Genomic DNA, 57671 nt, shown 5'->3' with positions numbered 1-57671 from the left:
CGCGGTGATCTACAACTTCCTGCGCTTCTTCCTCTCGGGCCAGGGCGAGGTTGCCCCGGTCACCCGCGAGGTGCTGCGCGAAGCGGACCAGGACCGGGTTCGCCGCCCCCTGGGTCCACACAGGCTGAGGTCGACGGTCGCGGCCGCGTAAGGGCGGCGTCAGAATCACCCCGGCCGGCGTCAGGAAGCTGTCAGCGGCAGTTCCCCGGCACCTCAGGGCCGCCTAGCGTCGGCTGTATGCAGCGGAACGGCCCCAAGGGCCCCGTCGGTGACCGGCACTGGCGCGGCAGCGCCCGTCTGGCGGCGGCCTGTGCCCTGCTGTTCTGCGTCCTCACCGTGTTGAGCGACGCGGACGCGGGGAGCCTTACCCCGCTGCGCGCGCTGCTGTGGATCAGCCTGTCAGCCGTACTCTTCCACATCCTGTTGCCGCCCCGGGTGACCGCCGGCCCCGGCTGGCTCGCGGTGCGCACACCGTGGTGCCGCCGCGTGATCCACACGGACGTACTGACGGCTGTCCGCCAGTTCGACGGCGTCTCCATCCACCTGGTCCTCCGGGACGAACACGGCCACCGCCTGGAACTCGACCCCCGCGTCCTCGTGGCGAATCCCCTGATCTGGCACGAACTCGACACGGGCGTACGCCACTCCGTGGCCCGCGGCACGCTCCGCCATGGGGCGGGCATCCTGGACCAGCTGGGCCACCGGATCGACGACGAGGTGGTGCGGGAGGTACTGCGGGCGTCGGGTCTTGACGACTGGACGGACGACGCGGCGACGCCGCCGGGTGCTGCGGGCCGACGTCCCCGAGGCGGCTCGCCATGACCCTCAGCAGCCCCCACGATCCGGAGCCCGGCATCGTCATCGATGACACCGCTGCGGCCGCTGCGTAGGCCGCGCCCATGCCGGGATCCAATGAGGCGACGTGGACGAGTACGTGCGGCCCTCGCGCGCTGGCACCGCCCAGCCGGCCCCGCGCGTCGGACGAGGCAGGCGGGGTAGAGCGGTACTCGGGGTAGATGCTGGAGGTGCCCGGTGGTCTGCACCGCTGAAGGACGCAGGCGTCGTGGCGCATTCGGTGGTGGCGACCGGAAGGATTAGTCGGTATGGCACGTACGCGTGCGGAGGCGAGCACCAGGCATCCCCGGCATGAACGCAGGGGCGAAGTACGGCTGCCGGCGGTCGTCGCGACGCTTGTGGCGATCGCCCTGTACCTGTTCCTGCCGGAACGGCTGCTGGTCGCTCCGCGCTATGTGCTGCCCGCCCTGGAGTGTCTGCTGCTCGTTCCGCTGATCGCGATCAATCCGAAGCGTCTGACCCGGCAGACGAAGACGTTCCGGGTGCTTTCCCTGACGCTCGTGGCGGTCATCGCCGTCAGCAATCTGGTGGCGCTGGTCATCCTGGTCCACGAGCTGGTGTACGCCGGGGTGAAGGACGGCCGGTCCTTGCTGGTGGCGGCGCTGCAGGTGTGGCTCACCAACATCATCGTCTTCGGCCTGGCCTACTGGGAGCTGGACCGCGGTGGCCCGGTCAGCCGCACGCAGGTGCCGCGCTCGGCGCTTCCCCTGGCGGATTTCCGTTTCTCGCAGGACGAGAACGACGACGCCATCCAGGAAGTGGCCGACGGCGCCAGCGGCACGTCGGACTGGGTCCCCACGCTCGCGGACTACCTCTATGTGTCCGTCACGAACTCCACGGCGTTCAGCCCGACCGACACGATGCCGCTGTCGACCCGCGCAAAGCTCCTGATGGGCATCCAGAGCGTCTCCGCCCTGTTCACCTCGCTCCTCGTGATCGCCCGGGCCGTCAGCATCCTGCACTGACCGGCCGCCTGGCTCAGGCCGCCTCCTCACGACGGCGGCGGGGCCGTACGGCCCCGCCCGCCGGTCTTCGCCACGTCCCTGGCGGACGGCGTCGAAGAAGGACGCGGGGCGTGACGTCACGAGGGGGAGAAGACCCTCTTCCACCGATGTGCTCCCGGAAGTGGCGCAGGCCGCCGAGCAGCACCGGCTGGGCGCCTACCGGCAGAGTTTCGTCAAGCTCCGACTCGGGATGTTCAAGCCCCGCAGCGCGGGAAACCGTATCTACGCCTACGAGAACGGACTGGTCCGTCACGATGAGGGAGAGCGACCGGGGGTCCTCCGGTGGGACGAGATCGCCACTGGGTGGCACCGCGGCACGCACGACTACGTCACGGGATCCAGGACGGCGACGACCTGATTTTCCTGGGCAGAGGCTCATGTGTCGGCCCGCGCCGGCTGCGTGATGGTCGGAACGGGAAATCGCCGCGCCAAGAGCTACGCACCACGAAAGCGTCCTTGCTGCTCGCCTTGGCAAGTCACTTCCGCTCAGGTCGGTGAATCCTGGCCAAGGGAGAGCGAGGAAGCGGCTTCGGCGCCGAATCACTGTCCGCCTCGAGCCGCCGCGGTCGACCTGACCGCTCTCATGCACGCCGCCGCGACGAACACCCCCGTGAAGTGGGCCGGGCGTCCTGGCCGCAGAGGTCCACAAGGCCTGGGTAAAGGAATCGCATGGTCTAGTCCAAAGTGAAATTTGGTCTAGTCCAACTCATTGACGTGACCCCAACACCTCCCGGAGCCTGGGGCGACTTCCCCATCTCACCCGCTCCGGGAGGCACTTCATGAGACCCCTTCGGGCCTGTCTGGGCGCGGCGGCGGCTGTCACGCTGGCCGCCGCCGGTGCGACCGCCTTCGTCGCCGGCAGCGCCTCGGGCGCGACCACCGCACTCGACAACCGCTGGTACGCCGCTGCCCCTTATCTGATGCCGCTGGACAACGACCCGCCGGACCCGGCCGCCATCATGGACGCGACCGGCCTCAAGGCCTTCCAGCTGGCCTTCGTCCTGGCCCCGAACGGCGGCGGCTGCTCGCCGACCTGGGGTGGCACGGCCCCCGTCTCCTCGGACACGGCCGTGCAGTCGGTGATCAACACCATCCGTGGCAAGGGCGGCGACGTCTCCGTCTCCATCGGCGGCTACGGCGGCACCAAGCTCGGCCAGGCCTGCTCGGACCCCGCGTCCACGGCGGCCGCCTACCAGCAGGTCATCACCAAGTACGCACTGCACGCCATCGACTTCGACCTGGAGGAGCCGGAGTACGAGAACACCGCGGCCATCCACAACGAGATCGGCGCCGCCAAGATCCTCCAGCAGAACAACCCCGGTCTGTACCTCTCCGTGACGACGGCCGGCACCGCGGACGGCACGGGCTGGTTCGGCAAGCAGATGCTGCTGGAGGCCAAGTCCCAGGGGTTCGTCCCGAACAACTTCTCGATCATGCCGTTCGACGGCGGTTTCAACGGTGCGGCGAGCCAGACCAGCGCGCTGACCAACTTCAACTCGATCCTCCAGTCGACCTTCGGCTGGGACCAGGCGACCGCCTACGCCCACGAGGGCTTCTCCGGCATGAACGGCCGCAGCGACACGGGCGAGATCTTCACGCAGTCCGACTTCCAGACGGTGCTGGACTACGCCACCAGCCACCACATGGACCGGTTCACCTTCTGGTCGCTGAACCGCGACCGGCAGTGCAGTCCGCCCGACAACGGCGGTCGTACGTCCGGCACCTGTTCGAGTGTCGCCCAGAACCCCTGGGGCTTCGCCGCGTACTCCGTGAAGTTCGCGGGCGCCACCCCGCCGACCACCCCTCCGACCACCCCGCCCACCCCGACTCCGACGCCGACCCCCACCTCCTGCAAGACGGCGTGGAGTTCGTCGGCGGTGTACACGGCGGGGAACGAGGTCTCCTACGGCAAGCACAACTGGAAGGCCAAGTGGTGGACCCAGAACGAGGTGCCCGGTGCCTCGCAGTGGGGTCCCTGGCAGGACGAGGGCGCCTGCTGAACAGTTCGTTGTTCAGACCTACAGCTTCTCGGGTCACCATGGACCAGGATGCGTTCAGCACACATCATGCTGAGCGCATCCTGGACGCCGGACGCCGGGTCCGATGGCGGGGGGCCGCCGACCCTCCTGACGTGGCAGAGCGATCAACGGCTCGGGGCCGGTACAACCGTTTCCAACGGACTCGGGGGAGGGAAGGCGAAGTTCCAGGTCCGCTTGTGTACCGCTCCCAGATCTCTCCCCAGTCCGTTGGGCACGAGACGGTAGGCGTTGGCGTCGTCTTCTGCCTCGAGCCGTCGCGCATACGCCTCGGGGTCATCGCGCAGGCAATCGACCTCTGCGGTGATGATGTGCGCGGGAGCCAGACCGGCCAGGCTCGCAGCCTTGAGGGGCACGGCGAGTGAGCTGGGAGCGACGCCGTCCTCGCCCACGTACTGACGCCGAACCACTGCGCATCGGCGGTCCCCAGCAAGGGAGCGTCCGCGAACTCGGTCCAGGACGGGCGCGCGAAGGAGTCGTCCACCGCGGGGTAGACGAGGACCTGCAGCGTGGGCTGGGGCAGGGCGCGGCTGCGCAGGTCCAGGCAGAGCGCCGTCGCCAGGCTGCCACCGGCCGAGTCGCCACCGGGGAGGGCCTGGGCAGTGATCCGGCCACGATGCCGTACCCGGCGCCCGCCACTGATCCGTGGGCCGAAAGCGACCTCGGCAAGGCTGTAGCGGAGTTCCGCCGGTGAGCACGGAATTGGGTGGATCGCATCACGCCCGGAGCCGTCCCGTGAAGGCGGGTCGGGCCCTCCCGCTCAGTGGGCGGTGAAGCCGCCGTCCACGGGCAGGGCGGCCCCGATGACGAAGCTGGCCGCTGGGCTGCACAGCCACAGGACTGCGGCCGCGATCTCGCCTGCAGTTCCCAGGCGGCCGATGGGCTGCTGCTTCATGATCTCGGCCATGGCCTCCGCCTGCCCTTCGAGCATGTCGGCGACCATCGGGGTGTCGATCGTGCCGGGGCACACCGCGTTGATCCGCACGCCCCTGGCCGCGTACTCGACAGCCGCGCTGCGGGTCAGGCCGATCACACCGTGCTTGGAAGCGTGGTAGGCGGCGCGTTCGGGCAGGCCGACCAGGCCGCCGAGGGAGGAACAGTTCACGATGGCGCCGGAGCCCTGGGCGCGCATCTGCCGCAATTCGTGTTTCTGGCAGGCCCAGATGCCACGCAGATTGACGGCGTTGACGCGGTCGAAGTCTGCCGCCGTCTCGTCAGCGGCGTCGGCGGGAGGGACCTGGATACCGGCGTTGTTGAAGGCCATGTCCAGGCGCCCGAAGGTCTCCACGGTGCGCGCGACCATGGCAGCGGCCTGCTCCTCGTCGGCCACGTCGCATGCGAGGCCGAGGGCCCGGTGGCCGGCGTCGGTCAGTTCCTGGGCGGCGCGTTCGGCGGCGGCACGGTCGAGGTCCGCGAGGGCGACGGCCGCGCCGGACTGTGCGAAAGCGCGGGCGGTGGCCAGGCCCATGCCGGAGGCGGCACCGGTGACCAGGGCGACCTGGCCGGTGAAGTCGTAGATGGGGTTCATCAGGTGGAAGTCCTGTTCAGAGGTTGGGGGCGGCACGGCCTGAGCGGGTTGTCCGGCGTCGGACACCGAAGGAAGGCGGGTGGCGCCGCACGGGACGTGGGGTAGAGCAGCTGCTCGACGTCGATCGCCGCGTCTTGGTCGCCGGGCGCGGATGCGTCCGGCTCGGTGCGTCGTGGCCGACCCGTGCCGGCCCGGGATGACGCTCGTGTGGTGTCACCTGCCGCTGTAGACCGGGAAGGCGCTGTGCTCGCCGTAGTCCACGTCGCGCAGGTCTCGCAGCACATCCATGTCATCGCCGGAGATCTCGAAGTCGACCTGGGCGTTGGACCGCATGTGCTCGGGGTTCGCCGTCTTGGGCAGCGAGACCGTGCCCAGCTGAAGGGTGTAGCGGATGCACAGCTGGGGGACGGACACGCCATACTTCTCGGCCATCGCCTTGACCTCGGCGTTCTCCAGGATCGCCCCGTGCGCGATCGGCGAGTACGCCTCGACGAGGATCTGCTTGTCCTCGCAATAGGCCAGGAGGTCGGAGGGCGTGTTGCCGGCGTGCACGAGCAGCTGGTTCACGTGTGGCACGACGGTCGCGTCCTGGAGGATGTTCTCCAGGTCGTGCTGCTGGAAGTTGGACACCCCGATGGAAAGGATCTTGCCGGCCTGGTGCGCCTCTTCGAGCGCGCGCCATGCTGCGCGGTTGCCCTCGGCGTAGTCGCCGCCGCGGAAGTCGTCCCACGGCTGTGGGCTGTGGATGAGCATCAGGTCGATGTGGTCCAGGCCCAGCTTCCGAAGAGAGCCGTCGACCGCGGCGAGCGCCTGGTCGTAGTCCTTGATATCGGCGGCGAGTTTGGTCGAGACGAACAGCTCGTCGCGGGGTACTGCGGCGGTGCGCACGCCCTCGCCGACGCCGCGCTCGTTGCCGTACGCCTGGGCGGTGTCGATGTTGCGATAGCCGATCTGAACGGCTGCCCGGACCGCGTGGGCCGCCTGGTCGTCGTCGATGAACCAGGTGCCGAGCCCCAGCTTGGGAATCTCGACGCCGCCTGCCAGCGTGTAGGTCTCGTCCAGGATGGTCATGCGTTCGCTCCGTTCTTCGGCAGCCTGCCGTACACCTCGTCAGTGACCGGCTCGAGCCATTCATTGCTGACGTCTTGGCCCGGCGTGATGAAGGCGACGTGGGAGAACCACGAGTCGGCCTTCGCACCGTGCCAGTGCTTCGTGCCCGCCGGGACGCGGACCACCGTTCCCGGCTCCATGCTGACGGGGTCGTCGCCCTCGGCCTGGTACCAGCCGCTGCCCGCCGTGCACAGCAGGATCTGGTCACCGCCGCCCCCCGTGCCGTGGTGGATGTGCCAGTTGTTGCGGCACCCCGGCTCGAAGGAGACATTGCTGACCGGAACGCTCCCCGAGGCGAGCGGAGCCAGATAGCTCTGGCCGATGAAGTACTGCGCGAAGGCATCGTTCTTCTCCCCGAGCGGGAAGATCTGATCAAATCCGTTGTCAGCCATCTCGTTCTCTCCGTTGGATTCGGCACGCACCGCTGACCGTGCGGGGCGTCGTCGTTGTGCTGGTCGTGCCGGTGAATCAGGCGGCCCGCTCGTCGGCGATCTTCTTGAGCTGGGTGATCGCGGTCATGGCGTTGGGCCACCCGGCGTAGAAGGCCAGGTGGGTGATCGCCTCGGACAGCTCCTCCACTGTGAGCCCGTTGGCGAGGGCCACACCGAGGTGGTAGGGCAGCTGCTCGCTGCGGTACAGAGCGGCCAATACGCTGACCGTGACCAGGCTGCGGTCCCGCGGCGACAGGCCGGGCCGCTCCCAGACGTCTGAGAACAGCACGTTGTCGGTGATCTCGGCGAGCTTCGGCGCGATACCGGCCAGCTCCTGCGGCGCAGACTGCTTCGCCATGAGGTGACTCCCTGCGTTATGTCGAACACATGGATGCGGCGTTGCTCACTGTCGGCCGCACCAGGCCGAACAGCACCGCAGGCGGGTTCCCACCGCCTGCGCACCGGGACCGCATCCGCTGTCACCATCGAGGAAACCGCAGCTCACAGGCCCGGGGAAGGCACTGCCGTTACAGGTACTGACAGAACCCCCCAGCTCTGCCCCACCCCGCTTAGGCCGTATAGGCCCGCGCAGTGGCCGCGTCGGCAGTCGCCGGTGGTTTCAGGAGCTTGATGCGGGCGCGCTGCCCGTCCTCGCCATGGGCAGTCAGCGGTCACTTCCGCCGCTTCGTCAAGGTCGCGTCAGTCGACGTCGTGATTGTCGGTGCAGGCTTCGCTGGCCTGAGCGCCGCAGAGCGGCTTATGAGCAGGGGTGTGTCCGTCCTGGTCCTGGAAGGTCGGGACCGTGTCGGCGGCCGTTCGTTCTCGGGCGAGGTGGCCGGGGTCAAGGTCGACCTCGGGGCCACGTGGGTCGCCGAGCGCCACACCGCGATCCGTGACCTCGCGATGCGGTTGGGGTGTTCTACGATCGCTCAGTTCCACGAAGGTCTCAATGTCCTGTGGATGGCCGGGCAGCGGCGCACGTGGACGGGCACCTTGCCGGTGGTCGACCCCGTGGACCTGGAGGACCTGGGCCGCGTTCAGGTGGCGATGGACGAGCTGCTGGAGACCATCGACGTCGACGCCGCCTGGAAGTCCCCCAACGCCGAGGGGCTCGACTCGATCTCGTTCGGCGAGTGGCTCGACCAGCAGCAGGCGGCGACGAGCACCCGTGCGCTGATGACCATCGCCAGCAAGGTGCAGTGGGGCTGCAACCCGGGAGACGTGTCGCTGCTGCACGTGCTGCGCTATGTCCAAGCTGTCGGGGGGCTCGACCACATGCTCGCCGTCGAAGGCGGGCAGCAGCAGGACCGGATCACCGAAACCACTCAGGAGATCGCCGAACGGCTCGCCGAACGGCTCGGCGACAGGGTCGTTCTGAACACTCGTGTTCGCCGGATCTCCCAGGACGATGACGGAGTCACGGTCCACACCGACTCGGCTGTCATCAGCGCCAAGTACGCCATCGTCACCGCCGCCCCCGAACACCGTGCCTACGTGGAGTTCCGACCGGCCCTGCCGGAAAAGACCCAGCGGCTCACGAGGACGTGGCCCATGGGCGCGCTGAGCAAGGCGTTCGTTGCCTATGAGAAGCCCTTCTGGCGGGCTGAGGGGCTCTCGGGTGAGGCACTGACCGATACCGGAACGGCGTTCATCACCTTCGACGTGTCGCCGGACGACGGACCGGGCATCCTGATGGTCTTCTGTGCACCCCGTGTGTATGACGGCTTCAGCCCGGAAATTCGAAGTAGCCGAGTCATCGAGCAGTTGGTCGACTTGTACGGCGCCCAGGCGAGTAGCCCCATCGACTACGTGGATCATTGCTGGGGCGCAGAACCGTTCGCCCCTGGTGGCCCGCACCCCGCTGTGGCTCCCTACGCATCCGTGAACTACGGCAGCGCCCTCACCGAGCCTCACGGGCGTATCCACTGGTCCGGCACCGAAACCGCAGGCGAGTGGGTCGGAACCCTGAACGGTGCCGTCCTGACGGGTCTGCGCACCGCCGAGCAGGTCGCTCAGCGACTCGGCGTCGAAGCCTCCTCGGACTGAGCCGCGCCGGCTCCTCGGCGGACCCGTCCTCACGTCGACGGCCGCCCTGTGACGCACACCGGATGCGCCGGCATCCTGCGTGCGTCACTCGGCCATGGCGCGCGCCAGTTGGCGGGCCGAGAAAGCGGCCGTGGCCGTGTGGCGATCAGGTGCTGCCGTCCCGGTACGGGGATGTTGCCTCACACCCATGGCGGGAGTGCTCGGCGGCATGGCCACTTCGCCCGACTGGGGGACAACTCAAGGCCCGGCGCCTGAAAAGGGCTGGCTCACGGACCGGCGTCCGGGTCGTCACGATCGTTGGGAAACCGGCCTTCCAGACCCGTGATCAACATGTCCATCAGGAGACGGAATATGTGGTCTTGGTCAGGACCTTCAGGCGCCATGTCCGCAGAGTCAGGGCCAGCATCCCCAGCGCCGTCTTCGCAACCGTCGAGACCGTGGGGCTCAAGGGCCGACCACCGGCGGAGCGAGCCGTTGAGTTCGGCGGAAAGGACACCGAAGACGACGGCGACCAACAGTGCTGCGATGTTCGAGACTTCTGACTTCGGAACTCCGGCAGCCTCCACGGACTCGGTGAGCGCGATCCAGAACGGGTCGTCGGAGTGGAGGAAGTCGGGCTGACGGCTGAACGAGTAGGCCATCAATCTGGGGTGACGGTGTGCCAGGGTCCGGAGGTCTGCCGCGAGCAGGCGGAGACGCTCCTGCCAAGGAGCGTCCTCAGGCGTGACGGTGCGGAACTGGGCGCCGACCATCTGCGTCACGCCGCGCATCACGGCTTCCTTGTTCGGCACGTGGTAGTACAGCGACATCGGGTTCGCGTCGAGCTCGGTAGCCAGTTTGCGCATGGTGAGCGCCTCGACGCCGTCGGCGTCGATCAGTCGCAGAGCGGCGGCGTAGATCCCGAGCTCGCTCAGAGGCACGTCCCTCTTCCTCGTTCCCCGTGGAGGACGCCTCGCCTTCTTCTCCATACGTCGTATGGTACCGATTCATATGGCGCAGGTGCCCTCACGGTGCCGCGGCCGACTGCTGGGCGTCATGGTTCCTTCGGGACCAGGAGCCCGAGGGCGATGAGCCCGTGGGCGGCAACCCACCGCTCCAGGCAGAGCCGGATCGGTAACGCTGACGCGTGCCGGGATGCCCGCGCCCTGTCTCACGTGCGGCACTCCAATGCGTGGCTGTGGTGACGATGCCGGACATCGGCCACCCGCTGATGTGACCAGCCCCCGGGGTACTCGTGCGGTCGTGCGCGGGAGTCCGCGGAGAAGATCATCCGTGGAGGACCACGAGCAGGAGGCGGCGTCGGGCTCAGTCAACTGATCGACTGCCAAGATCCGCGGACAGCGCCGCGTAGATGTACTCGCTGCCCCAGCGATCGCCGTCGAGGTCGTTCTCGACCAGGTGCGCCTCCCGACGCATCCCGAGGTGCTCACAGACCCGCACAGACCCGGTGTTTTCCACATCCAGCCGTGCGTAGAGCCGGTGCACGCCCAGGGTGTCGAAGGCAAACCGGGCCAGCGCCGCGGCCGCCTCGGTCGCGTAGCCGTGCCCCTGGTGACGCGGGTGGAGAGTCCAGCCGATCTCGGCCTGGGCGGCGCGGGCATCGGCCAGCGCGAGGCTCACCTCGCCAATGACGGCGCTCTCATCGCGTCGGCAGACAGCGAGCGCCAGCTTGTCGCCGTCGGCGCGCCAGGCCGTCTGCGCCGCGCGTTCGGCGGCAACTTGCTCGCTGCGCTCACGCGTGTGCGCCGGCCGGTACAAGTAGCGCGCCACGCTCGGCAGGCTCTGGTAGGCGTACAGGTCATCGGCGTCGCCGGGAGTGAACAGACGCAGCGACAACCGGGCCGTGGTCAACGGCAGCAGCGAGGCGACGTACATGCGGACCCCCGGGAAACGGATGTGGATCAAGTTGCGAACTGATTTTCGCATCACAACTTCCGGGCAGCTAAGCCTTTTCAAGAGCAAGATCACTGATGCCATGTGGGACGGGGTCGGGCCGCTCATGCCGGCAGATTCGGTCCGGGGACGGCGCTGGGCCGATCACCGCGGCACGCTCGAGGTCATGGCGAGGAAGGACCGCACTCGCCCTGACGGGACCCTTCCCGAGGAGCTCGGCTCGTTCAAGACGGCCCATAAGCGACTGATCAGGTGGGCCGTGGACGGCATGTGGGAGAAGATCTGCGCCGCCGTCCTCGCCGCAACGGATGCCGCTGACGACATCGGCTGGACCGTATCGGTCGACTCCACCGCCCTTCGGGGCCACCGGCACGCCGCGGGAGCACTCAAAAGGGGGCCGCAGGCCGTAACGAGCTCGCCTGGCGGCATCTTGAAGCGGTCGAGAGATCCGTTCAGCCGATGGTGAAGCGCTGGTTCTGGGCGCCTCGGTCGCAGCGGGCAGTGCGGTTGTAGCCGTTGTCCTGCTGATAGAGGCAGCGGCCCGTGCCGACGCTTTGGAGCATGATGGCGCTGCGGGCGGCGGGCTGGACGGTGCGCCGCTTCTGGTATGAGCCGCCGTTACAGCGCAGGGGGTAGACGTCGCCCCGGTCATTGCTGTCGAGGCAGCGGCCCCAGAAGTTGTTCTTGAGCCCCGCTCGATGTGGTCGAGCGGGGCTTCCGTGGGGTGGCGCGAGTAGACGAATCGCGTCAGCGCTCCCGGCGCTGACTCTCCCACACATCGGCGTCGATCGGGTGTTCCGTTCGTTCGGGCCGCGGTAGTCCGGAATTCCCGCGTCGGTGGAGATACCCGCTCCGCTGAGGATGGCGACGAGTGGCCTGTGGTCCCCCACCCAGCGGACGGAGCTCACCTTCCGCGTCCGCGACCTGGACGCGATGCGGCCCGCCCGACCGCTTCCGCACGGGCCGGTGAAAAAAGTGAAGCCCTCCTGAAAGCTTCCGGAGGGCTTCACTTGCGTCATCGTGCCTGATTGTGGGCGAGCCAGCGTTCGGCCCACTGCCGTTGCGCAGGTTCGACGTGCTCGTAGGATGCGATGCGCTTCGCGTGCTCCCGCAGCGTCGCGATGCGTTCAGGGTGCGAAGCGAGAGTGAACCCGATACCGACCTGCCAGTATCCGGCGACCATCACCACGTCACCGCTCAACGACGTCGCGGCGAAGGTCGGGTTGTTCTCGCCCGATCCGAAGACTCCGTTCGCACAGCCGACGCCGGCGATGTCCCAATCGTCGCGGAGCAGGACACGCACCCATCGATAGGCGGGAGGATTCTCCTCGTCTTCCGCATCCGGCGCATCGGCCGAAATGTCCAAGCCGAGCAGAAATTCCTGGCGACCGTCACTCGCTGTCGAGAAAAGGCCGCACTCCTGGGCCGCACGCTCCCATTCCGCGTTGAACCTGGCACCCAGGTTCGGATCGCCATGTTCGATGACGACGTCCGAGCGGCCGTCTTCCAACTGCAGGTACGTCACATACCGCGCGACGAGATAGGGAACGAGATCGTCCCGAGTGTCGACCACTTCCAGGAAGGCGAATCCGGCACGGGAGAGCTTTTCCGCAAGTTCCTGTGGAAAGTCGGCCGTCACTCTTTTTTCCTTCTTTCTTTGTCCGGCCGACCCGGAGGGCAACCGCATCGAACTCTGGCAGCCCGCCTGACCGCTTCCGAGCGTCACCCATGCCCGATGGCCCAGACCGGTTTCCGGCTTCTCGCGTGGAGCTCGCGAGGATGTGGATGGTTTTATCGGCCAACGCGAAACTGGCCCCGCCAGGGAAAAATCCGGCAGGGCCATTCGCCAATTGATGGAGTCGATGTCGAAAATTGATCGACTAGAAAAACGTTATGCGGGCGATCATCGCCTCATTCACCTCGGTGCCCGATGGACTCAAGCCATCTCCGGGAAGCCGACCGCTCCTGTTGAGGTGTCCCCCGCCACTCTGCTTTCCACTTCGCGAGTTCGCGAAGGCCGGTGAGGGTGCGGAAGTCATTCACCAGGACAGTGCCGATCGAAGAATCCCCCGTAGTGCCACAAACGATGACGTCTCCGGTCAGTGACAGCATTGCGAACTCTGGTGCACCGAAACCGATTCCGAGTGCGGCAGCGGACCCCGCACCCATGATATCCCAGGACTCGGCCAGCCTGACGCGCGCCCACCACCAGTCTCCGTCGTGAGTCTCGGTGGCTACGAGGAATTCCCGATCGGCAGCGAAAAGACCTCCTTCACGGGAAAGGTCGAACCAGCCTTTGTTCGCCATGGTGACGAAATCCGGATTTCCGCTGTCGACGACCGATCGGGGCCATTTTCCGGATGCCGGCGGATACCCCGAGGCCCGAGTGGCGAGTGTTGGTGGGATGAGCGGATGCTCCAGGTCCATCATTTCTAGGTAAATCAGTCCGCCGGGAGCAAGGCGCTCAAGGTGGTCCATCATGGCGGCCTTTCTGGGAAAACCTCAGACAAAATTAACAGATGATGAGATGAAGCGGTGCACGGAACCCCTCAAGGGATTCCGTGCACTGCTCACTTCAGGCTACCTCCACTTGTAAATCCTTGGCGACCCGTAGTTGTGCACGCCTTTACTTGTCAGCGGGAAGTAGGCGATCTCGCCAGTGTTTGGATTCACCATGATCCGTATCTGGTTGCCCGGTTTACCGTTCCAGTAGATCGGTGAATCCTTCCAGGATCCCCAGAATCTCTTCTGCTGCTTGGTGAGGTCTGCTCCCGTGAACTTGTCGACGCTTCCGTCCGGATTTGCCCGCGGCGGCATGTTGGGGTTGTTGAGATACTCGGTCACCAGATCGTGAGTTTCCGGGTTGACCGAGTAGTATTCCTCGTTTGCTTCGTGGCGTCCCTTGGTTTCCTTGTGCGAGTACTCCTCGTTAGGAGTCCAGTTGCCGCCGTCCTCGTCGTCGTCGCACCCCTTGTTGTGCACCAGGACTGGCGTCGCACCTGCCAGCACATAGTACGTGTGGAGTTGCTGGACGGTAAGGTTCCAACGGTTCGCCGCACCTGGGGTTATACGGGTGGCGACGACGTAGACGTGGCCATTGGTGGCCGTGTTGAGGGCATCACCTTGGTGAAGTTCACCAGCGGCAACCCATGTGTGGGTGGTGTCGTTCCAGAAGGGATGGTTGGCCGTGGTGTGGAGGGTGGCGGTAGGGCCGCCCTTCGTGCGGACGGTCAGGTCGAGCAGGTCACGGTCGTGGTTGATCAGTACGTGCTGGACTGTGCGGACGCCCTCGTGCTTACCCGTCTTGGCGCTCGCGGCCTCGACCTTGTCGCCGACCTTGATCTTGCCGATCGCCTTGGTCTTGCCGTCTCCCATCAGGACCTTGGTGTCTGGGGAGAAGCTGCACCTGCAGCCGCACGTCCGCGTCTCGGACGACCCCTTCCTGGGTGCCTTGAGGCCGCCGCCCTCGTCGCCCTTGGCGCCGCCTCCGACCTTGGAGGATCCTCCGGCCGACCTCGGCGAGGCGGAGCTGACCGACTTGGCCGCGGACGAACCCGCTGCCCCTTCCTCGCCCGCAGCCGCCTCGACCGCGAGTGCGCCTCCGCCCGCTGTGGCTGCGACGCCGGCGCCGATGAGGGCTGAACCGCCTTCCGCGATAGCGGCTGTGATGCCGCCGGCGAGTGCGCCTTCTGCGCCTCCCATCGCGACGCCCTCGAGCATGGCGCCGCCGATGGCTCCGATGCAGGCGCCGGCGGTGGCGACGACACAGACGGCCGCACCGACGACTGCCAGTGCGACGAGAGTTCCGACGATGGCGGTCTTGTGCTTCTTGATGAACGCGGACGCGGCCTTCTTGGCCTTCTTCAGCGCACCGCCGATCCGCTTGCCGGCTTGTTTGAGCTGTGCGACGGCGTGATGGTAGTGCCGTTTCGCGCTCTTGATCGCATGGTGCACGATCTGCCGGGCACGGTGGTAGTAGTGCTTGGCGTAGTGGTAGAGGGTGGGATGGTGGTCACGGACGTACTTGACCACCTTCCTCGCGTAGTGCTTGGCGACCTTCTTGATCGCGGCCTTCAGTCCGTGCTTCTTCACCTGCTTCACGAAGTTCTTGACGTGCTTGACGGCCGACTTCAGGTGACGGCGCAGGCTGGAGTGGTGCCAGGCGTGGGAGGCCTTCTTCTTGATGGACTTCACCGCGCCCCACAACGACCAGTGGCCGGTCGGGTCGGTGTTGGTCAGCGGGTTGTCGTCGCCGTAGGCGAAGCGGTCCGCGGCGACCGAGTCCGGGATGGGGTTGTTGGCGACGGTGTCCCGGGAGGAGAACTGGCCGATGTTGGGGTTGTACCAACGGGCGGCCATGTCGACCTGGGAGGTGTCCGGGTCGGTCCACTCCGACTGGTAGCCCAGGGCCCCGACCATGCTCTGTGTGGCGAGGACCTTGCCGAACGGGTCGTAGGTGGTCGATCCGGTCAGCGCCGTGCCGGCGTCGGTGAACTGGCCGACCACGTCGTCGTGCACGTCGGTCATGGCCAGCACCTTGGTGCCGCCGGCGTTGATGCCGATCAGTGCGCCACCGGGGTCGCGACTGTAGGTGGCGGTGCCGTCGGAGGCCAGATCGTTGGCGATACCGGTGTAGGCGAAGGTCTGGTTGGTGCCCCCGTTGTTAGCGGTGACCATCCGGTCCAGTCCGTCGTACGCGTACGTCTTCCCACCGGAGGTGATCACCCGGTTGAAGGCGTCCGCCGTGGTGCTCGTGGTCTGGCTCTGTGCGTCGGTGACGGAGCGCAGGGTGCCACGGGCGGTGTAGCTGTAGGTGCTGTGGCCGTCCGACGTCAGTTCGTTGCGGGCGTTGTACGTGTAGGTGTCCGCGCCGACTCTGGTGCGGTTGCCCGCGTTGTCGTAGCCGTAGGTGGTCGTGGTGGTGCCGTTGTTCCAGGAGGAGAGCCGGTCGGCCCAGTCGTAGGTGTAGGTGTTGGTCGCGGCCCCCGAGAATCCGGTGGTGGTCTTGGAGGTCTCGTTGTCGTTCAGGTCGTAGCCGTAGGTGACCGATGCCTCGGTCCCGCCCGCCGGCTTGGTGAGGGTGTCGCTGGTGAGCCGGTGCGCCCAGTCGTACTGCAGGGTGCGGTTCGCCTTGCCGGTCCCGTAGGAGATGGACGACGGCAGCGACATCGTGTTGTAGCTGACGGTGGCGGTGGACCCGGTGGCGGCGTCGGCGATGGTCTTCAGCCGACCCGCGGTGTCGTAACCGTAGGTGGAGGTGCCCGCCGCGTCGGTGCGCCTGGTCATCTCCCCGTCGCCGCCGTAGGCGAAGGATGAGGTTCCCGACGGTCCTGCGGTGGTGAGCAGGTTGCCACGGTCGTCGTAGGTGAAGGTGTCGTCCGTGTTCGGAGCGGCGGCGGAGGTGATGCGGCCGTCGGCGTCGTAGCCGAAGGTGTGGTCCGCGGTCGCCGCCTCGGCGCCGGTGCCGGTCTGCCTGGTCAGGTCTCCTGTGGTCGAGTCGTAGGAGTCGACGACGGACACGCCGCCGGGGGACATCTGCTGCGTCACCCGCGCGTCGGCGTCGTAGACGGTGGTGTAGGTCCGGTCCGCGACCGCCGGGTAGGCAGGCGTGGACGGCTCGATCTGCGACTCCGGCAGGCCCCACTTGTTGTACGTGGTCAGCCAGTCGTGTCCGGCGACGGGGTTGCCGGAGGAGTCGTAGCCGTTGCCGTCGGTGAACCGGGTGAGGTTGCCGGCCGGGTCGTAGCCGAAGGAGGTGGTGATGAACTGTCCGGCCGCTACCGGCTGGACCTCCTTGGTCATCATTCCCGTCGCGTCGTAGGCGAAGGTGGTGGTGTGGCCGTTGCCGTCCGTGGAGGACGTCAGGTTGCCCTCCGGGTCGTACTGCGCGGAGGTGGTGCGGCGCAGCATCGAGGTGGCGTCGTACTCCCCGGTGCCGACCGCGTTGCCGAAGGCGTCGTACGTGGTCGTCGAGAAGGTGCCGTCGGGGTTGGTGACCTTGGTCTGCCTGCCGTCCAGGTCGTAGCTGAACTGGGTGGTGTTGTTCGCCCCGTCCACGACCGTGGTCTGCTCACCGGCCGCGTTGTAGGTGAACGACGTGGTCACACCGTCCGGCGAGACCGACGACGACAGCAGGCCGCCGGGGGCGTCGTAGTGGTTGGTGGTCGTGTACGCGGCCTGCGACGGCCGGCGCTCGACCTGCGTGGCGGTGAGCTGGTGGCCCAGGTAGTCGTAGGTGGCCTGGGTCACCGCGCCGGTGGGGTCGGTCACCGACAGCAGGTCACCGTTGGTGTCGTAGGCGGAGTGGGTCGTGCGTCCGCCCGGCAGTGTCTCGTCGACCTGGTCGCCGAGCTGGTCGTAGGTGTAGGACGTGACCTTGCCCAGCGGGTCGGTCTCGGAGGTGATCTGACCGGCGGTGTTGTACTGCGTCGAGGTCACCGGCGTGATCGGCGTCGAGGAACCCGGCGGCGTGTACGTGGGCATGGTCTGCGAGACCTGCTGACCCAGCGGGTCGTACCCGGTCGTGACGACGTTGCCGTTCGGGTCCTTGGTCTCCGCCACCTCGCCGAAGGTGTTGTAACCGGTGTACGCGATCGGGTGCGAGGCCCCGACGGTCGAGGTGCCCGTCGCCGCGTCGACCGTCTCCGAGTTCGCCGTCGGCGCCGTCGTGACCGCGAGGTTCCCGGCCTCGTCGTAGGCGTAGGACGTGACGTTGCCGTTCGCGTCGGCCTGCCACAGCGGGAGTCCCCGCTGGTCCAGGTCCGCCCGCGTGGTGTGCACGGTCGAGTTCGCCGCAGGGAGCGTCCCGCCGTACAGGCTCGAGACCTGCGTGGCGGACAGTGCGCTGGAGTAGGCCTGGACATCGGATATCGAGCCGTTGGCGTACTCGCCCCAGGTGCCCGCGGACTTCTTCCGGGCGATGTCGAAGGTGCCGGTGGCGTTCCACGGGGTCGTGAAGGCCTTCGTGTTGACCAGAGCACCGTTGACGTAGAGCTCGAACTGGCTCGCCGCGGCGTTGTATACACCGGTCAGGTGGGTCCACTGACCCAGGACAGGAGTGCCGCCGTACGCAGCGGTCCAGGCGGCGCCGGTGGTGTCACTGGCGTGACCACCGAACGCCCAGGCGTTGGACGCGGAGGAGTAGTACAGCTGGAAGCCGCTGGTGGTGGTGCCGTTCTGGGAGACGAACGTGGAGTTGCTCGCCGAGGAGCCGAGCTTGACCCACGCCGAGACGGTGTAGCCCGTCGCGGTGTCCACGACCGGACTCGCGGTCTCCGCGTACGACGTGGACGTGCCGTTGAACACGGCGCTGCCGCCGTGGTCGGTCGACCTCGTCACACCGCTCGCGGCGGTCGCGGGGTTGTTCGCCCCGGAGGAGTCGGCCGCGTTGGTTCCGGACGTCTCGTTCAGCTTCCAGCGGCCGACCGGCGCGGTGTTGGCGTCGTGCACCGTCGCCGAGAGGGTGTTGCCGAGCGCGTCGTAGGAGTACGACGTCGTCTCGGGCGTACCGGAGGCGCCGGTGTGCGTGGACGTGACCACGTGGTCGTCCGGGTCGTACGACACCGTGTCGCTGCGGTTCAACCCCGTGGGGTCCAGCGTCGTGGTGGTCGTGCGGGACGCCGCGTCCACCGCGAAGGTGGTCGTGGCCGCGCCGTCGTCGGAGACCTGCTTGATCAGGTTGTCGGCGGCGTCGTAGGTGTTGACCTGGTCCACGAACGACTTCGGGTGGGCCGGGTCCGTCACCGCGTCCGTGCGCGTGATCGTCGCCGGGAGCCCGTTGTCCGTGTAGGTGTAGGACGTCGTGAAGCCCATCGAGTTCGTGACCGAGGCGAGACGTCCCGCCGGGTCGTACGCCCGCGAGTCCAGCGTCAGGGTGCGCGCGGGGGACGGGTTGTCCGGGTCACCTGTGTAGCCGGGTTGCGTGGTGGTGATCCCACGGTTGTCGGCGTCGAAGGTGTAGTCCGTCTCGTTCCCCGACGGGTCGACCTCGGTGACCACGTTGCCATACACGTCGTGCGTGTAGGTCGTGGTCAGGAGCGTCTTGTCCGAGCCGTCCGCGTTGAAGGCCGAGACCTCCGACTTGGTGGCCATGCGGTTGCCCGAGTCGTAGGTCCACTCGGTGCGGCGCTGTCCGTCCCCGCCGGTCAGGTCCTTGATCGTCTCGGAGAGAGGGTTGCCGTCGGTGTCGTAGACCGTCGTCGTCTGCGCGGTGTGGGTCGCGCTGGTCACGCGGTCGAGGACGGGCGGGTCGGTCTCGGAGACGACCTGATCGTCCTTGTCGTACGTGTACGACGTCGTCAGACCCGCCGGGTAGCTGTCCGATATCTCGGTGCTGCTCAGCTTCCGGCCGATGTTGTCGTAACCGAATTTCACCGACGCGCCGTTGGCGTCCGTCTGCCGCGCCAGGTCACCGTTGTGGTTGTAGGTGTACGTCGTGGTCGCGCCACCCGGCGTGACGACGGACGCCTCCAGGTACGCCGGGGCGTACCCGCTGTCCGCGGCGGCCGTGGTCGCCGTGGTGTAGGTCGTCGTCGTGGTCCGGCCGGCCGGGAAGCCCGGCACCGGCGGGGTGGTCACCGTCGTCTGGTTGCCGTACTGGTCGTAGCCGTAGCTCGTCAAGTACGTGTTGTCCGTCGGACCGGAGGAGCGCCCGTCCCGCTCGGTGAGCATCAGGTCGTTGCGCGGGTCCGGCGTCGGGTTCGCCGTCGTGTCGTCCGGATAGTAGGTGTAGTACTCCGTCGCGCACAGGTTCTGCGACTGGTCCTGGCACGTCGTCTTCGACACCACGTTGCCACGCACGTCGTGACCGGTGGTGGTCGTGTTCCCGTCCGGGTCGGTGGTGGTGTAGAGGAAGCCGGAGGTGTCGTAGCCGTAGGTGGTGCGGTTGCCCAGGGCGTCCGTCTGGAAGAGGACCCGGTCCCCGTTGTCGACGTCGTAGCCGTAGGTGATGTACTTCGTCGACCCGTCGGTGGTCGGCACCTGGATCTTCACCGTCCGCACCGGCGCGACACCGGAGGAGGCCTTGTACGCCGACCACTGCTGCGTCACCTGGGCGGCGCTCAGGGCCGAACGGAAGACCGCGACCTCGGCGAGCGATCCGTCCCAGTAGTCGCCCTCGTTCCCCGCGTACAGGGCGCGTCCGATCTGCAGGGCGCCCGTCGCGGACCACACGTTCGGCCGTGCGATCGTGCCCTGGAGCGTGCCGTTGACGTAGAGCGCGAGCTGGCCGCTCGTGGCGTCGTAGCTGGCCGCGAGGTGGGTCCACTGGCCGGTCGCCGCGATGGCGGTCGAGTACACGGCCTGCGTGGTCAGGCTGCCGCTCGAGGAGTCAGCCGTCGGAACCCGCAGCGCCCACTTGTTCTGGGTGTGCTCGTAACCGAGGTAGAACCCGGCGTGGTACGTGCCGTCCTGGCTGACGGCCGTGTAGTTACTGGTGGTGGATGCGAGGTTCACCCAGGCCGAGACGCTGAAGCTCTTGGAGGTGTCGACCTCCGACGTGCCGGGGCTCGCCCAGGAGCTGGAGGCCTTCGCGAACGACGCCGCCTTCACGTCACTGGCGCCGAACGGGCCGGCGGCGTTGAGGGTGACATTGTTGTAGGTGGCGTGGCCGGTGTTGACCTCGTTGGCCCCGGCGGAACCCGAGGTGTCGCTCAGCCGCCAGTAGCCGGAGGGTCCGGCACCCATCACCGCGGAGCGGTAGACCTGCGAGGATCCGGTGACCGTGGGCGGGGTCAGCTTCCAGACGCCGCCGTTGTTGTCCGTCTCCTGGGAGATGGTGTCGTCGACCGCGTTGTACTGCACGCCGTTCTGGGTCTTGCCCGAGGGCAGCGTGATGGTCTGCAGCACCTTCGCGGACGTCGTGGCCGCCGCGTACTGGTTGGTGATCGTCGCCGCGTCCAGCGGCTTGTTGAAGATCGCCGCCTCGCCCATCAGACCGCTGTAGTGGCCGAGGGTGTCGGAGGGCATGTCGGGCCAGCCGTGGGTGTCCACACCCGCGCCGAAGGTGACGTACGGCTGGTTCCAGGACCACAGGCTGCCGGCCAGGGTTCCGGCCAGGGCGCCGTCGAGGTACATCGACTGGGTGTTGCCCGCGGAGGTGAGGACCACCTGGTGCCAGGCGTTGTTGTTGACCGTGGTCGCGGACTGGATCGGGGCGCTGCAGCCGGCGGTCGTCGCGAAGCAGCCGTGCAGCTTGCCGTTGGTGCCGATGTAGATCGCCGGGGTGTTGTACTTGGTGTTCGCGACCGGGTCGGAGTCGGTCAGCGGCTTGTCACCGTAGTAGAACAGCACACCGCCGGCCTGGGACGTCTTGAACCAGAGCGACACCGACGCGTACGTGCGCGTCGCGCCCGGCGTGCCCGGGATCGACAGGTACGAGCTGGTGCCGTTGAACGACGCGGCGTGGCTGCTCGCCAGCGGCCCGGCCGAGCCCAGGGTGACGTTGTGGTAAGTGCCGTTGACGTTGCCCTCGTTGGTGTCCACACCGTCGGCGGCTGTCGTGCCGGACGTCTCACCCATGCGCCAGTACGCGAACGGGTCCGCGTCCAGCACGGTGGTCCGGTAATGGTTGCCGGCGGCGTAGCCGTAGGTGGTGCAGTGCGTGGGGTCGGCAGGCGGGCAGACCGAGGTCAGATTGTCGCCGCTGTAGCCGTAACTCCAGGTCTCGACGGTGCTGGAGTTCCCCGCCGTCGCGGGATCGGTCGCCACCGTCGCCACGTGGGAGACGGTCGCGCCCGCGGGCTTCGACCAGGTGAAGTTCAGCGTGCGGCCCGAGACCTGCGAAGTGATCTTGGTGAGCGGGCCGGAACTGTAGTCGAATGTCTCCGCGCGGCCGGCGTAGTCCGTGATCGAGGTGATCGCGTACGCGCCCGTCCTGCCCGTGATCCCCTTCTGGAAGAGGTAGGCGGTGTCGTCCTTGTCCACCAGCTTGTAGCCGGCCGGCGTGGTGGTCGCGGTCAGGGACGCCCAGCGCCCCGGCGGCGGAGTGAAGGAGCCGTCGGCGTTCTTGCCGAACCCGACCTGCGAACCGTCGGGGTACGTGATGTTGACACTCGCCACCGCGCCCGAGGAGTCTTTCACCTCCGCGGCCTCCATGTCCGCGACCGTCGACCAGCCCGCGCCGAACGCGCCGTCCACCCGCGGGTCCAGGGAGTTGTAGTCACGCTCGACCGACAGCGACGGGCCGACCGTCTGCACGTCGGCGTCGGTGTCGGAGGTGGTGTAGTTGCCGACGCTCGGATCGAAGTCGTGTCCGTCGGTGTTCTGCGACAGACCCGAGGTCACCACAGGCTGCGGCACCACGGCCGTGAGCTCGCTCTGCGTCCACGGCGAGTACAGCAGGCTGTCGTAGCTGCGCACCTGCCACAGGTAGGTGCCGCCCCAGGTCATCTTCCCCGAGGGGACGGTCCAGTCACCACCGGAGATCAGCCCCGAGTCGGAGATCACCGCACCGGTGGAGGCGTCCAGGAGCTGGAACTGGTACTTCAGCGCCGAACCCGGGTAGTTGTCCGAGTCGTAGCCGTACGCCACCAGTTCGGGCTTCAGCGTCTGGGTGTTGTAGTTGTCCGGCGGGTAGGAGGCGTCGATCTGCGGGGCGACGTTCCCGTTCAGCGTCAGGTCCAGGTAGGGCCGGTAGCTGGTGGGGGCGTTGACCGAGTCGAACTGCTTCCAGTGCAGGGCGTCGGTGTTCGTCGAGTACAGCGCGAGACCGTGGTTGCTGACCGTTCCGCCGGCGATGCCGTTGAACCAGGTGGTGTTCAGCGGCACGTTCATCCACGTACCCGTGGTCCGCGAACCGCCGGAGTTGGTGCACGCGGCACCCGGGTTGGCCGTCAGCTGTCCCAGCGCGGGGCTGTCGTACGCCGGGCCCGGGTAGGACGTCACCCCCGAACCCGACCACGAGGCACTGATCGGGGCGACGGAGAACGGCTCAGCGGTACAGGTCGCGGCCCAGATGTCGAAAAGGTGCAGGCTCGCCGCCGACACGGTCTGACCGGTGATCATGCCGGTCAGACCCGTCAGGTGCAGGAACGAGTTGGCGCTGTGCGTGCCGGAGTCGTAGGAGCCGACCTTGAGCACGTCCTCCGTGGAGTGGTCGCCCGAGAGGTTGCTCTCGGCGTACGTGCTGTCGCTCACGGCCAGCGTCGGGTCCACCGTGACCGGCCACACCCGGTCCTTGGCGCCCAGCCACGAACGGTCCGCCGTCATGGTCAGGATCCAGTCGTCGCCGGACCGCGAGAGACCGTACTCCACCGCCTGCGAGGTCGTCGGCTCGCCGGACCTGCGGTTCACGTTCGAGTCCTGCATGAACGCGTGCGGAATCCGCTCCACCACGGCGCCCGAGGCGTCGGTGAACTCGACCGACCCCTGGTCGGCGAGGCGCGGCGTCAGACCCGAGGCGTCCAGCTTGAACGACCACGACGTCGGCGCCTTCGCCGAGGACAGGACGATCTTCTCCTTGACGCCGTCCGCCAGCGGTACCAGCTCCAGGTCCGTGTCCGGCAGCACGCCGGCGTAGGAGACGGTGCCGTCCGCATCCGTGACGCCAGGCACGTCCTGCGCGCCCTTCAGCGCGTACGCCACGTTGTGCCCGGAGCCGGACTCCACCGACGCCAGCCGCTCGTCGCCCGCCACGCCGGCGAGGTCGACCGCCACGTCGTTGGCCTTCTCCCGCCAACGTCCGCCGGACTTGACCGGCGTGGTGTCGATCGGCTTCCAGGAGCCGTCGGGGGCGCGGAAGTTGTGGCGGGAGAAGTACACGCGCCTGGTCGTCGTGCCGTTCGCGTTGCGGAACACGTCGATCTTCGCCGACGAGGCGGCCGCGTCGCGCTTGCTGGTCGCCGCGACGAAACCGTCACGCCCCTTGACCACCGCGGCACCCGTGGTGTGTTCCTTCGTGGCGCGGTGGTGCCGGGAGTCAGCGGGCAGTTCGCCCTTGCCGGAGCCCGGCTTGTGACCGTGGCCGCCGTTCGCGCGCGTGCGCGCCGCCGACGCGGTGTGGGCCAGCCCGCTCGCCGAACCGCCGAGCTGCTTGGGCAGCTTGAGCGGCGAGGTGTTGAGCCAGTCCCAGAGGCCGCTCAGGGTCATCTTCGGCATGGTCAGAGCCGGGAGCGTCATTCCCTGCGCCATCGCCTCTTCGGCGGACGGTATGAACGCGAGCAGGAAACAGACCATCAGGGTGACGCCGCGCGCCAACCCACGGCGGCGCAGCCACCGTGGTTGGCGCGCCGGGCGGCGACGTTTAAGGGGGGACATGATCGATCCTTAAGGAAACCTTGCGAAAGAAGAGCAATGCTTCCTTGGCGATCACGTTCTGACTACAGTCAGTCGATCTTCTTACGTGATCCTTACTGGGTACAAGGCAACCGTTGTCCGACCAGTCCAATGCCCCTGGTCGGTATGCGGATTGAACTCCTCGAAGGGGACGTGTCAGGACGCTCGGGTCAGAGAGGTGAGAAGTTCACGCACGTGCTCCCTCACCTTCGTCGAGTCGCCCTCCCGCACCACCGAGACGTTCGCGGAATCCGCCCCGTCGCCCACGACGACGAAATGCACGCCCTTCTGTTGGGGCGCCACCGAACGGACGGCGTTCACCGGCGTCGAGCCCACGGCTACCACCACCGAACAGTGCTGCTGTATCAGCGAGTTGACGTACGGTACGACGTTCGCCTGGGTGTCCGGACCCATCGCCGGCAGGAAACTCGACCGCGCCTTGGTCGCAAGGGAGGCGTCCTGCATGCCGGCCCACACCGGCGCGGCCGGTAGACCCGGTGAGATTCCGCGGCTGTCGGTGAGCAGACAGGCGTCCACGTCGCGGTAGGCCCGCGCCGTCGGCTTCACATCGTCCTTCCCTGTGGACGGCCACAGGAAGACCGCCGCCACCGCGGCGGCGACCACGACCCCGAGTCCCACGCCGAAGACGACCGGACGCCCACGCACCGCCCCCCGCGAATCCGACCAGATCCGCCTCAACCACTGCCACGACCACTGCATGTCCGCGTCCTTCCGGAATCCCGGAGTGACCATCACCCCGTGCGGAGGCGAGAATAGAACAGTGCTCCGACCTCAGGGGTTCTGCGTCAGCCGGGGCTTCGACCAGTGGATGAGTCGCTTGTTGCGCGGGTGCGGCTGCTTGAGCAGCAGGGTCGGTCGGTGAAGGCGATCGCCGGGACGATGAGGATGAGCGCCGCAGACGTTGCCGGGGTGCTGAATGGCGCGGTCGCGGCCTCGGGGCCGGGTCGCGGCGAGCCTCGTAGCTGGGTGAACGCCGGCTGGAGCCGCAGGGTGGATCTTGAGGGTGCGCCGCAGCGGGCGGACCTTGACCCGGCGCTTCCGACGCGGAGGAGGTGCGCGGCCTGGTCGCGGTGCTCGTCGCCGCGGACAGCACGCGTTCAACGAAGGCGCAGGCCGCGGGGTTCCTGCGGGACGTGTGGTGTCTTGGGGTGAAGAACGCGCCCGCTCCGGAGCCGATGAGTGAGAGTCGGCCGGACAGCAGAGCGGCGGAAGAAGACGGGCCCTAGCCCGGCGAGGACGCCCCCGGCTACAGCCCGATCTGCCCCTGACTGTCCGTCCCGCGACGGTGCTGCACGAGCTGCGCGGATTGCGCCGCCTGCCGACTGTTCGTGTGCCCACCATGGGATCAAGCCTCTCGGGCTTTCACCCAGCCTCCCTGCCTCCCGTGAGCCGACGACGCCACCAAAGGTCAGAACGCCACTGCCGGCAGTCCGCGAACGGGCCGGGAAGGGTGCGCTTGAGGTACACAGCGTCCAGAGAGACCACTTGGCGCTCCAGCTCGGTACGAGCCCGGACAGGGAGTTGCTCCAGGACCAGCTGAAGCACGTTCCGGGCATGCCTGACATCGTCAAAGGAACAGCCGCGGCACGAGCACTCCGCGTCCCGCGGATAGAGAGGCCGACGTCCGGGCGGTTCCAGAAACGCTTGGTAACACCGCAGCGCACGGTCCGTGGCACCGAGAAAGACGTAATAGTCGGCCGACAGCCTCTCCACTTGATGTATCGCGAGGCTGGTGCGGGCAGATAGCCCGTGGATTCGATCCGGCGGCGGGCACTCCCAGGCGCGAGGGCCATGCTGTTCGACGCGCAGGGCGCCAGGCCGTCTACGCGGCATCTGCCTCTCGGTATGCAGTCATGGACGTCATCATGCCAGCACCCACGTCTCCGCGGTCGGGAGAAGTTCACCGCCCTGAGGGCATGTCCTGATACGGGCACGCGATGCTGCCGGCCTGTAGCCCCCACGACGTACTTCCCTGCTTGTACCGGGCGCTCGGAGGCTCGCACCCGCTTCGTCGCGACTACTACGCGGCCACGTTGGACGACGTGGCCGGGGACGGCGTGTGACCGCGTCCGGGTCCGGGCTCAGGACCAGCCGGGCGCCGGCGGCAGCGGCCAGGGCGGTGGGTCCGGCAGATCGCCGTCGGACTGCAGGAGCGTGCCGGGGGCGCGGCCGGACAGCCAGGCCAGGAGCGCGTGGCCGGGACCGGTCGCGGTCGGGCCGGTAGGGGCGAGGGGCCAGGCGCGCCGGAGATCGGTGGCTTCGATACGGGCGAGGGGGAAGCGACGGGCGACCAGCGTCGCGACTGTCTCCGTCAGGGCCCAGGCGACGTACTCGGTGGGCCAGTCGGCGGGGGAGTAGCCCAGGTCCAGGTCGACGTGGTGGGTTTCCAGTTCCCGCCAGGCGCGGCACAGCGTGAACCAGGCGGGCTGCCGCCATCCCGCGAGGGCAAAGACCAGCGTGGGCCAGCGGTCCGCGGGCATGGCCTCCGCATCTTCCAGCAGCCGGTCCATGCTGCCACGCAGATCGGCTGCCAGGGCGGCCGCATCGCGTTCGGCGCCCTCGTGCAGGGCTCGGTCCAGGGCGGCGGCGTCGGTCCGGGGCCCGGGTTCCCTGCCGGTGCGGGCCAGGGTCAGCAGCCAGCCGTAGGCGTCCGCGCTGCGGGCGAGGTGCGTGAGGACGTGGGCTCGGCTCCACCCCGGGAGCGTGGAGGGGCCGTGGGCCTGCGCGTCGGTCAGCGTGCCCAGCGTGACGCTGAGTCGCCTGGCCGATTCCCGTACCGCGGACAGGAGTTCGGCGATGGCGGCGTGGTCCGGTGCGGCGGTGTCGGTCACGGCCGACGACTCTACCGCCGGTCCGGCGCGGCCTCGGGTGCCCCGCGGCCGGCATGCTTGCCCAGCAGGCGCAGGAAGTCGGGGAACGCCTTTCGGGCATGTCCAGTAGCCATCCAAGGGCCGCAACAGACCACAGGCGCCACACGCACGCCCCCTGGTCGGCTGTGGACGCCCGGGTTGAACCCCAGACCCGTAGCCCCGCTGGGGCAACCCAAGGACACGCGAACCAGCCCGCACAGCAGGCATGTCGAGACGGCTCACTGGACGAAGCGTTGGGCTTTCTTCGCTTCTGCCTTCGCCTGCAGATCGAGTGCCTTTGGAGAGTCGCCGTAGAACCACCACGTGTACCAGGTGATCGCAGCGAACAGAGCAGCGAAGCCGAGCGCCCATGGGACCACCGCAGATGGCGAAGCACCCCGACTGATCCAGAACGCGGCAAGCACGAAGACCATTGCGGTTCCTCTGGTGGCGGACACCAGGGTGCGCTTCAAGCGGTTCGACATGGCGCGCACGGTACCAGCAGACAGAACAAAAGGATCTTGTAGTGCTTCAGCCGGCCGATCGCATGCTCGACCGGCGTGCGGGCCCTGCGATACTCCTACGGTCACGGACCGGGACCAGCGTGCCGTCCACGATCCACAGCCGGTCCGCGGCAACGACGGGACGAGAGAGTGGCCCGAGCGCGGGGAGCGGCCGCAGCCGCTGGATGACCCGGCACACTGTGAACGGCGAGGCCCCGAACAGCAGCGCGAGCTGCCGCATGGCCAGGTCGCCGCCCCGCTGTCGCACCACGTTCAACCACCGCTCGAACTGCTTCACCTGCAGCCCCGTGAACGTCTCCACCTGCGACGGCTCGGCCCGCAACACCGCACGCAAACGAGGGAAATGCCCAGATCCCCCCGGGCTCGTCACGGCATTCTGCAACGCGCTGTTTTGGAGGGGGCGACACTGCGGCCCGCCACGCCGGGCACCGCTCGTACGGACATGACAGCAGGTGATGCCACTAGCGTTGCGGGACACCCTCCAGAAGGACGAACCCATGGCGCGAGAAGGTGCCCGTGACAGTGCCTGGCGGGCACTCATCGCAGAACTCGGTCTCGAGCCGCACCCGGAGGGCGGCTGGTACCGGAGACTGTGGGCAGGTGAGGAGGTCGACACTGCTCGCGGGCGGCGTGCCGCCGCCACGGCTGTCCACTTCCTGCTGACGCCCGGGGAGCACTCCCGCTGGCATCGTGTCGCCAGCGACGAGCTATGGCTGTGGCAGAGCGGCAGCGCACTGGCCCTCACGCACGCAGCCGAACCGGATGATCAAGCCTCCCCGGCCCTTCTCGGACCTGAACGGGCCGCTGGACAGACGTTGTGGGCCGTCGTGCCGGCCGGGCGGTGGCAGACCGCACGACCTCTCGGCAGCGAACCCGTACTCGTCACCTGCGTAGTGGCGCCCGGCTTCGACTGGGCGGACTTCACTCTGCTGTAGGCGTGCGGGCCGCCCAACGGCGTTTGTCGTCCGCTCTCCAGCGGCTGTCCCGGCAGTGTCGCTGGGAGGTCGGCCGGGCGAGGGGGGTCAGGCGTGACCCGCTGCCGTCCGGAGGGTCTGGCACCCCGCTACTGCAGCCACGCCGAATGGGCGCGGCGCATCCTGGCGCGCCGGTCACCTGGCGGCCGGGGTCTTCCCGTGGAGAGCGGACCTCATGACGACCGTGACGACCTACGCCATCGCCGTCGACGTGTCTCTCGTCGAGGGAAATTTTCCGGCATCGAATGGGCCTCACGTCACGGCCGGCCGCCGACGTACCCCAACCCTGTGTGCAGCAATCGGATTTGCGCCACCCCTGCGGCCCGCGTCGCGCAACGACGGCGACTTCGCTCCTCGTTGCCGCAGGAACGTTTCCATTCAATGCGCCGTGATTGCGCCATGCAACGAGAAGGGCGCTACCGCTTACCACGAAGTAGTGAGTTATCCGGGTCGGCCGCGTGATGACCTGTAGGTTTACTCGCGCGGGCCCACCCTGACCAGCGCAGGATCACCATTTCCGTAGACAGGCATGCCGCGAATCTGCCACTTTTTAAGCGTCAGCCGCGGGACCCGCTCAAGCAGACAGAAATCTGCTTTTCGGTTCCCATCTGTTGGCCATGCGTGATCGGAGAGGCCATGTCGTACCGATTCCTTCTGCTGTCCGGAAGCATCCGGAGCAAATCTCTGAACAGGCGCCTGCTGTACGCAATGGAAGACATCGCCGGCAGCCTCTCCCCGCACATCGAAACATGCTTTCTCGACGTTCACGGCCTTCCTTTCTACGACGGAGACCGGGAGACGGAGAACACTCCGGCCGAAGTCGTGCGGGCCAAGAACGCCGTACAGGAGTGTGACGGTCTGGTCATCGCGACACCGGAGTACAACGGGGCGCCGTCCGGTGTACTGCAGAACTCTCTCGACTGGCTGTCCCGCCCGTGGGGGAACAGCCCCCTCACGGGCAAACCGGTGGTGACCCTGAGCGCGTCTCCCGGTCCCGGCGGAGCACGCACGGCCCAGGAACGCCTCCGGCAGATCCTCGTGCGCTGCGGGGCGCAGCCCATCGGTGACCCCTTCGTCGTCCCGTACGCCGACTGGCTGTCGGACCCGCAGCAGAGCGGTCCCGGTTCCGTGCTGGCCGGCCGGCTGGCCGCCCTGCTCGAGAGCCTGGCCTCGGCCCGCTCACCGGCCGGCTCAGCCTGACCTGCCGCCGTCGTGCCGTCGTGGGCCGACCTGCCCTTGCACCGCATGGCCCTCACGACCGCTGTCTGCCTTCGCCGACCCGTCCCCCGGGATGCGGCCGGTGCCCCGTGACGGCTGCCGCGCAGCCGGCCCTCGATCTGCTCCCCGTGCTCTGTCGCCGGGAGCGCCGCAAGTGCCATCCGCCGGGTGGTACGCCCCACTACCGCTCGATTGGAGACAGGAGGGCCCCGCCATGCTCGACATCCCCGCTGCGCAGGTGCGGCTGGGCCTGTCCCCGGACCGTGTGGACTCCGTCGCCGCGGCCTGGCGGCACGTCGGTGTCCGCCGCGAGTGGATCGCCAAGGAGACCCCCGAGTACACCGCCGACATCGCCTCCTTCCGCATCGCCCGCTATCCGGTCACCAACACCGAGTACCGCACGTTCCTGCTGGAGACGAAGGCCCCCTGGCTGCCCAGCTCCTGGCAGTTCGGCATCCATCCTCTGCACCTGTCCAACCACCCCGTGTGGACGGTGCCGCCCCACGCGGCCGACGCCTACGCCGCCTGGCTCTCGCGCCGCACGGGACGCCGCTTCCGCCTACCCACCGAAGCGGAGTGGGAGTACGCCGCCAGCGGCGGCGACGGCCGCGAGTACCCCTGGGGCAACCACCTCGCCGGGGGCACCGCGAACACAGTGGAGACCGGCCCGCTGAGCACCACCCCCGTGGGCGTCCACCCCGCGGGACGCAGCCCGTTCGGCGCGGACGACATGGGCGGCAACGTCGAGGAGTACGTCAGCGACCACTACCGCCCCTACCGGGGTGGCCGGCGCGTCCCCGACGATCTGCTGGCCGACGGACGCCCCTACCGCATCGCCCGCGGCGGCAGCTTCACCCGCTACGCGGACCTGGCCCGTTGCCGCCGCCGCCACGGCTGGTACCCGAAGGCCATCTACGCCGTCGGATTCCGCCTCGCCGAAACCCCCTGACCCGCCCCAGGCCCCCTGCCCGTCCCTCGTTCCCGACAGGAGCCCCCATGGCCGAAGAGCCCGGCGACGTGACCGTCGGCACCATCGGAACGACCCGCGTCATCGCCGCGTCCCGCACCACCGGACGAGAACGGCTCGGCACCGCCGACGACTTCGTCACCAACCTCAGCGACTTCGACCGACGCGCCCGCGTCTGCCTCCCCGACCCCCACATCGTCGTGCGCACACCGCTCTACCTCGACTACGTCACCGCGCAAGTGATGGCCTGGACGACACAGGAGACCGAACTCCTCGCAGACCTGACCAGCGAGATCGACACCCTCCTGACGGGCCGTTGGCCCAACCTCCTGCCAGCGGTCGTCCACCTGGTGAAGACCACCGGCCAGGAAGAAGGCAGGGCTGCCTACACCCGGCACACCGACACCGTCGTCCTGCCCGCCGGCAAGATCACCCCCGCACTGGGACCCACCCCCGGCGCCGACCCCCTCTTCCCCCGCAGCAACACCACCGCCCTGCGCGACATCCTCCTGCACGAGCTGTTCCACGTGATCAGCAAGAACCGGCCGCAGGAACGCAGGGCCCTGTATCAACTCATCGGCTACACACAGCTCGACACCCCGGTCCCACTCCCCGACGTACCGTGGCCCGATCCCGACTCCGCCGCCACTCTTCCCCGGCTACGGATCACCAACCCGGACACCCCCAACCTCGACGTGTCCATCACGCTCCCCGTCCCCGCGCCCCGCGGCGCAGCGCAGGCCCCCACGGAACGCGCTTTGCTGCCGCTGCTGACCGCCGACATCCCCTACCGGGGAGGCAGCTTCTTCCCCTACGTCACCTGGTCGTTCCTCGCGCTGAAGCAGGAGGGCGCCGACTGGCTGGTGGACGCGGGACCCGACGGCCGGCCGCTGAGGTATCCGATGTCCCCCGGCAGCGACCTCTGGGAGACGTACCTGGACCATGTGGGCCGCAATGCCCGGGGGGAGTTGTTCCACCCGGACGAGGTCCTCGCGCAGAACTTCGTCCACACCGCGCTTCCCCCCTGTCCGAGCCTGCTGACCAGCATGGACCGGACCCTTGCAGGCTCGGCATGTCGAGCCGGGGCCTGACCGATCCCGAGGAACGCGACGAACAAGACACCCCGTCCTTAGGGACCGGCACATCAAGACCGCGGTGGACAAGCTCCCGGCCGGCTGACGGCTGTTCCCGAGGACCACAGTGGCCACCAGCAAGGCGGTCTACGCGGCGCCCGGGAACTCCTGAAGGAGCCTGGCACGCTGAGCGGGGCCCGACCCCTGCGCATGGCGCCCTTCCGGGATGCCCAGCGCCTTCATCGAGCGGGTGACGCGCTCCGGCCCGACGCCGGGCCTGGATGCGTCCCGCCCGGGCCTGGTGTCCGCCGCGGGCGGCGTCGCGTGCGGCGTCCGGGCGCAGTGGTGTGCTCCGGACTGGATGAGGGAACGACTGCCCGCGTAGCGCTGAAGGCTTTGGGCTTCCGTCGTGCCCGTAACTCCCGACTCGGACCGTGGACCGACACAGTGAAGTGCAGCGGTGGCTCTGCACCGTGCTCAGGAACCGGCGGCCGTTCCGGCCGTCGACCTCTTCGCCTCGCCGCTGAGTGAACAGCCCTTGTCCAAGTGGTCCATGCCCGGGTCGCTCGCCGCCTCTCGTCATCTACCGCTGCGTGGCCCGGCAGGCGGCAGATGGGGCTCCGGCCGCACCCGCTCCGCAGTCGTCAGATCACCCCGCCCCACGCCGAGCAAAACGACGCACCAGCCCGACAGTCGCAGGATCCGGTCCGACCACCACGGCACGATTACCCACCGGTGGTCGTGGGCCCACCCATCGCCCGGCGGCCGCCGCCTTCCCTGTAATGCCATTGCCCCGCACCGGCACCCCTGGAAGGATCACCGCGATCACAGCGACTCCCGATCACCGGTCACCCCGAAAGGTGCCTGCATGCCCCTGCCCAGCAGTGCCGTTCCCCGTCTGTCCGCCGTGCCGGGTACCGGCGCCGAGCTCGACCTCGTCCTGGCCCTCACCTCCGCGGAGCCCGTGTGGCAGTTGTCCGCGGACGCGTACCGGGAGGAGGCGGCCCTGCGCCAGTACCGCCCGGAGTGGACCTGGGCGGCCTGGGGTCCGGACGGACAGGTGCTGGCCCGTGCCCTGTGGTGGGGGCAGAGCGACAGCGCGCACCCGATCGCGCTCGACTGCCTCGCGGTCGCCGACGAGGTGCCCGGGGCCGAGCGGGCCACGCTGGCCGCGGCCCTCCTCGACGCGGGGCACCGGGCCTTCAGGGAGGCGGGCGCCGCGGCCCCGCCGCTCTACAACCTGATGAAGCTGCCGGGCGGGTGGCGGGACGACCCCGAGCACGTCACCGCCGTGGCCTGGCGCCAGGAGGCCGCCCGCCGGGCCGGTCTGAGCGTCGAGGTGGAGCGGCTGCAGTTCGAGTGGACGCCCGAGGCACCGCTGCCCCCCGCCCCGGAACGGCTGGTGTTCTCCCCGGAGCCGGACGACGAGGTCTTCCTCCAGGCGATGCGGCGGGTCTCCGAGGGTTCGCTGGACGCCCACACCATCGAGAGCGAGGCGGCCAACGGACCCGAGGCCACCGCCCGCGAGAGCCTGCGGTTCTATCTCGATCGGCCCGGCAAGCGGGAGTGGTGGCGTCTCGCGCACACCAAGGACGGCGCCCTGGCCGGGCTCGCCATCCCGTCGGCCACGCCGTACAGCCGCAACGTCGGCTACCTCGGCGTCGTCCCCGAACTGCGCGGCCGAGGTTACGTCTCGGAGATCCTGGCCGCCATCACCCGTTTCCAGGCGGCGGAGGGCGCGGAGCGCGTCACCGCCACGACCGACCTGGGCAACCGCCCCATGGCGGCAGCGTTCACCCGCGCCGGATACCGCACCACGGAAACCCGCCTGATCTTCTCGGCGCCGGTGGACCAGGGCCTGTCCGGCGGCAGGGTCGCATCCGGATGACTCGCGGGTCTCTGCACACGACAAGATCCGCCGGACAGGTCCTGTTCGGCCAGGGTGTCCCTCAACTGGCGCAGCGCGAGCAGGGCCGGCCCATCGGCGAGCACCGCTCGCCGCGGGACGGCTGTGCGAACGACTCGCGGCTGAACGCAAGCCCCTCGCGGAAATGCAGGAGATTCCCCGGCGAGACCCCCACATGCTCACCCACTTCAGCTGCCCACCGTCGCAGCTGTGATGATCTGAACCCGCCTTGACCTCAACCGCACTTGAGGTCCTAGCTTGGCGATCACGACGACCGTAAGCACCCCGCAGCACAGCACCACCACGCTCGGCCAGCGGCCCATCGCCCTGGTCGCCTGGGGCGCCACCGAGGCGATCCTGCGGCACTCGCAGGCCGCCTGGCACGCATCGACATGACCCAGCCCCAGTGGTGGGCGCTCAACAACATCGTCCGGGCCGAGCACGGCCTCAGCAGGGAGGAGATCCGCTCCTTGGCCGTGCCCTACGGCATGGGTGCCCGGGTGATGGTCCACGCCGCCGACGCCCTCGTGCACCGGGACTGGCTCGGCATCGGCACGCGCGGCCGGGTGGCCCTCACAGAGCAGGGACGCGAGGGCCTGGCGACGGCGAAGGAACAGATGGACCGGGTGCGTGCGGAACTCCTCGGCGACATCACGGAGGCGGAGTACGCGACCGCGGTCTCCGTGCTCCAGCGAGTCACCGACAACCTCGCCCAGGGGCTGATCTGAAGGTGCTACTCACAGCTATTCGTCGTTATCTACCGACGTAGTTCTGATCATGACCTGTCACCGCCGTGCCGGTCGTGGCCCGGCGGTCTTCCCAACTGCCGGTCAGGCAGCGCCGCGACCGTCGGTGAAGCTGTCGGAGGGCTCGGCCCCGACCGCTGCGTCGTCGGGGCAGCCGTGTGTCGGCAGCACGAACCAGACCGTCTTCCCCCGGGTGTGGTGGCGGACCCCCCCCACGCACCGGCGAGCGCGTCCAGCAGGGGCACCCCTCGTCCGGACTCGGCCGGATCCTCGACGGCTGTGTCCGCTGTCCGGCTGCCCCGCAGGGACGCGACCTCGCGACCGACCGGACCAGGGCTTGCCGGCGCGCCGTCCTCTCCCGCACCGCACCCGCCGCGCCCCGGCCCCCAGCTCCTGGTCCTCGACCTCGCACTCCAGCAGGCCCCACCGCAGCCGGGCTGTGACCAGCACCCGGAAGGTGTTGCGGGCGTGCAGAACGGCGTTGCTGACCAGTTCGCTCAGCAGCAGGACCGCCGATTCCGCACTGTCCTCGGACACGGCCCACGCCGTCATGAGGGTCCGCAGCCAGCGGCGGGCGCCGCGCTGTCCGGACTGATCAGGGCCGAAGGGAACGACCCCGAGGACGTGCTGCGTCTGTACGTTGAGCACCTCGCGCCCACGGTCATCGCCTGCGACAGCCCGCGCTTCCTGTCCTGCGTTCCCGCCGCTCCCACCCAAGCCGCGGTTCTCTTCGACATGCTCGTCTCCTGCTCGTCCATCCAAGGCGTCTCCTGGCAGCTCGCCGCCGGACCGGTCGCCGCGGAGAACCAGGTCCTGCGACTGATCGCGGACCTGGCCGGGATGCCGGCTCAGGCGGGCGGCTGCTTCGTCTCCGGAGGCTCGGCCGGAAACCTGTCCGCACTCGTGACCGCCCGCGACGCAGGACGACGCGCCCGCGGCCTCGGCGACCGAGCACCAGTCAGGATCGCCTTGTCCGACCAGGCACACTCCTCCATACACAACACACTGCGCATCATCGGCGTCGAGCCCTTCCTGGTGCCCACGACAGACCACCGCCTCACGGGGGACGCCCTCCGGGCCGCCCTGCGCGCGAACACCGATCCCGACGATGTCATCGGCGTGGTCGCCACCGCCGGCACGACCAACGCCGGCATCGTCGACGACCTCGACGGCATCGCTCAGGTCGCCCGCGACTTCGGCCTGTGGCTACACGTCGACGGTGCCTACGGCGGAGCCGGCCTGCTCGCCCCGAGCGTGCGACACCGCTACCGCGGGATCGAGCACGCCGACTCCCTCGTCATCGACCCACACAAGTGGCTCTTCGCCCCATTCGACTGTGCCGCTCTCCTCTATCGGAACCCCGCGCAGGCCAAGGCGGCTCACACACAGCAGGCGTCCTACCTCGACGCTCTCCCGACCGGCAGCCACACCGAATGGAACCCGGCGGACTACGCCTACCATCTGTCCCGGCGCGCCAGGGGGCTGCCGCTGTGGTTCTCCCTCGCCGTGCACGGAACACAGGCATACACAGCCGCCATTGAAAGCGCCCTCACGCTCGCCGCCGAAGCCGCCGAGCTCATACGCCGCGCTCCCCACCTCGAACTGCTCCGCCACCCTGAGCTCTCCGTCGTTCTCTTCCACCGCACCGGCTGGGTAACCGACGACTACGAGGCTTGGTCTGAGCGGCTCCTCGCCGGCCAGACCGGCTTCGTCGCTCCCACCAGGTGGGAGGGTCGGACCGTTGGCAGGCTTGCCTTCCTGCACCCTGCCACCTCGCTCGACATGGTGCAGGAGATCCTCGACACCATGACCTGAGCAGACGAGGTCGCTCGCAGGCCGAGCGAAGGCAGCCACCCAAAGCAGAGCCACACTCGGCGTCACCCCACGGGTCCACCCCCGCCGTTCCGATGCGGAACCCTCGACATACCGAAGGGCTGAGCATCGGAGATGTCCATCGGCGCCGACCCCGGCGCACGGTCACACCTGCGCGATCCGGGCCGGACGTTCACCGCCCCGCTGCGCGCGACGTCCTGCCCCAGCTCCGCACATGACGTGCGTGACGCACGGTCAAGATGTGCGCGGGGTCACCAAGCCTGACTCGTAGGCGACGACCACGAGTTGGGCCCGGTCACGGGCCTGGAGCTTGGTCATGGCCCGATTGATGTGGGTTTTCGCGGTCAGCGGGCTGATCGCCATGCGGTCGGCGATCTCGTCGTTGGACAGACCCTGCGCGGCCAGGACAACGGCCTCGCGTTCGCGGCTCGTCAGCTCCTCCAGCCCCGTGCCGGTGCCGGTGGGGAGCGGCTGGGTGACGTAACGGTTGATCAGCTTGCGGGTGATCGAGGGCGCGAGCAGGGCGTCGCCACGAGCGGCGACACGCACGGCGTGCAGGAAGTCCTCCGGCACGACGTCCTTGACCAGGAATCCGGCAGCGCCGGCGCGCAGGGCGTCGAAGACGTACTCGTCCAAGCCGTAGTTGGTCAGGATGACCACGTGCACCGCGGCCAGGGCCGGGTCCGCGGCGATGTGCCGGGTTGCCTCGATGCCGTCGACGACCGGCATCTGGATGTCGATGAGCGCGACATCGGGCAGGTGCTCCTTGGCGAGTTCCAGGCCCTCGCTGCCGTTGGCGGCCTCGGCCACCACCTCGATGTCGTCCTCGAGGTCGAGGAGGGCGCGGAATCCGCTGCGGATGAGGGGCTGGTCGTCGACCAGCAGGACACGGATCACGATGTCCGGTCCACGGGGAGTTCGGCCTGGACGCTGAAGCCGCCCCCGTCACGTGGTTCCGCGCGTAGCCGGCCGCCGAGGGCGGTGACACGTTCGCGCATGCCGAGTAGCCCGAGGCCGGGCAGCGGGGCGGTGGCCGAGGTCGCCTTGCCATCGTCGTCGATGCGTATGGCGAGGGAATCCGGAAGGCAGTCGATGCGGACCACCGCGGTGGTGGCGTCGGCGTGCCGGGCGACGTTGGTGAGCGCCTCCTGCACGAGCCGGTAGACGGTACGGTCCACCGCAGCCGGTACGTCGCGCTGCCGCCCGTCGATCGTCAGCGTGGCGTCCAGGCCCAACGTCCGGGACTTCTCCACCAGTTCCGGAACGTCGGCGAGCCCGCGCGGCGGGGTCGTGTCGTCGTCGCGCAACGCCTCAAGGGTGGCGCGCAGTTCCCGGCTGGCCTCACGGCCCGCCTCCTGGATCGCCAGCATCGCTTCCGGCACCTGCTTGCCGAGTCTGCGGGTCAGATGGACCGCGACCTCGGCCTGCACCTTGATGACCGAGATCTGATGAGTGAGTGAATCGTGCAACTCCCGCGCGATGCGCAGCCGCTCCTCATCGGCTCGCCGTCGCGCGGTCTCCTCCCGGGTCCGCTCGGCCTCCTCGGCCCGCCGCTCGGCCTGCCGCACCGCCTCCCCCGCGGCGAAGGCGGCGATCAGCCAGGCGATCTCCAGCACGCCGCCGCCCCGCCCGAACGCCTCGCGCACCGGCTCGTCCTGGAAGACCAGCGCCGTCAGGTGGGAAGCGGCCAGCGTGGCGAGGGATACCGCCACGGTGACGGCGCGGTGTCCGGCCCGCACCGCGCCGTACACCCCGACCAGATACGAGACGGCGAGCACGTCGAACCCGGCCGCCTGATAACCCACCGCACACAGCCCGGTAACGGCCAGGACCAGAAGCGGAGCCCGGCGGCCGGCGGCCAGCGCCAGCCCGCCGGCGGCCAGCAGCGCATAGCCGAGCGGGACGCTGTTCGCCGTGGAGCTCGCACCGGACAGCCCGGTGCTCACCAGCAGCGCCGCCACGCCGACGGCGACCGCCCAGTCCCGGACACCGGCCGGGACACCGAATCGTCCTCTGCCCATAGGCGCACCTTAGCCGGACGCCCGTACGGGCGAGTCCCGCTCACGAACGAGCGGCCGCCTACCGCGCCCGCGGTACCCGCGCGTCGTCTGCCGCACCCGCGGTAGGCGCATGAACCACCGGCAGCAGGACGGATTGTCTGCGTCCGCTGGACGACTGACGGCGGGACCGTCCCACATGCTGGGCCGACATCGAATCGCAGGAGACGAGGAGACCTCTGATGGCAGTCCAGTCCGTGCTTGCCGCGTCGGCAGCCGCGCACATCGCAGTCCAGTCGGCCGCCACCACCGGCCTGACCTCCGGGAGGCTGGTGGGCACCACGGCCGCCGTCGTGGCACTGGCCGGTGTGGTCATCGGCGGACTGGCTCTGGCCCGCCCCACCGATCGTCCCGGCATCGGCAGCAGCAGGGCCGTCATGGCCCTGGCGGCGGGACTGGCCGGCCTGGCCATGGGCGTGGCGAACCTGGCCGTCGCCGACGGCGGCCCCGGCACCGGCAACGGAGTGATCGGCGGCGCCATGGCCCTGGCACTGGGGCTGATCGGCACGGCTCTCGGCGGCCTGGCACTGACCCGCGCTCGGCGCACTGGCTGACAGCGACGGATACGGGCACGCGTTCACGCCTGTCTGAAGGCCCACCAGAAAAGGGCCGTCCTCCACGACGCCCCGCTCGAGGAGTGCGTACGAAGTGGACGGCGAGCCGGTTGAGGGCTTCCACGAGTTCAACAAGCGCCTCGGCGCAGCGGCGGACGTCCGCGAGGACCAGTTCGTCGCGCGCCCACGGCATCCTCGTGCGCGGTCTGTCCGATCAGACGCGCTTGCCCCGCGCGAACAGCAGCAGCCCCAGGCATCTTCGCCTGGGGCTGTCCGCATCAGTGGGGCACGTCAGGTGGGGCGCGTCGGTGGGGGAGAGGCCCGGGCGGGCACGGTGCCGGGCCGCGGGATGCCGATGCCGCCTGGGCGAACGAACCGGCAACAGGGGACCAACGCGTACCCACAGGTCATCAGGTACGAGATCAGCAGGCACACACCAGATCCTGCCCACGTACCCCGCACGGCAGCCGATCGACCGCTCGGACCACCGGGATCGGCGCCGGATGATCATGCGGTTCTGGAGGCGACCGCACGACGAACGTGCGCAGCCCGGCGACCAGGACCATGATGGCGAACGGCGTGGAGGCGCGGTCCAGGGGATGTGCGTAGTAGCGGCCGGCAGCGCGGCGACCGACGCCACCACCTGCAGCACCATCCACGCGATCCGCCGGGGGAGATCCGGGGCCATGGACCGGGCGACGCGTGCTGTCGGGGCGCGGCCCGGTCAAGGCCTGCGCCGCTCCCTGCCCAGGGCGCCCCGGAACGACAGGCCGTGCTCCGTCCACACCAGGCCGAGTGCCGCCCCCAGGACCAGAACCACCCCGATCGCGATGAAGAAGGACATCAACGCGAACACGGTCCCGATCAACCCGTATCTCTTGTCGTAGCTGACGATCAGGCCGGAGAAGATCACCGCGAACACCGCCATCATGCCCACCCAGCAGACGCCCGTGGCGACGGCGCACGGCAACAGCCTGCGCCAGGCGATCTTCCCGGCCAGCAGGAACCACATCGACAACCAGAAGAAGCCGATGCTCAACACGGTGTGCATGATCCAGAACAGCACCGGACCGGTCCCACGCAGCCCCGGCCCCGCCCAAACGGCGAACAGCACGCCCACGACCAGCGCTAGCCAGACGAGAGCGCGCACCGAGTCCGCCGCACCCCGGGCCTGCACGTCGAACACCCGCTGGTACAGCTGCTGGACGGCCTTCGCCCCGGCCAGTCCGGCCAGGACGAAGAACACCCAGGACAGCCCGGTCACCGCGGCGGAAATGGCAGAGGAAGAGGCGAACAGCTTGCCGACGTCGGCCGCGGCCTGCTCGTCGAGGCCCAGGCGATGTGACAGCGACGATGCCGCCGACTGCCCGGCCAGAGCAGTCACGATCAAGAAGAAGGGCACCGCGCACAGCAGCAGCGTGGAGGCCAGCACCATGGCCTGGCTGATGAAGTCCACCGCGTCCAGCCGCTGCCACAGGGAATCGGCCCACGACCCGGTGTACTTCCCTCTGCCCCACTCTGCCGCCCGTCGCACACGGCCGACGCCTCGCCGCGCCGCGAACCCGCCCTCCGACTCCCGGGGGCCGGCAGGCTCCGACGACTGCACCCGTGGCTCGCCGCCCTCGCTCCTCGGAATTCCGTTCGACGAATTCATGTTCCTCTCCCGGTGATCGTTCACCTGGAGGCCGGCGATCGGCTCAAGCGCGCGGACGGGAGACCCGGCAAGCGGCGATCAGACAGCCGCGTGTACGCCCTACCTCGATCGTCTCTCGTCCTCGTCCCCCGCGCAGCGGCCGGACTGCCCCCTCGCGCGGGCTGGGTGCCCCCACAGTCAGTGCTTCGCGTCAGTGATGGAACCCGACACGGTCCTTGTCGTGTGGGCGGCCCTTGTCGAGCTGCCTGATGGCTCGACGCATGTCGTCGGCGAGGAGCTCGATCTCGTCGCGGTCGACCCCGTGGCGGATCAGGACGCGCTGGATGACGGTCTCCTGCCGGTCGGGCGGCAGCGGGTACGACGGCACCTGCCAGCCGCGCATTCTCAGCAGGTCGGAGAGGTCGTACAGGCTCCAGCGGACCGAGTCCGGGTCGGTGAGCGTGTAGGAGACGGCCGGCAGCGCCCCCACACCGTCGTAGAGCAACGTGAAGGGGCCCATGTCCGCGATCTGCCGCGCGAGGTGCTGGGCGGTGTCGGCGCAGGCCTGGTAGACCCGCCGGTAGCCCTCGTGCCCCAGACGCAGGAACATGAAGTACTGGACGACGACCTGGCCACCGGGGCGGGAGAAGTTCAGGGCGAGGGTGGGCATATCGCCGCCGAGGTAGTCGACGTGGAAGACAAGGTCGTCCGGCAGTGCGGCCTGGTCACGCCACAGGGCCCAGCCGACGCCGAGCGGGGCCATCCCGTACTTGTGGCCAGAGGCGTTGATCGAGGCGACCCGCGGCAGCCGGAAGTCCCACACCAGGTCGCGTTGGAGGAAGGGCGCGACGAACCCGCCCGACGCCGCGTCGACGTGCAGCGGGACGTCGAGGCCGGTCTCCACCTGCAGGCGGTCCAGCTCGGCCGCGATCTCCGCGACCGGCTCGTACGCGCAGGTGTAGGTCACGCCGAGGATCGCGACGACGCCGATGGTGTTCTCGTCGACGTACTTCCGCAGCTGGTGCGGCTGCAGGCCCGTCGCGCCGGGCTCCACGGGCACCTGCCGCAGCTCCACGTCGAAGTACCGGGCGAACTTCTCCCAGCACACTTGCACCGGCCCGCACACCAGGTTCGGACGCTCCGTCGACTGTCCCGCCGCGCGCCGCCGGTCCCGCCAGCGCCACTTCAGTGCGAGGCCGCAGAGCATGGCCGCCTCGCTGGAGCCGGTGGTCGAGCAGCCGACCGCGTTGGCCTCGTCGGCGCCGACCGGGGCGTGCCAGAGGTCGGCGAGGATGTTCACGCAGCGTGACTCGATCTCCGCTGTCTGCGGATACTCGTCCTTGTCGACGATGTTCTTGTCGAGGCACAGGTCCATCAGGCGGCGGACCTCGTCGTCCGTCCAGGTCGTGCAGAAGGTGGCAAGATTCTGCGCGGCGTTGCCGTCCAGCAGCAGTTCGTTGCGCAGCAGTTGGAAGACGACGGGCGGCGAGGCGGGCAGCTCCGGCATGGCCCGCTTGGGCAGCGGACGCTCGCTCAGCGGCGAGGCGAAGATGTCGACGGCGGGATCGGCCGCCTGCTCTTGAGCATTGTGCAGCGCCACCAGTCACCTCACGTGTCAGCTCTCGGACTCAAATCAGACATTACTGAGCAGCCCTGGCGTTCGGCATGAGCACGTACGCCATTTGTGCGCGACGGGCGAGCTTCGACCTGCTGCGCCCCGGAAGTCCCGAGTCCGGCGTGTCCAGGTATTCCCGCCTCCGGACGTCGTCACGGCCCCGGGCCCGCCGGGACGAGCTCGCTGCTGGACAGAGGAGGGTGAAACCTCAGTGCCCAGCCTCCCGAACGCCATCGACCCTCGCGGCCCGGGTGACTGGTCCCGAGCAGCGGAGTGTGCGGAGGATCCGCCAGGACTTTGGGGCGGCGATGGCTTGTTCGACCAGGGCCCGGAGCTTTGCATGGGATCGGTTGGCGGCCTGCTGGCCTGCTGGCCGGCGGAGAGGCGGTTCCGCCGGTCGCGGTACGGGAGACGGACCGTGCCGCTTGCGCCCTGGTAGCCCTTGTCGGCCCAGCAGGTGATGCCGGCCTTGGCGAGAGCGCAGATGATGCCGAGCTCCCGGGCCGCCCGGACATGACGGACGGGTGCCCATGCCATCCATGACACGGGTCGAATTCCGGGCCTGCTGTCAACCAATTGTTGAGCCGAGGCGCGATAGGTGTCGCCAAGGCAAGCTTGTTGTCACTTGGCCTCGGAGCCTGGCTGTGCCAGGGGCGCGGGGTTCTGGCAACGCCAGTGCAGGCCAGTCACCTCGTACCGCAGATGTCCGGGACCTGATGGAAGACCGGACGCTGTCCCCGACATCCAGCACAACGTCCCGGCGTTCACCGCCGTCGGTCACAGGGCGGTGGCGGCGCGGACCAGCCCCGCGACCGCCGTTGAGCGGCTGTGTGGGGGCCAGGCGATGACCGTGGTGACGTGAGGGGCGTCGGGGACCGGTACGGCGATGAGGTCCTCGCGCAGTCCGGTGAGGCCCGACTCCGGGACGACCGCGCAGGCGCGGCCGAGGGCGATGAGCTGGGTGAGTTGCGTGTGGTCGCGCACCTGCGGTCCGGGGCCGTCCGGGAAGGTGCCGTCAGGGCGAGGCCAGCGGGGCAGGGGCAGGTCGGGCAGGTCGGTGACCTCGGCGAGCCGCACGTGGGGGCGGGCGCTGAGAGGGTGGCCCGTTGGGAGGATCGCGACCTGACCCTCGCAGTGCAGGTCCTCGGTGTCGAAGCCGGCCGTGTCGTCGAACGGCCGATGCAGCAGGGCTACGTCGGCCCGGCCGTCGTGCAGCAACCGTGCCTGCTCGCCCGGCCCGCACAGCACGACGTCCACGGCGATGGCGCCGGGCTCGGCGGCGTAGGCGTCGAGGAGTTTCGCCAGCAGTTCACCGGAGGCGCCCGCCTTCGCCGCCAGGACCACGGCGGGGCGGCCGGTCGCGGCGAGGGCGGCCCGGCGGGTGCGCCGTTCGGCGGCCTCGACGGCGTTCAGCGCGGCCCGCGCCTCCCGCAGCAGCACCGCCCCTGCGCCGGTCAGGGAAACACCCCGAGGGTCGCGCTCCAGCAGGAGGATGCCCAGGCGCCGTTCGAGTCCGCTGATCGCCCGCGACAGTGGGGGTTGGGCGATCCCGAGCCGTTGCGCGGCCCGGCCGAAGTGCAGCTCTTCGGCGACCGCGACGAAGTACCGCAGCTCACGTGTCTCCACCCCGCCAGCCTAACCGGGCCGACCAGGAGCGATACCCGGGCGGTATCGCCGTCCACCCAGTCGGTCTTGGACGCCCTGCCCGATGGGGGAGAAGTATCGATGTCATGAGTGAGACGAACACTGTGAACCACCCCAAGGTCGCGCTGGTGACCGGGGCCAACAAGGGCATCGGGTACGAGATCGCCGCCGGGCTCGGCGCCCTCGGCTGGTCCGTCGGTATCGGCGCGCGGAACGAGGAACGGCGCGAGGCCGCTGTGGACAAGCTGCGCGCGGCCGGAGCCGATGCGTTCGGCGTGCCGCTGGACGTGACCGACGACGCGAGCGTGACAGCGGCGGCTCGGCTGATGGAGGAGCGGGCCGGGCGGCTCGACGCGCTCGTCAACAATGCGGGGATCACCGGGGGCGGGCCGCAGGAGCCCACCACGGTCGACGTGAACCGGGTACGGGCGGCCGTGGAGACGAACGTGATCGGCGTCATCCGCGTCACCAACGCCCTGCTGCCGCTGCTGCGCCGCTCGCCGTCACCGCGGATCGTGAACGTCTCCAGCAGCGTCGGCTCCCTCACACTCCAGACCACGCCTGGCGCCGAGACCGGTCCCATCGCCATCGCGTACGCTCCGTCGAAGACGTTCCTCAACGCCGTCACCGTGCAGTACGCCAAGGAACTGGCCGACACGCACATCCTGATCAACGCCGTCTGCCCCGGCTTCACGGCGACCGACCTCAACGGCTTCCGGGGGGTGCGCACCGCACAGCAGGGCGCAGCCGCCGCGATCCGGCTGGCCACCGTATCGGCCGAGGGGCCGACGGGCCGCTTCTTCGACGACGAGGGAGAGTTGCCCTGGTGACGTGCTTCCGGTTCGCGCCGCCCCGAGGAGATCGCGCAAGCCAGTCCTCGTGACCGGCGCCGTCACGCCAGGTCGGTACGGCGGTCGAGCCCGAGCCGCCGGCGGCCGACCGACGAGGTGAGGGACCGAAAGGCACCGAGCGCCTGTGACAAGCAGCCTGCCTTCCAGGTGACAACCAGGCTGCTTCGGCCCGGCCCTTCTGCCAGGCTACGCGGCTCCGCGGGTGACAACCATCGAGCTTTCGGCACGTCGACTGAGCCGAAAGCGCGAGGCCTTCGGCCTCGCCACCGCAGACGTCCGTCTCGCTTGACCTCTTGCGCGTCATTCCGGCAGCCAGTGCAGCTCGTGCGCCAGGGCTTTGGCGACGGCGCGGATGCGGCGGTGCAGTGGCGACTGCTCGGGTGGGAGGACTAGGTGGATCGTCAGGCTGGGCGCGCCCCGCAGAGGTCGCCAGGTGAGACCGGCCGGTTGTGCCGTGACCGCGGCTTCTCCGGCCGGGGCGAGGGTTTCCCCGTCGCGCAGGTCACGCTGAGACATGTCGAAAGAGACTGCGGGCGTGTGGAATCGGGGGTGTGGTCGGGTGTCTCGGAACAGTGCGGACAGCTGATCGTGGATCACGGGGTTGGCCGCACGGTTCGGGAGTCGCAGCGGATACGCGGCCGCGTCGGCGATCTCGATCTCCGGGTGCTCGGCCAGCGGATGGTGCTGCGCCAGCTGGACCCCGATGCGCTGACGCCGCAGCAGGAACCGGCGCACGCCACGGCCCGGCTGTTCACCCCGGGTGATGCCGGCATCTATGCGGCCGTCGGCGACCGCGGGGGTGATCTCCGGTGTCGCCATCGGGACCGCGCTGACCTCGAGTCCGCTGTTGCCGCGCATCAGCCTGTCCACCAGGGCTGGTGCCGTCTCTGCCCCCGCGCTGAGGCTGTATCCGATGCGCAGCGTGCCCAGTTCGCCGGCCGCCGCGCTCTTGGCGGTGTCCCATGCCCGGTCCAGCGCCGCCAGCGCGGGCGGCGCGGACTCTGCCAAAGCCGCACCGGCCGGGGTCAATACGACGCTACGCGTGTTGCGGACCAGCAGGGCCGTACCGAGTTCCGCCTCCAATCGGCGCATCCGGGCGCTGAGTGCGGGCTGCGCGATGCCGATCCGAGCGGCCGCGCGGGTGAAGTTCAACTCCTGCGCCAGCACCAGGAAGTACCGCAGACTCACCGTATCCGGCGCCACGTGCGCTCCTTGCCGATTGATAACGATCCGTTCTGAGCCTATCCCGTACCGGTCTTTCCCTGGACCGCACATCAAGCCCTAACCTGCGCATATGACGATTCCACTGACCGCAGTACCTGTCGGCGGGATCGATCGAGCTGAGTGTCAATTAGAAGTTGGGCGTGTCCGGCCCAACACAGGAGGTTTCCATGGCTAAGGGCTACTGGGTCAGCGTCTACCCCGCCGTTTCCGGCCCTGAGGGGCTGACTGCCTACGACAAGCTGGCCGGTTCGGCTGTCCAGGCCGGGGGCGGGCGCGTCCTGTCCCGGATCCCGTCCCGTGGCGGTCGAGTCGTCGCCCACGAGGCCGGGATAGCGCAACGCGTCGTTCTGATCGAGTTCGACAGCTTTGAACAGGCCGTCGCGGCATACGAGAGCGAGGCATACCGGAAGGCGTTGGTGGCCCTTCCCGACGGCTTCGAGCGCGACTTCCGCATCATCGAAGGCATCGCCTGACCAGGGGGCTCAGTCAGCGCTGAGCATCCGTCTCGCGAGGCGGCACAGCAAGACTCAGGTGGGCGCTGGCCGGCATGGCCTGCTACAAAAAGGCCAGTGGTCCCGGCTCATCTGCTCGCGGTCCGTGAGTACTGGGGCCGCAAGCACGAGCCGAAGGGTGTCGGATGGCAAGACTTGCGCGACCTGATCCTCCGTGCCCGCATCCAACTCGGCGGACCGATCGTGCTGGTCTGGGACAAGGTCCGCCTTCGCCTGACCACCGGCATGAGGGAGTGCATCGACACGAGCGTCGAGTGGCTCACACCGTGTTCCAGCTGCCTACCTGCGCTCCCGACTGCCTACCTGCGCTCCCGACCTGAATTCCGAGGAAGGCAGCTGGTCGCTGGTCAAGCGAGGCATCGGCAACCTTGCCGCGGCCGACCTTCGGCAGATCACCCGGACGGTGAAACGTCGGCTCAAGCAGATCCAGTACCGCCCTGATGCGGTCGACGGCAGCCTCGCTGGCACGGGCCTCGGCATGTACCCAGCCCCTGACGGACGCGATAGTGAAATGCCCGGGGGCTGACGACGCCAGGCGTGGCAGCATCATGGCCGTGTCTTCGCTGACCTGGTACTACGACGGCGATCTGTACTGCGCCCTCATCACCGAGACGGGTACGGGGGAGGGCCGGATGGCGCATTTCGAGCTCAGTGAGGCCCGCGTGGTTTCCGGTAGCCCCTCTTCCATGCCTGCTTCACCGGCTTCAGGACCGGCGGCTGTGACGGTGATTGCCTACGCGCCCGAGGAAGAGAAGCCGACCGAGGTCTACTTCGACACAATGCGAACGTTTCCGTTCGCCGTCCGCCAGCACTTCGTAGGCTCGTCGCCTCACTCCTGGCAAGCACGGAATCGTAGAACAGCCGTCCCGGCGGCACATCAAGACGCAGGTGCACATCACCAGATCAGGTTCAATAGCCGATAGGATGCGATCGAAAAGTTCTTGTTGCCGCTCGACCCCATGGCGGGGGAGGTGAACCTGTCATCTCCCCGTCACAGTGGTCGTGTCTACTGTCTGGAAATCTCGCATGACGAACTTCGTTCCCCTCGGAATATTCGGTAGGATAGCGAGTCAGTCCGATTTCTCGATAAACGCTGAGGAACTCCGGCGTCAGGTGAACGTTATTCCAAATGGGGAACGGAAAAAGATCGCCGAATACCTGCGTTCCGGCACTCCCATCATCGCCCTGATGGGATACTCGGAGGACATCCTGGACAACAAGTTCTCCTGCTCGGGGGGCACTGCCCTTATGAGTGAGCGTTTTCAGCGTTGCCTCTCCAGGGTGAGGACGGCTTTGGCGATGACGGTCATGCGGTTGGGGCTGATGCGAGCCCTGCGGAAGATCTGCCAGGACTTCAGTCGTGCTATGCCGCGTTCGACGGGGGCTCGTGCTTGGGCGAGGGCGCGGTTGAGGGTGCGTTGGGTGGGGGTGAGCTCACCGCCGGGCGGGCGTTTGAGGCCCGTGGCGACCCAGGGGCCGGCGCCGGTGTAGGCGCGGTCGGCGAGGATTGGGACGCCCTGGCGTTCGCAGATCCGGATGACGCGCTGGGTGCGGGCGGCGGTCAGGTCGTGGGTGCGGCCCGGCAGGGCGGGCGAGACCCACAGCACTTTCCCGGCGGGATCGGTGACGACCTGGATGTTCACGCCGTGGCGGCGGTGCTTGGCGGAGTAGTCGCCTCGGCTGTCGCCGACCCGGTCGCACTCGGCGAGCGTGCCGTCGAGGAGGACGAAGTCCGGTTCGTGGTCGCGCAGCGTCTTCAGCAAGCCGGGTGCGCCGTCGGCGAGCAGGCCGGTGACGGCGGTGACGTAGGCGTGTGCGGTGCCGACGGATATGCCGAAGCCGGCCGCGATGCGGGCAAGGGTGTCGTGGCGGCGCAGGTACACGAGTGCGACGAGCGCACGCCGGTGCGGCGGGAGCTTGCACCGCCGGTCACCCTCGCGGGTGACGATGAGCATCGTGACCCACTCGACCAGAGCGTGAGGCAGGTCGAGTGCGGCAGGATACGGAACCAACAGGGCTCCTGTGCTGCTGAGTTGAGACGTCGAACACCTCTCTCAACGGCACGGGGGCCCTGTCCGTTGCGCACACCCACCGCATGACCCCTGGCGTCACTCGATCGGTGGCCACGTTGAAAAGGCTCACTGTCCGGGTCGGTGACCGTGGTCGTGGCCGCCCCGGTGGTGTCGGTGCCGTAGGTGAAGCACCAGGTCGGGCCGCTGGAGACGGTGAGCCGCTGCATGGACGTGACCCGGTCGGAGCTGTCGTACGTGAATATTGTGGCCGTGCCCTCGGGGGTGGTCACCTTGGTCACCCGGCCACTGCTGTCGTACTCGTAGCCGGTGGCCTTGCCGTTGGTGTCGGTGACCTTGGCCAGGTTTCCCGGTTGTTCTCCCACATCACCATGAACTGGCGCGGCAGGCCCCTGACCAGCCACGAAGTAATCGCCGAGAGCATCGCCGCGACCACCACCAAGGCCGGCCGGCGGCAACCGACACGACGTCACCCAGCTCCTGCCGCTGGTGGATGCGGTCCCATTGATCCGGGGTCTGCGAGGGCGACCGCGCCGTCGGCCCCGGCGACTGTACGCCGACCGGGGCTACGACTTTGACAAGTACCGCCGCCAGCTGTGGAAGCGCGGCATCAAGCCGATGATCGCCCGACGCGGCATTGCTCACGGCTCCGGACTCGAGTTCCCGCACCCCCAGCGACACAGTGGCCTCACGGACACCGGCGGCCTGGGCGACCGCTCTCGCCGACCACTTGCCGTGACCTCCCGGTAGTCAGATGGCCAATCGGTTGCGCATTACCCTCCCTCGCGCCAGCGGTCTGCATACTCGAAGGTCTCCCTCAGTGTCAGGAAACGGCATTCGCCCGTTACCAGATTCACGCAGACCGGCGTGTTGCCCCCAAGTGCCTGTGTGCTGTCGCCTTCCAAGAAGGCAACACTGTTGTAGGGGGCGATCAGTTCCGAATCCGTGACGTATACAGACTTCTCATTAATACGCACTGGTCTACCCAGAGGCAGAGCGCGTTCTCCAAGGTAAAGCCGGGCCAGCTCCAGCGCTTCGTGTTTGCTTAGTTTAGGGTTCGTGTTCACAGATTGTCCGTTCGCAGTACCTGCCATTCATCCCAGCGGCCAAGGTGCCAGGCGAAACCTTGCTGCGCATCGATGAACGCGACCTTGCCGCCGTCATTGATGACATTGAAGTAGTGGCCGACGCCCTCTCCCTTACTCCTACCGAATACAATCGCTCGAGATCCAGGGCCCCAACGTTTAAGATCTCCAACTACTCCAGTGATACCCCGTCGATGACGCCAAGGCCTGGCACTAAGGAATTCTTGCAGATGATTTGTGAAGACTATGGCGTCGTTCCCGGGAACAGCCTGCGCCGTCCTCCCTGCCAGTGCCGCATCAGCTGAGATCGCGCACAAGCCGCAGTTGTTCTCGCCTCCTTCGGGATTGACCGCCTTCTTCAGACCTGGCGTGTGTGGGGCGTAGTAGGCGTCTCCATTGAGAGTTTTCCCCGCCGACGTCATCCACCATCCGGAACGTCCGCCAGCGGCTGTGCTCCCCTTGAGACCGAACCGGAATCCTTGGAAAGCCTTCCAGGCGGGCTTGACCAGGTTACCCAATCCGCCGGTGAGGGCGCCGACGAGGAGGTCGGTGGGGGTGGTGGGCTGGCATTGGGCTGTGTTGATGGCCCAGGTGAAGCCCATGCCGATGGCGGCGTCGGTGATGGTGGCGACGGCCAGGGCGCGGCCACCGGAGAGGCCGAGGGTTGCGGCGAGGCTGGTGCCGGCGGGGGCGAGGAAGCCTCCGATGGCGCCGATGGCTGCGCCTTCGATTGTGGCGGTGGCGAAGTCGCCCCAGCTGAAGTCGTCGTGGTGCTGGAGGAGGTAGGCGCCGCCGCTGACGAGGGCTCCGATGCCGGCGCCGATGCACATCGGGCATTGGCCGGTGGGGTCGGCGAGGTTGGCGGGGTTGTTGTCGGCGTAGTTGTAGGGGGACTGGTTGGGGTTGTCCGCTGCGGCCGGGAGGGGGTCCTGTGTGGTGAAGCGGCGCTGGGTGGTGTCGTAGGAGCGGGCTCGGAGCTGGAGGCGGTCGGGGACGTAGGCGTCTTTGTACTGGCCGGTGTAGCCGTAGGGGCTGGTCTGGCCGGCGGTGATGGTGGCCTTGCCGGTCTGGTTGCCCCAGGGGCTGTAGGTGTAGTGGTAGTTGTCGGTTCCGGCCGCGTCGTAGACCGCGCTGGTGGAGCTTTGGCGGTCCTGGGTGAAGTAGTAGGTGCCGGCGGTGCGGTCCATGGAGCGGGCCGTGCCGTCGGGGTCGTACTGGTAGTCGGCGACGAGGGCACCAGCCGCGTCGGTGTCGGTGGCGATCTGGGGCAGGTCGCCGACGAGGTCCCAGCGGGAGGTGCCGGCCAGGGCGTTGTTTTTCTTGACGGTGGTGCGGTTGCCGTCGGCGTCGTAGGTGAAGGCGAAGGTGTTGGCGCCGATGGTGGCGGACTTGAGGCGGCCTGCGGGGTCGTAGGCGTAGGTGCCGTCGTCGTCCTTGGTCTGGTTGCCGTCGGCGTCGTAGGTGTAGCTGGTGGTGGCCGTGCCGGCGGTGGTGGAGGTCAGCTGGTCGCCGGCGTCGTAGGCGTAGGTCGTGGTGGTGCCGGCTTCGGCCGCGGTTTTGAGGTTGCCGGTCTTGTCGTAGGTGTAGGTGCTGCCGGTGGTGCCGGTCAGGCAGGAGGTCGCCGACGTGTCGGTGCACTGCCGCGTCATGCGGCCCGCGTCGTCGTAGGCGTAGCGGGTCGGGTAGCCGGTGGCGGGCCTGTCGGTGACCAGTCGGCCGTTCGCGTCGTAGGCGAACGCGCTGTTCAGTGTGGGCGTGGTCAGTGACGCCAGGCGGCCGGCTGCGTCGTAGGTGCGGGTCTCGGCGCGGGCGGTGGTGGTGGGCAGGGTGACGCCGGTAAAATTGCCCGCCTTGTCGTAGCCGTAGGTCAGGGCCTTGCCGTTGGTCGTCTGGGTCTTGATCCGGCCGGTCTTGTCGTAGGTGTAGCTGGTGGTCCGGCCGTCCGGGTAGGTGCGCGACTTGAGGGTGTCGTCGGTGTTCCAGGTGTAGCTGAACGGCTTGGCCGCGCCCGGCGAGCTGATGGTGAGGAGCTTGTCGTCGTTGTCGTAGGTCAGCGTGCGCGTGCCGGTGGCGTCGGTGACCTGCTGCATACGGCCGGCGTCGTCATAGGCGTATGTCTGCGCCGGGCTGCCGTCCGAGTAGGTGATCTTCGTGGGGAGGTTGCGGGCGTCGTACGTCGTGACGATGCTCTGCGCGCGGGCGTTGGTGTACTTGGTGCGGTTGCCGTCCGGGTCGTAGTCGTAGGCGACCGTCTTGCCCAGCGGGTTCTTGACCGAGGTCAGCCGGCCTTCGGCATTGTGGCCGTAGGTGGTGGTGTGGGTGTTGGCGTCCGTGCTGGTCTCGAGGGACCCGGCCGCGTTGTAGGTGAAGGACGTGACGCCGGTGTCCGGCGCGGTGATTTTCTTGATCCGGTCGAGTACGTCGTACTCGTAGGTGGTCTGCTTCTGGCGTGCGTCCGTGACCGTGGTGATGTTGCCTGCGGGGTCGTAGCCGGCGGTCTGCTTGTTGCCCAGCGGGTCGGTGACCGAGGTCTGGTTGCCCGCCTGGTCGTAGCCGTAGGCCCAGGTGTACTTGGCAGGGTCGGCGCCGGTGGCGTTGCCGCGCGGGTCGACGACCGTGGCGAGGTGGCCGTCGTCGTCGTAGGTGTAGGTGGTGCGCTCGGCTTCGGGGGAGACCTCGGCCGCCAGGTGGCTGTCGTCGTCGTACTCGTAGGAGGTGGTGTAGCCGGCCCAGGTCTTCGACGTCAGCAGCCGCTTGTCGTCGTCGTAGGTCAGTGTCATGCCGTGGCCGAGGCCGTCGGTGGTCTTCACGACACTGCCGTTGTCGTCGTAGGTGACGCTGCGCGTGTGGCCCAGCGGGTCGGTCACCGACAGCGGACGGTTGTCGGCGTCCCAGGAGAGGGCCGTGGTCTTGCCGAGCGGGTCGGTGACGGTCTTGCGGTTTCCGACCTTGTCGTAGCCGATGACCCACGTGTACGGCTTGGGGTCGACGCCGGTGACGTTGCCCCGCGCGGTGACGATCTGTATCTGGCGGCCGGCCTTGTCGTACTGGTAGGTGACCGTGGCGCCGACGCGGTTGGTCTCCTTGGCGAGGCGGCCGACCGGGTCGTAGCCCAGGAGGGTCTGCTTCAGCGCCGGGTCGGTGATGGTCGCAAGGCGGCCGACGTCGTCGTAGGCGTAGGAGGTGGTGCGCTGGGCGGCGTCCGTGACGGTGAGCAGGTTGCCGGCTTCGTCGTAGCCGTACGTCGTGGTGTTGCCGCGTGCGTCGGTGGCCGTCTTGACGCGGTCGGCGTTGTCGTAGGTGTACGACGTCGTGTACTTGGCCGGGTCGGCACCGGTGACGTTGCCTCGCGGGTCGACGACCGTCTTCACCCGCGCCGAGGCGTCGTAGGTGTAGGTGGTCTTGTTGCCCTTCGGGGTGGTGACCGAGGTGAGGTTGCCGTCCGTGTCGTAGCCGTACCTGGTCGCCTTGCCGCGCGGGGTGGTGACCGTCTCGAGCAGGCCGGTGGTGGGGTTGTAGCCGTACGTCGTCGTCTTGCCCAGCGGGTCCTTGACGGTGGTCAGCTGGTTGGCAGCGTTGTAGCCGAAGACGGTCTTGTTGTACTCGCCGTCGGTGTAGGTGGCGACGTTGCCGGCCGTGTCGTACGTCCACTCCTCGTCGGAGGCGGCGTTCGAGCGGCTCTTCAGCCGGCCCGCGCTGTCGTAGTCGTACTTGGTCTCGCGGATCTCGGCGTCGATGGCGCTGGTGCGGTTGAAAAACTTGTCGTAGCGGTAGTAGCTCTTGTTGTTCAGCGGATCGATCTGCGTGAACAGGAAGTTCTTGTAGTAGACGTCCGTCCACACACCGCCGTCCGGCGCCGTGACGTCGACCTGGTCGAAGGGGCCGTTCTTGGAGTACGCGAACGTCGTCCTGTCGTTCAGCGCGTCCGTCTGCGACGTCACCCGACCTTGGGTGTCGTACACGTTGAACGTGACCTGCTTTCCGCGGGCATCGGTCACCTTGTTCAGACGGCCGGAGGCGTCGTAGCCGTAGGTCTCCGACTTGCCGCCCAGGGCCGTCACGCCGGTGAGCTGGTCTCCGGTGTAGGTGAAGTCGACGATGCGGCCATCGGCCAGGGTGACCTTGTCCAGCCGGTCAGCGGCATACGCGAGGCTCGCCGTGTGGCCTGCAGCGTCGGTGATCGCCGTTGGCTTGCCCGCCGTGTAGGCCAGGGTCAGCCCATGGCCGGTGCGGTCCTTGACCGCTGTCAGCCGGCCCGAGGCGTCGAAGGAGTAAGCCGTGTGGTTTGCCGTCGTCAGCTTGTAGCCGCTGCCGTCGACGGCCAGCGAGGAACGGGCCTGGCCCGGCGTCGTGAACGTTCCCCCAGACTGCTTCACGTACGTGTGCCGGCTTCCGCCCTCGCCGACCAGGACGACGTCACCGTTGGCCGCGATCTGCAACCGCGTCTCCCACGGCAGCTGCCAGCCCTTGCCCAGCGCACCTGTGGCCGTGTTGTCGGAGGAGTAGACGCGTCCGACGGTCAGCGGCACGCCGGGGGCGGGGACCTGCGCGTCGGTGAAGACCTCGGTGAAGGCACCGGTGGCCGTGTTCACCGGGTCCGCGCGCATCACCGTCGTACCGGCCGCGCCGCTGGCGTCACCACAGACGGCGCTGCACTCGGCGCCGTCGGGCAGGGCCGGCACGATGTAGAACATGTTGTACGACCCACAGGACTCCGTGGCCGTGGAGTCGTCCGTCACGGTGGTGCAAGCCCAGATCGTGTAGCTCGGCACCGGCTGCGTGCACTGCGTCGTCGGGACCGTGAACGACGCGCTGACTTCCGGGAACACCTTGTCCGTGTTCAGCGTCGGCGCCTGGACCGTCTGCCCGAAGTCGAAGTACTGCACATCGTCGTTGCTCAGCCGGCAGCCGTAGTAGTCCACCTTCCAGCGCACCTTCACCGGATGCACTTCGGTGTCCGCGCCACCGGACTGCCAGATCGCCGCCTTCACCTGCACCGGCTCACCCGGCACCGCCGCGCCGATGTGGTTGCCCAGCGCCATCAGCCAACCACCCTGCTGGGCAGCCGCGTTGCCGAACGGATCGGTCGACACCTGGTACAGCGCGCCACTGGAATACGAGGCAGCGGCTGCCGTCTGCTCGCGGGTGGCGAAGGATGTCTGACGGGCAGTCTCGTGCGATGCGGGCCGGACCGGCGCCGACGTGGGGCCGGAGGACCGCAGCTGACGCTGGTTCTGCTTCAGCAGCGCGATCTGCTGGGCCGTGGCCGGCTTGCTCTTCGCCGCCGGCAGGGCATGCGGCTTGCTCGGCTTGGCCCGGTCCCTCGTCTGAGCGCGCCGCTCCTCGAGCGTCACCGGCTTCTGAGGGGCCGCCGGTCGGGGTCCGTGGTAGGCGTAACTCGCGCCACCGCCACTGGACGCCTGAGCATCCACCTTGAACAGCCAGCCGCCGCTCGCAACGACGGACAGCACCAAGGCAACGATCAACAAGCGCGCACGCGCAGACACAGCCGCCAGCACTCCCCCACCCCTTAACACAGAATGTGTGCAAGTGGTCGTGCTCGCACACAAGCCCAAGATCCTCAGGGACAAGCGATCTCTACTCAAGACTGAGACCTCAAGGCGACCGAATATCGTGGGTGAGGCCGCTCGCCGACGAATGCGTAACTTGCCCACGTCGCCAGGGAGTTGGCCACCATGAGCGTGATCACGAGCCACATCTCCCTCACCAGGACTTGACTTGATCAGAGCGTTCCCGTCGCACCTCTTGGGCACCCGACCAACCAACGGAAGCCGCCACAAGTCCCTACTGTCCCTTTTACGACCCGAGGGCCTGAGGCAGGCCGGCGGGGAAGAACCACCAGGCCGCCGACACGGGGCTGCATGCACCATGAGAGCGGACCCCAATTTCAGCCAGTTCGCAGCAGTAGCGATTCGCCGGCCTGCCCTCCACGCTTACCCCTGAGTTTCGGTTCTGGTGCAACTTCTGTGGTGTGCCTACTCCCTGTGACCGTGGGCCTTGCTGGTAGGTCCCGCGAGATGTGACCGAGCACCGTACCTGGCCCCGGTGGACAACGAGTAATAGTCCATACCTGTGGATGGGTTGCTCATGATGTTGGTGGGTTTGGTTCCCTGGATGACCTGCCAGGGGGAGCCTGGGGTGGCTGACGTGAGGTGTCGGACGCCTCGGCCTCGGAGGGTCACGAGCGCGGTGTGGACGGGGTCGAGTTCCTCGACGGAGCGGTGGTAGTTGAGGATCTGCGTCAGTTCCAGGTCGATGGCTTCCAACGAGTCGCGGATGCGGTCGAAGCGGGCTCCGCGGCGAACGGGCCCGAGTGTGCAGCGCACGGTGGCGGTGGCCTCGGTCGCGGTCACGACGGTGACCTGGTCGATTTGCAGTCCGACCTCGACCGCGTGCTTGTCCGGGTTGGCGTGCTGGGTCATGCTGCCGCCTCGGCGCGCTCGACCAGGACGCCGTTCTCGAAGTAGGCGCCGGAACGGACGACGGCGACGAGGTGGGCTCCGGTGATCGCGCGCCAGCGGGCCTGGGCGGACTCGACGAGCTTGAACACCATGGCCAGGGCGGCGGCGGGACTGCCGGCCCCGCGGGTGACCTTGGTCCGCAGCTTGACCGTGGAGAACGTGGACTCGATCGGGTTGGTGGTCCGCAGGTGGACCCAGTGCTCGGCGGGGAAGTCGTAGAACGCGAGCAGTTCGTCCCGGTCGTCGGTGATCTTCGCGACGGCCTTGGGCCACTTCGTGCCGTAGGTCTTCGCGAACGCCTCGATCGCTTTCTCGGCGTGGGCCCTGCCCTCCGCGTTGTAGATCTCCTGCATCGCCTTCGTTGCGCCCGGCTGTGTGGACTTCGGAAGACTGTTCGTGACATTCCGGGCCTTGTGGACCCAGCAGCGCTGGTGCCGTGCGGCGGGGAACACCTCGATCACAGCCTTCCACAGGCCCATCGCGCCGTCGCCGATGACCAGCTCGGGGTCGCGCATGCCGCGTCGGCGGCAGTCGCGCAGCAGGTCGGCCCAGGACTCGGTGGACTCGCGCAGGCCCTCGGCCAGCGCGATCAGCTCCTCGGTGCCGTCGAGGCGGACGCCGAGCAGGACCAGGACGCAGGAGTGGGCCTGGCCGAGTCGGACCTTGGGGTGGACGCCATCGGCCCAGACGTAGACGAAGTCGCGGTCGGACAGGTCCCGGTCCTGGAAGGCGGTGTGGTCGTCGCTCCACTGCTTCGTCAGCCGGGTCACGGTCGCGGGCGACAGGCCCGCGGTGCCGCCGAGGAACTGCTCCAGCGCGGGCACGAAGTCGCCGGAGGACAGTCCGTGCAGGTAGAGCAGCGGCAGGACCTCGGAGATCTTCGGGGACTTGCGGCACCACGGGGCCAGGATCTTCGAGGAGAACCGCTTGCGTTCGCCGGTGGCCTCGTCGACGCGGCGGTCGTTGACACGCGGCGCGGTGACCTCGACCGGGCCGGCTGCGGTGACCACGGTCCGGGGCCGGTGGTGACCGTTGCGGACCACCAGGCGTCGCCCGTGCGCGTCGGTCTCGGCGGCCAATTCAGCTATGTACTGGTTGACTTCCGCCTCCAATGCGGCAGCGAGCACGCGGCGGGCGCCCTCGCGGACGATCTCGTCGATCAGGGAGCCAGACTGGGTGGAGCCGTCGTCGGTCGCTGAGCACGGGCGTGCCTTCCCGACCCGCGCTGCAACGCGGGCCTACTCGGAGATCTTACGGATCATTCGGGAAGGTACGCCCTCCGCATCCCTCCCGGCACCGATCCACAGGTTCAGAGCATTGCTCGGACAACTTCGATGCACAAACGGGGCCGAGGCCGGGCCCTCAAGACGAGGAGGCCCAGGGGTCGTCCGACGGTTCGGGCTCTTGGGGGTGGAGCATGCAGCGAATACAGCGCCGGAGTCCCAGTTCACATCCGGCGGCGGCGTTCATCCACGGCAGGGCATCCATGGCATGCGCGCGTTCGTCTGTGGCGAAAGTGTTGATGGTCTGGTGGAGGTCCTCGGGGGCGGGTTCGTCCGTGAGGCAGAGCCAGCCGATCGCCGCAGCTAGGTTCTGTCTCTTTGGTCAGCGTCGGGTCCAGATGAGGATGCCGGCGAGGTGGAGTGCGGCCTGGTAGGCGATGGCGAGCTTGTCGGTTCGTGTGGCCAGGCCGCGCCA

The 57671-nt window shown here is 68.4% G+C and carries 41 protein-coding genes and 8 pseudogenes (1 of these 49 running past the window's edge); 23 read left to right on the top strand and 26 right to left on the bottom strand.

The features are described from left to right. The 5 genes from ACZ67Q_RS35860 to ACZ67Q_RS35840 form a co-directional block, all read left to right on the top strand. Positions 1-151, top strand: partial view of a hypothetical protein gene (locus ACZ67Q_RS35860; protein ID WP_471190816.1) — the 3' portion only. It extends 83 nt beyond the left edge of the window; the window shows 151 of its 234 coding nt (coding positions 84-234); the start codon falls outside the window, past its left edge; it ends in the stop codon at positions 149-151. 86 nt (positions 152-237) lie between these two features. Further along, complete coding sequence (locus ACZ67Q_RS35855) at positions 238-822, top strand: hypothetical protein (RefSeq protein WP_471190738.1); 585 nt, start codon at positions 238-240, stop codon at positions 820-822. Positions 823-1103: 281 nt separating this feature from the next. Then, complete coding sequence (locus ACZ67Q_RS35850; protein ID WP_471190736.1) at positions 1104-1820, top strand: hypothetical protein; 717 nt, start codon at positions 1104-1106, stop codon at positions 1818-1820. Positions 1821-1980: 160 nt separating this feature from the next. Further along, entirely contained in the window at positions 1981-2217 is a 237-nt protein-coding gene (locus ACZ67Q_RS35845; RefSeq protein WP_471190734.1) for a hypothetical protein, read from the top strand. A gap of 421 nt (positions 2218-2638) precedes the next feature. Beyond that, positions 2639-3859, top strand: a complete 1221-nt coding sequence (locus ACZ67Q_RS35840) for a chitinase (protein ID WP_471190732.1) — start codon at positions 2639-2641, stop codon at positions 3857-3859. Positions 3860-4002: 143 nt separating this feature from the next. On the opposite strand, the pseudogene ACZ67Q_RS35835 reads toward ACZ67Q_RS35840, so the two are convergent. The 5 genes and pseudogenes from ACZ67Q_RS35835 to ACZ67Q_RS35815 form a co-directional block, all read right to left on the bottom strand. Then, a pseudogene (locus tag ACZ67Q_RS35835) lies at positions 4003-4502 on the bottom strand (alpha/beta hydrolase fold domain-containing protein). A gap of 153 nt (positions 4503-4655) precedes the next feature. Next, positions 4656-5423 carry a glucose 1-dehydrogenase gene (locus tag ACZ67Q_RS35830; protein ID WP_471190730.1) on the bottom strand — a complete coding sequence of 256 codons (768 nt, stop codon included), beginning with the start codon at positions 5421-5423 and terminating at the stop codon, positions 4656-4658. A 213-nt stretch (positions 5424-5636) separates the two neighbouring features. Further along, a complete protein-coding gene (locus tag ACZ67Q_RS35825) occupies positions 5637-6494 on the bottom strand; it encodes an aldo/keto reductase (protein WP_471190728.1) in 858 nt (285 codons plus the stop codon). After that, a complete protein-coding gene (locus tag ACZ67Q_RS35820; protein ID WP_471190726.1) occupies positions 6491-6925 on the bottom strand; it encodes a cupin domain-containing protein in 435 nt (144 codons plus the stop codon). The genes ACZ67Q_RS35825 and ACZ67Q_RS35820 overlap by 4 nt, the downstream gene beginning before the upstream one ends. A gap of 76 nt (positions 6926-7001) precedes the next feature. Next, positions 7002-7322, bottom strand: a complete 321-nt coding sequence (locus ACZ67Q_RS35815; protein WP_471190724.1) for a carboxymuconolactone decarboxylase family protein — start codon at positions 7320-7322, stop codon at positions 7002-7004. 233 nt (positions 7323-7555) lie between these two features. Here ACZ67Q_RS35815 and ACZ67Q_RS35810 point away from each other — a divergent pair, with 233 nt between their 5' ends. After that, positions 7556-9010, top strand: coding sequence for a flavin monoamine oxidase family protein (locus ACZ67Q_RS35810; RefSeq protein WP_471190722.1), 1455 nt, complete (start codon positions 7556-7558; stop codon positions 9008-9010). A gap of 266 nt (positions 9011-9276) precedes the next feature. Here the strand turns inward: ACZ67Q_RS35810 and ACZ67Q_RS35805 are convergent, their stop codons facing one another. After that, complete coding sequence (locus ACZ67Q_RS35805; protein WP_471190720.1) at positions 9277-9978, bottom strand: TetR/AcrR family transcriptional regulator; 702 nt, start codon at positions 9976-9978, stop codon at positions 9277-9279. A 337-nt stretch (positions 9979-10315) separates the two neighbouring features. After that, complete coding sequence (locus ACZ67Q_RS35800) at positions 10316-10885, bottom strand: GNAT family N-acetyltransferase (protein ID WP_471190810.1); 570 nt, start codon at positions 10883-10885, stop codon at positions 10316-10318. A 100-nt stretch (positions 10886-10985) separates the two neighbouring features. Between ACZ67Q_RS35800 and ACZ67Q_RS35795 the strand changes: the two are divergent. After that, positions 10986-11360 (top strand): annotated as a pseudogene (locus ACZ67Q_RS35795) (transposase); the annotation flags it as partial. A 346-nt stretch (positions 11361-11706) separates the two neighbouring features. On the opposite strand, the pseudogene ACZ67Q_RS35790 reads toward ACZ67Q_RS35795, so the two are convergent. From ACZ67Q_RS35790 to ACZ67Q_RS35755, 8 genes and pseudogenes are all read right to left on the bottom strand, one after another. Then, positions 11707-11922, bottom strand: a pseudogene (locus tag ACZ67Q_RS35790) (hypothetical protein); the annotation flags it as partial. Beyond that, positions 11919-12542: a hypothetical protein gene (locus ACZ67Q_RS35785; RefSeq protein WP_471190718.1), complete on the bottom strand. Its 624-nt coding sequence runs from the start codon at positions 12540-12542 to the stop codon at positions 11919-11921. The pseudogene ACZ67Q_RS35790 and the gene ACZ67Q_RS35785, both read right to left, overlap by 4 nt. Before the next feature lie 272 nt (positions 12543-12814). Then, positions 12815-13384: a hypothetical protein gene (locus ACZ67Q_RS35780; RefSeq protein ID WP_471190716.1), complete on the bottom strand. Its 570-nt coding sequence runs from the start codon at positions 13382-13384 to the stop codon at positions 12815-12817. 99 nt (positions 13385-13483) lie between these two features. Further along, a complete protein-coding gene (locus ACZ67Q_RS35775) occupies positions 13484-24157 on the bottom strand; it encodes a LamG-like jellyroll fold domain-containing protein (protein ID WP_471190714.1) in 10674 nt (3557 codons plus the stop codon). A gap of 174 nt (positions 24158-24331) precedes the next feature. Next, positions 24332-24895 (bottom strand): BMP family ABC transporter substrate-binding protein, encoded by a 564-nt coding sequence (locus tag ACZ67Q_RS35770; RefSeq protein ID WP_471190712.1) that lies wholly within the window; start codon positions 24893-24895, stop codon positions 24332-24334. A gap of 1382 nt (positions 24896-26277) precedes the next feature. After that, complete coding sequence (locus tag ACZ67Q_RS35765; RefSeq protein ID WP_471190710.1) at positions 26278-27027, bottom strand: maleylpyruvate isomerase family mycothiol-dependent enzyme; 750 nt, start codon at positions 27025-27027, stop codon at positions 26278-26280. A gap of 257 nt (positions 27028-27284) precedes the next feature. Further along, positions 27285-27530 (bottom strand): hypothetical protein, encoded by a 246-nt coding sequence (locus ACZ67Q_RS35760; RefSeq protein WP_471190708.1) that lies wholly within the window; start codon positions 27528-27530, stop codon positions 27285-27287. 94 nt (positions 27531-27624) lie between these two features. After that, positions 27625-27903, bottom strand: a pseudogene (locus ACZ67Q_RS35755) (IS5/IS1182 family transposase); the annotation flags it as partial. A 163-nt stretch (positions 27904-28066) separates the two neighbouring features. On the opposite strand from ACZ67Q_RS35755, the gene ACZ67Q_RS35750 reads away from it, so the two are divergent. The 8 genes from ACZ67Q_RS35750 (at position 28067) to ACZ67Q_RS35715 (ending at position 36268) form a co-directional block, all read left to right on the top strand. Further along, positions 28067-28504, top strand: coding sequence for a cupin domain-containing protein (locus ACZ67Q_RS35750; RefSeq protein WP_471190706.1), 438 nt, complete (start codon positions 28067-28069; stop codon positions 28502-28504). Between the two features lie 675 nt (positions 28505-29179). After that, positions 29180-29743, top strand: coding sequence for an NADPH-dependent FMN reductase (locus tag ACZ67Q_RS35745; RefSeq protein WP_471190704.1), 564 nt, complete (start codon positions 29180-29182; stop codon positions 29741-29743). Positions 29744-29975: 232 nt separating this feature from the next. Further along, positions 29976-30710, top strand: coding sequence for a formylglycine-generating enzyme family protein (locus ACZ67Q_RS35740; protein WP_471190702.1), 735 nt, complete (start codon positions 29976-29978; stop codon positions 30708-30710). A gap of 47 nt (positions 30711-30757) precedes the next feature. Then, positions 30758-31819 (top strand): hypothetical protein, encoded by a 1062-nt coding sequence (locus ACZ67Q_RS35735; protein ID WP_471190700.1) that lies wholly within the window; start codon positions 30758-30760, stop codon positions 31817-31819. Between the two features lie 850 nt (positions 31820-32669). Next, entirely contained in the window at positions 32670-33689 is a 1020-nt protein-coding gene (locus tag ACZ67Q_RS35730; protein ID WP_471190698.1) for a GNAT family N-acetyltransferase, read from the top strand. 276 nt (positions 33690-33965) lie between these two features. Further along, entirely contained in the window at positions 33966-34103 is a 138-nt protein-coding gene (locus ACZ67Q_RS35725; protein ID WP_471190696.1) for a hypothetical protein, read from the top strand. After that, positions 34100-34435, top strand: a complete 336-nt coding sequence (locus ACZ67Q_RS35720; protein WP_471190694.1) for a hypothetical protein — start codon at positions 34100-34102, stop codon at positions 34433-34435. Before ACZ67Q_RS35725 ends, ACZ67Q_RS35720 begins: the two co-directional genes overlap by 4 nt. Positions 34436-34921: 486 nt before the next feature. Continuing rightward, on the top strand, positions 34922-36268 hold the full coding sequence (locus ACZ67Q_RS35715; RefSeq protein WP_471190693.1) for a pyridoxal phosphate-dependent decarboxylase family protein: 1347 nt from the start codon (positions 34922-34924) through the stop codon (positions 36266-36268). 252 nt (positions 36269-36520) lie between these two features. Here the strand turns inward: ACZ67Q_RS35715 and ACZ67Q_RS35710 are convergent, their stop codons facing one another. Together ACZ67Q_RS35710 and ACZ67Q_RS35705 are read right to left on the bottom strand one after the other, a co-directional pair. Beyond that, entirely contained in the window at positions 36521-37183 is a 663-nt protein-coding gene (locus ACZ67Q_RS35710; protein ID WP_471190692.1) for a response regulator, read from the bottom strand. Beyond that, on the bottom strand, positions 37180-38307 hold the full coding sequence (locus tag ACZ67Q_RS35705; RefSeq protein WP_471190690.1) for a sensor histidine kinase: 1128 nt from the start codon (positions 38305-38307) through the stop codon (positions 37180-37182). The genes ACZ67Q_RS35710 and ACZ67Q_RS35705 overlap by 4 nt, the downstream gene beginning before the upstream one ends. A 218-nt stretch (positions 38308-38525) precedes the next feature. On the opposite strand from ACZ67Q_RS35705, the gene ACZ67Q_RS35700 reads away from it, so the two are divergent. Continuing rightward, entirely contained in the window at positions 38526-38897 is a 372-nt protein-coding gene (locus ACZ67Q_RS35700) for a DUF6223 family protein (RefSeq protein ID WP_471190688.1), read from the top strand. A 724-nt stretch (positions 38898-39621) separates the two neighbouring features. On the opposite strand, the gene ACZ67Q_RS35695 is transcribed toward ACZ67Q_RS35700, so the two are convergent. From ACZ67Q_RS35695 to ACZ67Q_RS35680, 4 genes and pseudogenes are all read right to left on the bottom strand, one after another. Beyond that, on the bottom strand, positions 39622-40431 hold the full coding sequence (locus ACZ67Q_RS35695) for a hypothetical protein (protein WP_471190686.1): 810 nt from the start codon (positions 40429-40431) through the stop codon (positions 39622-39624). Between the two features lie 310 nt (positions 40432-40741). Continuing rightward, entirely contained in the window at positions 40742-42130 is a 1389-nt protein-coding gene (locus ACZ67Q_RS35690) for a glutamate decarboxylase (protein ID WP_471190684.1), read from the bottom strand. 223 nt (positions 42131-42353) lie between these two features. Then, a pseudogene (locus ACZ67Q_RS35685) lies at positions 42354-42667 on the bottom strand (transposase family protein); the annotation flags it as partial. 255 nt (positions 42668-42922) lie between these two features. Beyond that, positions 42923-43771 (bottom strand): LysR family transcriptional regulator, encoded by an 849-nt coding sequence (locus ACZ67Q_RS35680; RefSeq protein WP_471190682.1) that lies wholly within the window; start codon positions 43769-43771, stop codon positions 42923-42925. Positions 43772-43875: 104 nt separating this feature from the next. On the opposite strand from ACZ67Q_RS35680, the gene ACZ67Q_RS35675 reads away from it, so the two are divergent. Then, positions 43876-44619 carry an SDR family oxidoreductase gene (locus tag ACZ67Q_RS35675; protein ID WP_471190680.1) on the top strand — a complete coding sequence of 248 codons (744 nt, stop codon included), beginning with the start codon at positions 43876-43878 and terminating at the stop codon, positions 44617-44619. Positions 44620-44940: 321 nt separating this feature from the next. On the opposite strand, the gene ACZ67Q_RS35670 is transcribed toward ACZ67Q_RS35675, so the two are convergent. Further along, positions 44941-45828, bottom strand: a complete 888-nt coding sequence (locus tag ACZ67Q_RS35670; RefSeq protein WP_471190808.1) for a LysR family transcriptional regulator — start codon at positions 45826-45828, stop codon at positions 44941-44943. 203 nt (positions 45829-46031) lie between these two features. On the opposite strand from ACZ67Q_RS35670, the gene ACZ67Q_RS35665 reads away from it, so the two are divergent. The 3 genes and pseudogenes from ACZ67Q_RS35665 (at position 46032) to ACZ67Q_RS35655 (ending at position 47299) form a co-directional block, all read left to right on the top strand. Continuing rightward, positions 46032-46337, top strand: a complete 306-nt coding sequence (locus ACZ67Q_RS35665) for a DUF1330 domain-containing protein (protein WP_471190678.1) — start codon at positions 46032-46034, stop codon at positions 46335-46337. A 56-nt stretch (positions 46338-46393) separates the two neighbouring features. Then, positions 46394-46902 (top strand): annotated as a pseudogene (locus ACZ67Q_RS35660) (hypothetical protein); the annotation flags it as partial. A 28-nt stretch (positions 46903-46930) separates the two neighbouring features. Next, entirely contained in the window at positions 46931-47299 is a 369-nt protein-coding gene (locus ACZ67Q_RS35655) for a hypothetical protein (protein ID WP_471190676.1), read from the top strand. A 339-nt stretch (positions 47300-47638) separates the two neighbouring features. Here ACZ67Q_RS35655 and ACZ67Q_RS35650 read toward each other — a convergent pair whose 3' ends face one another. Next, a complete protein-coding gene (locus ACZ67Q_RS35650) occupies positions 47639-48388 on the bottom strand; it encodes a transposase (protein WP_471190674.1) in 750 nt (249 codons plus the stop codon). Positions 48389-48571: 183 nt separating this feature from the next. Here ACZ67Q_RS35650 and ACZ67Q_RS35645 point away from each other — a divergent pair, with 183 nt between their 5' ends. The 3 genes and pseudogenes from ACZ67Q_RS35645 to ACZ67Q_RS35635 all read left to right on the top strand — a co-directional run. Continuing rightward, positions 48572-48712: a hypothetical protein gene (locus tag ACZ67Q_RS35645; protein WP_471190814.1), complete on the top strand. Its 141-nt coding sequence runs from the start codon at positions 48572-48574 to the stop codon at positions 48710-48712. Between the two features lie 44 nt (positions 48713-48756). Next, a pseudogene (locus ACZ67Q_RS35640) lies at positions 48757-48855 on the top strand (ISAzo13-like element transposase-related protein); the annotation flags it as partial. 1 nt (position 48856) lies between these two features. Then, positions 48857-49063, top strand: a pseudogene (locus tag ACZ67Q_RS35635) (transposase); the annotation flags it as partial. A 406-nt stretch (positions 49064-49469) separates the two neighbouring features. On the opposite strand, the gene ACZ67Q_RS35630 reads toward ACZ67Q_RS35635, so the two are convergent. The 3 genes from ACZ67Q_RS35630 to ACZ67Q_RS35620 form a co-directional block, all read right to left on the bottom strand. Further along, positions 49470-54962, bottom strand: a complete 5493-nt coding sequence (locus ACZ67Q_RS35630; protein ID WP_471190672.1) for a DUF6531 domain-containing protein — start codon at positions 54960-54962, stop codon at positions 49470-49472. A 525-nt stretch (positions 54963-55487) separates the two neighbouring features. Beyond that, a complete protein-coding gene (locus tag ACZ67Q_RS35625; protein WP_471190670.1) occupies positions 55488-55934 on the bottom strand; it encodes a hypothetical protein in 447 nt (148 codons plus the stop codon). Then, positions 55931-57136, bottom strand: a complete 1206-nt coding sequence (locus ACZ67Q_RS35620; protein WP_471190806.1) for an IS256 family transposase — start codon at positions 57134-57136, stop codon at positions 55931-55933. Before ACZ67Q_RS35620 ends, ACZ67Q_RS35625 begins: the two co-directional genes overlap by 4 nt. Positions 57137-57671: the final 535 nt, after the last annotated feature.

The sequence above is a fragment of the Streptomyces sp. NPDC036813 genome (assembly GCF_055609245.1).
The sequence above is the reverse complement of the archived record's forward strand: the minus strand, read 5'-3'. Positions and strand labels throughout refer to the sequence as shown.

What these genes read in the sequence shown, in the direction of transcription:
- ACZ67Q_RS35625 (WP_471190670.1), bottom strand. Translation starts at nt 55,934, where the DNA reads ATGACCCAGCACGCCAACCCGGACAAGCACGCGGTCGAGGTCGGACTG.
- ACZ67Q_RS35825 (WP_471190728.1), bottom strand. Translation starts at nt 6,494, where the DNA reads ATGACCATCCTGGACGAGACCTACACGCTGGCAGGCGGCGTCGAGATT.
- ACZ67Q_RS35770 (WP_471190712.1), bottom strand. Translation starts at nt 24,895, where the DNA reads ATGCAGTGGTCGTGGCAGTGGTTGAGGCGGATCTGGTCGGATTCGCGG.
- ACZ67Q_RS35840 (WP_471190732.1), top strand. Translation starts at nt 2,639, where the DNA reads ATGAGACCCCTTCGGGCCTGTCTGGGCGCGGCGGCGGCTGTCACGCTG.
- ACZ67Q_RS35815 (WP_471190724.1), bottom strand. Translation starts at nt 7,322, where the DNA reads ATGGCGAAGCAGTCTGCGCCGCAGGAGCTGGCCGGTATCGCGCCGAAG.
- ACZ67Q_RS35730 (WP_471190698.1), top strand. Translation starts at nt 32,670, where the DNA reads ATGCCCCTGCCCAGCAGTGCCGTTCCCCGTCTGTCCGCCGTGCCGGGT.
- ACZ67Q_RS35850 (WP_471190736.1), top strand. Translation starts at nt 1,104, where the DNA reads ATGGCACGTACGCGTGCGGAGGCGAGCACCAGGCATCCCCGGCATGAA.
- ACZ67Q_RS35735 (WP_471190700.1), top strand. Translation starts at nt 30,758, where the DNA reads ATGGCCGAAGAGCCCGGCGACGTGACCGTCGGCACCATCGGAACGACC.
- ACZ67Q_RS35760 (WP_471190708.1), bottom strand. Translation starts at nt 27,530, where the DNA reads ATGTCGAACCGCTTGAAGCGCACCCTGGTGTCCGCCACCAGAGGAACC.
- ACZ67Q_RS35830 (WP_471190730.1), bottom strand. Translation starts at nt 5,423, where the DNA reads ATGAACCCCATCTACGACTTCACCGGCCAGGTCGCCCTGGTCACCGGT.
- ACZ67Q_RS35675 (WP_471190680.1), top strand. Translation starts at nt 43,876, where the DNA reads ATGAGTGAGACGAACACTGTGAACCACCCCAAGGTCGCGCTGGTGACC.
- ACZ67Q_RS35780 (WP_471190716.1), bottom strand. Translation starts at nt 13,384, where the DNA reads ATGATGGACCACCTTGAGCGCCTTGCTCCCGGCGGACTGATTTACCTA.
- ACZ67Q_RS35720 (WP_471190694.1), top strand. Translation starts at nt 34,100, where the DNA reads ATGACCCAGCCCCAGTGGTGGGCGCTCAACAACATCGTCCGGGCCGAG.
- ACZ67Q_RS35705 (WP_471190690.1), bottom strand. Translation starts at nt 38,307, where the DNA reads ATGGGCAGAGGACGATTCGGTGTCCCGGCCGGTGTCCGGGACTGGGCG.
- ACZ67Q_RS35805 (WP_471190720.1), bottom strand. Translation starts at nt 9,978, where the DNA reads ATGGAGAAGAAGGCGAGGCGTCCTCCACGGGGAACGAGGAAGAGGGAC.
- ACZ67Q_RS35745 (WP_471190704.1), top strand. Translation starts at nt 29,180, where the DNA reads ATGTCGTACCGATTCCTTCTGCTGTCCGGAAGCATCCGGAGCAAATCT.
- ACZ67Q_RS35855 (WP_471190738.1), top strand. Translation starts at nt 238, where the DNA reads ATGCAGCGGAACGGCCCCAAGGGCCCCGTCGGTGACCGGCACTGGCGC.
- ACZ67Q_RS35775 (WP_471190714.1), bottom strand. Translation starts at nt 24,157, where the DNA reads ATGTCCCCCCTTAAACGTCGCCGCCCGGCGCGCCAACCACGGTGGCTG.
- ACZ67Q_RS35700 (WP_471190688.1), top strand. Translation starts at nt 38,526, where the DNA reads ATGGCAGTCCAGTCCGTGCTTGCCGCGTCGGCAGCCGCGCACATCGCA.
- ACZ67Q_RS35820 (WP_471190726.1), bottom strand. Translation starts at nt 6,925, where the DNA reads ATGGCTGACAACGGATTTGATCAGATCTTCCCGCTCGGGGAGAAGAAC.
- ACZ67Q_RS35740 (WP_471190702.1), top strand. Translation starts at nt 29,976, where the DNA reads ATGCTCGACATCCCCGCTGCGCAGGTGCGGCTGGGCCTGTCCCCGGAC.
- ACZ67Q_RS35665 (WP_471190678.1), top strand. Translation starts at nt 46,032, where the DNA reads ATGGCTAAGGGCTACTGGGTCAGCGTCTACCCCGCCGTTTCCGGCCCT.
- ACZ67Q_RS35750 (WP_471190706.1), top strand. Translation starts at nt 28,067, where the DNA reads ATGGCGCGAGAAGGTGCCCGTGACAGTGCCTGGCGGGCACTCATCGCA.
- ACZ67Q_RS35800 (WP_471190810.1), bottom strand. Translation starts at nt 10,885, where the DNA reads ATGTACGTCGCCTCGCTGCTGCCGTTGACCACGGCCCGGTTGTCGCTG.